Here is a 50,116-nt window from a genome sequence, read left to right as displayed (position 1 = left end):
GTCTTAATCCTTGTTTTAGTGGAATATTCTCTCAGAGTAAAATTAAAGTCATGGAAAATTTAAAAACTTTCGTCTTAATCCTTGTTTTAGTGGAATATTCTCTCAGAGTGAATCGCCACAACGAGTATACGAATCTACTATCAGTGTCTTAATCCTTGTTTTAGTGGAATATTCTCTCAGAGCATATGAGACGGTCATTAATGGTATTAAACGTCAATCTGTCTTAATCCTTGTTTTAGTGGAATATTCTCTCAGAGGATCAAATTATACTGCTTAAACCATCCAGGTATCGTCTTAATCCTTGTTTTAGTGGAATATTCTCTCAGAGAGTCTGATGATGTCAGGGACGAGGACCTTGACAAGTCTTAATCCTTGTTTTAGTGGAATATTCTCTCAGAGAGCTATTTAATCAAACTCAAGATAATCAAACATTTACAATCTAAAATTAACTTTATTTTAGATATTTTAAACTAAAATTAACTTTTTGTTTTGGAGTGCAAATATAAAAATATTTGACACAAAAAACAATGATTTTTATCAGAATTTCAAAATATCAAAGAACGTAAAAAGTTATTCAAATTTAAAGATTTTCAATGAGCTGTCAAATTTCTTAAACAGGCGTTACTCTCCATTGTCATCAGCTTTCAGCTTTTCGGGTTGTACAGACACCGGAAAAACTACTTTCTTCTTTGTTTCGGAAACAAATTTTGAGCATATTGTAGTATAACAAAGATCGTCCATACATTACATAAGTCCAACCTAAAAAGCATCTTTGTTGCCAAACTCACACATAATTAAAAAACGCCCGCTGCTATTTCACAATTAATCTATCTCCGGATACCTGCGAAATCTCACAAACCGGAAACGGGTAGTTTTTTCGCCGTTGCTCTCATAGGTCACCATACGGTGCGTGGTAGAAACCATACAGGTAATGTTTTCCTTCTGCAACAGCCGGGCCATGGCAAAACAAAAGGTATGTTCGCCCATGAGATGAACGGCATTCACATTATCCTGTCCGGAAAGCATTTCATTTAGCTTATTCAGATAAGCGACAGCCAAATGTTTAATGTTTTCTGAATCGTCTTCCGGGTCAATAACCGGAAAAGGAAGATCGACTATTTGTCCCCACTCACGGGCTGCTTCGAGTTGAGTTTCACTCCAGCCCGAAGAAGGATGATTACTGAGATTAATAAGCATAGAGGATGAAATTAACCCGTGTCTGTGCCTAAAGTACCATTTGTTGTATCATGCTTGCAACCGGCACTTTAGGGATAGACACTAACTAATATCAAGTAGTTTTTTTATATCATTCCCCGAAGTCAAATCTTTCCTTCCAAAAACATGTACATGACTTTGGGTGGCACGTTCCAGATGATCTTTCATGTTTTGGAAAGGAGCAGCACTATCTTCATCGTAAATTTTTGAAAGCGTAAAGACAGATGTATTTACAAACAATCCAAGCTTGTTTCGCAAGGAATCGGATTTATAAATTATATCAGCCAGCAGATTTCTTTTTTTTGTTTTTCCATCCTCAGTTTTTTCTGTAACCGTAATTCCGGTTTTGCATTCAATTGTATATAATTTATTGTCTTTCACAAACATCACATCCATTTCATTCTGCACGTCGCCTTTGTTCAGCATATAGCCCAGTCCAATATCAGACATATCCAGCGACAAATCATTTTTTACCCTGAGATACGTAAGCCATTCAAACCATCCACCGGTAAGAAAATTTATTTCTTTTCTGGTTAATTCGCCGTCACGTTCCGTATGAAAATTAAAATAATCAAGTAACTCAACAATGCCGTTATCTTCAATTTTTATTGGTTTCTCACCCTTTTTGCTTCTTAAAGTTCGTAAGCGATTTAAGGCATCAAAATATTCTGTTTTGGCATTCAGGAATTTTTTCAGGAAACTCTCCAGGTAGTCGCTTGAACAGGCACAATGCTGGTCGGGCTTTTCAATTTTAAAACCATAAGCTGTCAGATACTCATCAAGTGTTATATTTTGTTCCATCACAAAGTGGTCTTTTCCGATTAGAGGAAATATTTTCAAATAAGACTTCCCCTGACCTGTAACATAATAGATACAGATACAGATACGGGCACCCAAATCACGAAATACACTATGAACAATCAAAGACATCAGCTTTGTACCCCCTGTGATGTTAACAATAAACTCTTCGGTTTCTTCAAAAGAATGCGTTCTGAGCTTATGTTCTATATCTTTGGGATCAAAAGGATTAACAATAATTCTGTCGACAGGGAAATCCCTTACTCCGGCAGCATCAATAATCCATTCCGTTTCACCGCTTTTCTCCATACGGGGCGTTGTAACAAATATCAAGCGTTGTATCGTACTTTTAAATTCTTTGATTAACTCAACGTTGGGAATGGTTTTTTCAGAAACAAGGCTTACAAGTGTTTTTGCCATGTTATCTCAAATTATTTTTAATTTTACAAATCCGAGTAATTCGATGTTATCTGAATCTGCAACCCTTCTGGTTTTAGGAAACGGATAATTTTCGTACCTGAACTTGTTGTGGCGGATAATTTGCACCAATTCTCTGTATATATCATCAGACAGGATATCCTCGTTTTCCACCCAGGCTCCGTTAATAAAAGTCCATCCAACGCCATGTCCCAGGCGTGTAATACATTCATCTTCGGTACATTTATCAGCGATGGTCTTAATATCACTTAATTGTGAAAGATATTGTTCAACAGGCTCAAAACGTTGTTCATCGGGTTCCCAAAATTCAATTTCTTCTGATAATATTTGAACCGTATTTTTATTGACCAGTTTAAATAATGCTGACAAATCGGCTAACCAAGGTGATTTTTTATTGATGTACCCTTTGGCGTTATTTATATCCAGCAAACCGGAATTTAATTTTAAACTTAAATTTGCCTTAATATCTGCATCAATCACTTCGGTCAACTGATGAACTTTTCTGTCTAATATTACTTTATCTCCATCCCTGACAATATTTAAACTTTTTAGATCTAATGCCACTGTATCGCCTTTGGCAAAATAAGCATCTCCAACCCGCAAAAACCGGAAAACATCTTCTTTTGGATCCTTTCCGAACAATTCATCTTCCAATGTTTTGGCACTGGCAACTTGTTCATTCTTCCTGTTCGTACTAATTAATTTTTGTTTGGTCACCGGTTTTCCGAGCCTCCTTATTTCCTGATTAAAGACAGCCGATCTTAAAGCCCCCTTCAGTGAAGAACCGGGAATATAGGGACGTCCTTCTCCATTATGAATATGTTCTTTGAGTGACTCAAATTCCTGAAAATCTGCATCAATAACCATTATTCGCCGGGAAATTTCATCCAGTGACAAATCATGCTTTCTGATTTTAATAAACTCAACCAGATTGCCTCTGTTTTCAATTAGTGAAACCCAGTCATTTATTCTGTCTTCATCGATAATAGCGAGTACTTTATGGTCATCAATAATGCCTGCAGACAAACCGCCTTCGTAGTTCATTTGAACGAACTCAACATTTTTCTGAAGGAAATTACCATTTCCCACATGTACAGGCGTCAATGTTGTCAATTCAACTTGCGGCATAGCATTATAATTTTACAGGTAAATAAAAAGCTCTTCCGTCTCTGAAAACCGGATGAAGATTTGCATCATTCCATTCGGGACGTACATTTTCAATTTTACCCTCGGGTTCATGGGTTCTGAAAAGAGAACCTTCGGTAAACATAAACAAAGATTTTTTTCGTAAATGTCTGAACTCATCTTTGGTAGTGCCGGCAATAAATCCTCCCCTCTTAATCAGATGATAGTCATTTCTGCTCATCTGAACATTTTCAATTTCTTTTTTAGCGGGGCAATATAAAGACAGCAATTGGAAAGCTTCACCTCCGGCAATTTCATCATTAAAAGTGACGGTATATCGTTCAACTTTATACTGACCATTACCTACACTCTTATCTGTTCCTATACCAATTGTTTCACCAGCTTTTAATAGTTTTTCTATTTCATCTGCCTTTTGATCGGGGGTTTCACAGAAAAAATACAAACCCGAATCTTTCGAAAAAAACCTTTTTTCAAAATAAAACGGAACCGAATCAGCTGCTCCTCCACGGGGAACTGTAACCCGCTGCTCCAACTCGTCGGAATAAACAGATGCAGGGGAAATATTATCCGGAAAAAGAAATTTGCCACAAGGAGATAAGCGCTTTATATCGAAATCCAGTGTTTGTCCCGTAACCAAATTCTCCCATAATTCCATGGGCAAATACTCGATTTTCTTAATAAGTTTTCCGGCTTTGCCTCTTTCTATTCCGGTTACATTTAAAAACTGCCCGCCTCCAACCGGTAAAGGCAGGAAAAACAAAGATTGACAGAAAGGGAAAGCGGAACTTACCCGGTAATGACTCATAAATTCTTTAACTCCTGCCCCGTTATTTTGCATACTCCAAATCGAAGCAAGTAGTCCTGATATAGTATCAGAATGAAGAATGTTGTCCGTAGTATCGTAAGCTTCACCCAAGCCTTTACCGATATGCAGAGGACCAGAAAAGCTTAATTTAAAAACTGTTTTTTTCAACATCCGGATAAAACTTTAATTGTCGTAAGCTGCCATATCTTTTTCAACGAAAGACAAATCGTTAATCTCTATTTGACCATATCCTCTAGAACCATTGCCTCCTATATAATCATCCACTAAAAGTTTAATGGATTTTTGCAGCGAATCACGAAGTTCTGATTCATTATCCTCATCAAAGACATTTAATACCATGCTAAGCTGAAAACGTGCACCAGCGGGTACTCTCTCGAAAGTCCTGGGATTAGCTTGAGCAGTAATGCGACAAATACTAACCTCGGTTTTTGCCTCAGTAAAAGGCAGGTCGGTATTCTCGAATTCTTCAATTTTCGACAAAATTGGTGCATCGCGCACAATCAACCTGGAAGGTTGCTGATATTTTCCAACTGTTCCGAATAGCTTTCCTGCTTTATCTTCAGGATTCTTAGTAGGGCCCCACACTTTTCCGTCGGTTTCAACGGTTCCTTCCGACAATTCCAACAAAGAACGCAATTTCCCTTTTAATGAACTACCAGGGATATAGGGTTCTTTTGTTAATGGGTTACGAATTACAAATTTATCGGGACCACCGATATTTAAGGCGGAGTTTGTACCTCCTATGTGCATCCCGGTTTTCAATTTAATTTCGCCGGTGATTAAAACCTTTTTAACTAATTTTTTCATCCGTATAAAATTTATCTAAGTTCATGTGCTGATATCATAACCTTATTGATGTAAACTCCGGCATGCCCGTTTTATTACGAAAGCTCGTGAACAGAGCGGGCTAAAAAACATCTTATCCATTATCCCGGCCTCCATAAGCCTTATGATAAGCCAGTATAGATTCGAAAAAGTCAACAAAATTTTTGTAGGTAGCTTCATTCTCAACCTTACTATGAGACAAATCGAAAATTGTCTTTAATGCATTGATTCCTTTAGCTTTATACTTTTCAACCCGGGAAGCTGCGTAAGCCATTTTAGGTTTTAACAAATAAAAGCTGGATTTTTCTTTCTCGAATCCTTTGATTTCAATACGCTTTATCTCTCCAAATACATTCCTGATCTGGGACGTTGATAGTTTATTTTCATACAGAAATTTCCCTAACCTGTCAGCAAAAGAGACCGCATCCTGATCAACACCCTTAACAATCCATTCTTCCTTAAAATCCGCGGCAAAATCGTTATGTCGATCTCCTCCTTTGTCTTTCACAAACACAGGCTTCCCGTGCCTGTTGTTTGTTTCGTTTTTTTGGTAAAAATTTTGTTGTGGCATATCTATTACTGTTAAAATTTATTTTTAGTATTCTGTGTTCTCATTTGCAATTCAGCCAGTCTGGCAGCCAGATTCCATAATTCAAGTGAATGATATTTAGTATTAATTTTTTTGTTGTTGATGGTATTGGAAAATATGTCGCGCTGGCATTGTTTCACTAAGTTTTTAACATCATTGTCTTTCATCCTATAGGCCATACGTCCAAAATCATAGGCCATCATCCATTTTACCTTAGGCGGTATTTCTTTGATAAATGAAGTATCATCAGTAGCTGCTTCAGATTTACCTGACCTCAAAGCCATTGAATGATGCGTCTCTATTTTAGTAATGAATGATTTCGGTAAAAAATTGTCTTTTTGAGTCAGCTTCTCAACAAGAATGTCTTTTAAACCTTCAATGGTATCGTATTCATTGTCCCAGTTAAGAGGGATTCCCAACACTGTAATAGCGGCCTTCTCTATCAGCGAACCATCTCCGTTAACATTGTTCTCATAAAAATGACTTTTTGCTCTCTTTTCCATAATCTCACTATCCACAGAAGCTTTTTTAACGGGATATTTCCCCGGGACAATAGCAATCCCCCCGGAAAGAGAAAAAGACGGGTTAAAACAAACATATTTCTTAAATGATTTTCTGATATCATTCCCGAACTCCAAAACCTTATCCCATCTTCCAATAAGAAAAAGGTCATCCCCTCCGCTATATATGATGCTGGTATCCTGATGGTATTTTTCTTTCCAGATGGTATTAATATATCCTTTAAAAAACCAGTCCAGATTTCTGCTCAGGGCAGCATATCTTGAAAGTGTGATCATTTCTTTAGGGAGCCCGCTTCTGAAAATCATCCCCAGGTTATCCACATCCATACGCAAATAGCCAAGCCGTTTAAAATCACTTTTACCGGCAAGTTTATCAAATGTTAACGGGTACCCCTCTTCATCTTTAGGAAAATCATTCCCACCCAAAAAATCAAAGCCAAAAACATTGTTGTATCCCTGAACTCCAGTGTTCAAAAAATCACAATTGCCATTGGCATCAGCCTTAAGACTTATAATTTTAACCTTGTCGGCCGAACTTTGTAATTCTTCCCGCCTGGTTTCGACGTCTTTTTTCGACAAAAAATAGAAACAGAATCCTAAACCCGCAGGGTCAATAAAATCCCTTTCGCTCCAGTAAGTTAACGGTCCGTCTGATATCACCAGCAATTCGGCATCTCTCAATTTTTTGCCCAGAAAAACTTGCTTCCAGTTTAATTCGCTCACATATTCATTGCCATCATCGTCATTACTCAAACGTCTGGCATCTTCCTCTTTTAGTTCATCTCCTGTTACAGCATCACGCAGCGTTTCGCCTCCACTATCGCCGGGCAGAAAAAATTTATCATAGTTATTTATCAGTTCTTCCGGATAACGGTGTCTCTTGGCTGCATTTCGTCGATCAAACAAATCCTGCCACACATCACTCAAACTTTTTTCATTCCTCAACAAAAATGTGTTTTTTCCTATTGACACGGCATCCAGGGCAACATAAATAGAATTGCCATGCGATTCAAATATTTTCTTTTCTATCGTTTTTTTTGCATTCTGAAAATTTATTTCTTACTGTCTTCGTGTTGGCTGCCAAAAGATAAAAACTCCCGCCTGCATTATAAATAACATTACCCTGGAAGAGATCAAGCTCCTTCAGCAAATAGTAAACAACAGCATCGGACAGCAACTTTATGTAAAAAGAACGTCCTTTAAGATTTTTTGCAGCCTGTTTGCTGAGAATATTGTAGATATAGGATTGTATCCCGCTAAAATCGCCGCCAATCATTAAAAACTCGTCATCATTGCCAACATTGGTTTCAAGTGATTTATCATATAAGCATACGGCCATAGATGCGGTTGTTTTTAAATGATCAAAAAGCGAAACATCGGGGAAGTTTACGGTACTGGCAGGGACAGAGGATGTATATTTGTAGAGTAAATTCAAAAAGGTTTCACTAAACACCCGGGAATCGGTTGCCTGAATAAATTTGAATTCCGATTCAAAACGATGCCACAAATCAGTATAATCGGGAGGATTTGTGAATTCCTGCCGTGGGAACCAATCCTCGCGAAAATTTAACGAATCAACCGGGAGATGATATTTAAAGGAACGATTGGTGACATTTTCTCCCAACCCTTCAAAAATTGAAACCATACGGATTTTCTTGAAAGCATCCCAATCATCAATAACCTGTTCATCTTTAAAGGCTTCAACACTATTCCTATCCATGCCTGAAGAAAGGTGGTCTGCCTCACGAATAAAAAGAGCAGGACTCTCCCTTAGCTGATCAGCACTGAGGTGATGACTTGAAGCAAATGCTATAAGTTTCGACCGGCCTTTTGGTTCCAGGCCAAACAAATTATCAAAAACCCGGGCGTATTTTGAAATAAAGCCTGCGGTCCAGACAACATGCTTATGACTGTACTTACCTTTAAATACCGGACAATATTGACTTTCCAGATATTTTGCCTCTTTCGGTAATAAATCAGAGGTCTCAATTGAATTTGAGTCTGCACGTTGAAAAAATTTTCCAATATCGTGTAATAATCCGGCCAAATAGACCTGTTCGCGTAAGTAATCCATAGGTCAATTATTGTTCTTTCTTAACTGTAAAATAGTACCAAAACCATGGCTTGCACCTTTGCCCAGGCCAATGAAATCCGGAATAAACACATTGGTGCAGAATTCAACCGAAAAAGCCATTAAAGTATTTCCTTTAAAAGTCGCTTTTCGTGGCTGCTGAAACCTGGTTATTTTACATTCTATTGGTTTATCAATATTCCATTTAACACCTTTAGCAAAAGACAATATATTTCCTTTCAATACTTTTTCAAGAAACTCAGTTTTAACAGTATCATCTTCCATTTCTTTATACTCTTGATAATTCTTACTGTTTAATGCCAACCAGTTTCTTATATAATAATGAAATACATGATTCCATATTTGTAAATTAAACTGCTTCATTCTCAGGGCGATGATATTCATATCGAGTGATCTTCCACTAATTTGAAGCGACCAATCCTGATTCTCAAAAAACTTATGTATTTCATCAACTGCATCCTCGATACAAATGATGACTGGCCTTTTTCTGAGGGTTTTGTACTGAATAAGAGGATATGAATATAAAAATTTGTGTCCGCTTAAATGATTATGAAACAATATACTTTCGCGACCGGCCTTTTGAATGATACCGCCACGAAATGCTGGTATTTCATACCCTTCAATTTCTTCATCAAATTCTATATGAAGATATCGGATTTTTTTCATTCGTATAAAATTAATTATTAAGGTCGGATGGAACTCGCATGAATGAGTTTTATACATGTTCTTTTGTAACAATTTTTGTCATGCTCGTTTCATTGCTATGAATAAATAATCCGGCTTTTTTGTAAAATTATTGTACTTCAGTGCAACCAATTTGCAACGCCGATCATGATCCTGATTTTTTTGTTTGTCACAGAATTTTTGACAGTCTTCGTATAAAATTTATTTATCTGAGTTATTCAACTCGTATCGGCTTATCAGGACTCATCTTATTACAGAAAATTAGAGTTGAGGTTAAGGTTGAGGTTGAGAATGCACCACAGATGACACAGATGAACACAGATTATTTTTATTAACATCAATAAAATCACATTTTAGTCTGTTTACTGTTTTTAGATTCTTCACTTCGTTCAGAATGACAGAAGGCCACTTGTCATTCTGAGGAGGCACGACGAAGAATCTCATCGGATTAGGTTAGGTTGAGATTAAGTGTTACATATTCTTGTTGTGGCAATCTTTGCCATGCTCGTTTCATTCACAGATAATGTTTCAGAAATATATGCATTTTTTAAGAGAAATAAAAAAATGGTGTGGTTTATTCCCCTTTCTTAACGCTACGAAGCGGAAACCCTTCCTGCGTTGAAGCTGTACAGGGACAAGACCTTTATCAGGCAGGATGATTTGCTTTCCTTCTTTCGACACAACGGCAAAAGCATCTTTTTCTTTCATTAAAGTACTGCCGTATGTATTTAACACAAGTTTTATGAGTGCAGTATTTAATTTTTTGCCAAAATATATTCCATCAATGCAATGGATTTGCAAAAAAGGAAAGAATTCCTTCCGTCAACTCCAACTTTCGGGTAGAAGAAAACATCAAGATTCTTTAGAGTGATTATAATCAAAATCAAATCACTTCTTAATCCTTGTTTTAATGGAATACCTTCTCTGACACGTAATTACATTACGTTGCATCTTAATACGCTGAGTCTTAATCCTTGTTTTAATGGAATACCTTCTCTGACTTTTTTATTTAGTGTCTCATTTTAAATAATAAAAGTCTTAATCCTTGTTTTAATGGAATACCTTCTCTGACTCTGATAAATATACTGAAAAAGAAATAAAAGAATGTCTTAATCCTTGTTTTAATGGAATACCTTCTCTGACGGAACGTCGTGTAACCGTTTGTTTGAATATATGCGGTCTTAATCCTTGTTTTAATGGAATACCTTCTCTGACACGGCTGAATAGAAATAAAGGCCGTTCCCTTCCGTCTTAATCCTTGTTTTAATGGAATACCTTCTCTGACAATTAAAGTCTTAAGACAATGAATTTAAGAGATAATGTCTTAATCCTTGTTTTAATGGAATACCTTCTCTGACTTTGCCATAAATCAACATGCTGCAAAAATTCTGATAGTCTTAATCCTTGTTTTAATGGAATACCTTCTCTGACATTCAGACGTTGTTCAACGCAGCCCGGAATAAGTCTTAATCCTTGTTTTAATGGAATACCTTCTCTGACAAAAATTAAAAAAAGAAATTAGTGATTTTAACGAAGTCTTAATCCTTGTTTTAATGGAATACCTTCTCTGACAACATATTAATTTTTTTAACCATGGAAAATTTGGGTCTTAATCCTTGTTTTAATGGAATACCTTCTCTGACAGAAACATTAGACGAAGTAGTCCAGGAAAATTTTGTCTTAATCCTTGTTTTAATGGAATACCTTCTCTGACCGCTATTTTTTCAAACTCAACGGAATCAATATTTTACAAATAGAAATTAACTTTATTTTGAATATTTTAACTCAAAATTAACTTTCTAATTGAAGGTGCAATTTTAAAACTATTTTAAACATAAAACAATGATTTCTATCAGTTTTTTGCTAAAATTTCAAAGAACGTTTTACATTAATGAGTGTGGTATAAAAAACAGGTGAAAACACAATTTCAACCAAAGCCAAATTAAAAAATTTTTGTGAAAAATAAAAACACAATATTTATCTTTGTTAACGTTATGGGATTGAACAAAAAAGCGGCTTTCAGGTATAGAATTATCGACAGCTTGTTACAAAACGGCTACACGCGTACCATAGATGAAATACAGGAACGAGTAAGTGAAGCCCTCCGTAGTGAATTTGGTGATGAAGAAGGCATCAGCAAACGTACCCTTTATTACGATTTCGAAACTATGCGTCAGCCTCCTCCCATAGGGTTCAATGCCCCTATTGAGTGCCGGCAGGGCCTCTATCAATATTCAAAAAAGAACTTTTCTATATTCGCACCGGCACTGAAAGAGGCAGACAAAAATCTTATAGCAAAAGCTTTATCTGTGCTTGAAGAATTGCATTATATCCCTATAGTGCGTGAACTTATTGCTCTTCTGAAAGATATTTCAGGTACTGATGACCGAATAATCCAGGACGAAAACCACGTTATCTTTGAACAGCAACGAATATCTTCCGGGCTCGAGAAAATGGATATTGTACAATATGCTGTTGACAATAAGAAGCCCCTTTCAATAATATATCTGCCTTTTTATGAAGAGATGCCGTTAAATATGTTGTTGTTTCCGTATCTCATAAAAGAATACCGTAACAGGTGGTATGTTATTGGATGGGAAAAAAGAGCCGGTAAAATTTACAATCTTGCTTTCGACCGAATAGTAAGCGCTGAAACCGAAGATGGACCTTTTATCCCGCCACCGGATAATTTTAACCCGGCAGCCTGGTTTAGTGATGTTGTTGGCGTCACAATTCCGGAAAACCGGAAGCCGGAAAAAATAGTATTCAAAGTCTTATCCGATTCAGCACCATATATCAGGACAAAACCCATCCATCACTCCCAGTTACTGGTTGATAAACTAAACGATAACAGTATGATATTTTCAATAGAGGTTATTCCAAATTTCGAACTTGAAATGACTTTGCTGGGATATGGAGATAATCTGGAGGTACTTCAACCCGAATGGCTAAGAGAAAAAATCGAAAAGAGGTTAATAAAAGCACTTAATTATTACCGGTAACCCGGCATAGTTCAGAAATAAACGCATCACTCAACTATGGATTGGGGCCGGGCCTTTATCAATATACCGGAGCTACCTTTAGTTTGCTTATCGGTTTGGCATTGAGCATTCTGAAAACACTCTTCAGTCAGTGGTGGTTCAAGAGCCATAAACTGGAGCTGGAGTAACAGTTTTGGCATAATTTGACCTGAATACAGGAAACAAAACTTTCCATCATCACTTCTTTATGTTCAGATTCCATACAACGCGCTACTTCACAACAAAGAAACAAAAAACACGCTTATCCGTATCCATTTGTAAAAACCGGAAGAATGAGTGCAGCATAAAAAGCATATTTTTGTCAAAATCAAGGCGTTTTAAATTTTTGTACCGGAGTTAACTTGTTGTTAATGAGGATGCAAAATTTTAAAACAACAACGAGTTTTGCAACAAAGATGTTTTTTAGACCGGACTCATTGATGTTAATAAAAATAATCTGTGCCCATCTGCGTCATCTGTGGTGAACTCTCAACCTCAACCTTAGCCTTAACCTTAACATTAGCCTAAACAAAAACAGGATTAACCTTTTAAAAGTTTAATCCTGTTACTCGTAGCGAGAGGCGGGCTTGAACCGCCGACCTCATGATTATGAATCATGCGCTCTAACCAGCTGAGCTACCTCGCCATTAATACCTTTTCAGACGTTGAACATCCCAATTGTAATTTGAAGGATTCAAAATTTTCGAACATCACAATGTCAGTCTGCCAACAATTCCATTTTTGCGGTTGCAAATGTAGGCGTTTTGAAGGTATTCTCCAATTTTTGAGGCAGAAAAACAGCTCTTTTTTCAATACTGTCACGTAAACAACTAAATTCCAATACTTGAAATTACTGTCGCCCCTGACTCAATTCCTTCAACTCTTTAAATAATTTTTCCTCTTTAGCCGACAGATTTTCAGGGATGCTCACTTTCAGGCGAAGCAGCAAATCTCCATATTTGCCGGGTTGATTATGCCAAGGCATACCTTTCCCGCGAAGTCTCAACATCTTGCCGGGTTGCGTCCCTTTTGGTACCGTAACATTGATGACGCCACTCAGGGTATTTACCCGTATCTTACCTCCCAGGACGGCGGTATAGAGGTCCACCGGCACTTCTTTAATGATATCATGTCCGTCGATCTGATATTCCGGATCGGGACGAACCCTTATTTTCAGATAAATATCGCCACTGGGGCCACCCCCGGAACCTTTCCCGCCTTTTCCTTTAATACGCAGTTCCTGACCATCGTAAGCGCCGGGTTTAGTGTTTATCCTCAACTTCTGGCCGTCGACATTCAGTATCCTGGAGGTGCCGTGACAGGCTTCGTAAACCGAAAGTTCAATTTCAGCCTGCAGGTCTTGTCCCTTGGTAGGCCGGCGACTACGCCTGCCAAAACCCTGAGCGGCTGAACTGCCCGTTCCGCCCATGCCACCAAAGAACATATTAAAGAAATCGGAGAAACCGCTACCCGTCTCACCAAAAAGGTCATCCATATCGCCCTCAAAATGATAGGTACGCCCTCCTCCAGGCCGGCCGCCAAACTGCGACCAGTCGAAACCACCAAATCCTGAGCCCTGACCGCCGCTGAAACCGGCATTCTCATACTGTTTCCAGTTGGCCCCTAACTGATCATATTTTTTCCGCTTCTCAGGGTCTTTGAGCACCTCATAAGCCTCGTTTATCTCCTTAAAGCGGTTCTCTGTTTCTTTATCGTTAGGGTTTTTATCGGGATGGTACTTCACGGCCAGCTTGCGGTAGGCTTTCTTAATTTCGTCCTGACTGGCGTTTTTCGAAACCCCTAATATTTTATAGTAATCTTTATATTCCATCGCTGACTGGACTTTTTTTGGATAAGATACAAAGTCCGGACCAAACCCGTATTAAAGTATCACTGACGACAAAATGACTTAAACAACACATAAACAGATGTTTTTAGTTGTCAATTTGACATCACTCTCTCAGCAGCAGATGCCATCGGACAAAATTCACATTTTTTACCGGCAATAAAAGAGCGGGAAAAATGTTATGAGTGCAGTATAAAATTCATTCAAAGCTGTCAAAAACTTTTCTGCCCACCTAATTGTGTAATATTTTCCACACATTGTGGAAAAATAACCCGGCCCGTTCACAATCCCTTCAATTTTTCCGGTCACTCCGGTTAAACTCGTATATTTGCACCAGAACATGGAAAAGAGAATATGGATAAGAAAAAGATACTATTTGTCTGTCTCGGAAACATTTGCCGCTCCCCAAGTGCCGAAGCTGTTTTCAGGGGAATGGTCGAAAAGGAAGGATTAGCCGACCGGATTGAGATTGATTCGGCGGGATTGACCGATTATCATGCAGGAGAGCCGGCCGATGAAAGAATGCAAAAACATGCTCAGAAACGAGGTTATCATCTTACCAGCATAAGTCGCCCGGTCGATCCTGACGTGGATTTTGAACGCTACGACATGATAATCGCCATGGATAATCAAAACATGCGAGACCTTGAACGTTTGGCTGAAGGGACACCCGCCGTCAACCGGATATTCAAGATGACCGACTTTTGCAGCGAATGTCCGTACGACGAAGTCCCCGATCCATATTATGGCGGTGATGAAGGCTTTGAGCTGGTACTCGATTTGTTAGAGCAGGCATGTGGCGGACTCCTGAACTTTTTAAAGGAACAGATCTGAGTTTTAGCAGTCAGGAATAAACCCGGAAAATATCAAACTAAAAAGTCATGCGATATGAAACGAGCATGACAAAGATTGTCACAAAAGTTGATGTATAAAGTCAATCATGCGAGTTCCATCAGACCAATAACTTAGACTAATTTTATACTGATGAACAAACAACAACTGGAACAAATACTGGGAGAAGACATTGCCGGAATGTCATCTGTCGGTGGAGGTTGCATCGCCGACTCACAAGTGATAACCACTAGATCGGGCAGAAAATTTTTTCTGAAACAGGGATTCTCGAACGGAATGTTCAGAAAAGAGGCCAACGGACTTAAAGAACTGACAAAGCCTGGCGTAATAAAAGTGCCGGATGTCATCGATTATGGTAATGATTACCTGATACTGGAACACATCGAACAAGGCTCAAAAAAGAAGGATTTTTTCGAGGATTTTGGTCACAAACTGGCGCTACTTCATCGCTACGAAGGAGAGCAATTCGGCTTTTTTGAAGATAATTTTATTGGTTCCACCCCCCAGGAAAACATTCCCTCGGAGGACGAAGCTGATAACTGGCCATTATTTTTCTGGAACAAACGTTTGATGTTCCAGTTCAGGCTTGCCGAAAAAAACGGATATGCCGACAATACCATGCAACATTTATTTGCATCGCTTGAAAAAGTCTTTGAAAAAATTCTTGAAGGCAGCGAAGAACCGCCTGCCCTGATGCATGGAGACCTTTGGGGAGGCAATTATATGTCCGATAGCGAAGGCAATCCTGTTTTGATTGATCCGGCCGTTTATTACGGACACCGGGAAGCCGACCTGGCGATGACTAAGCTTTTTGGAGGTTTTTCGGCCGCATTCTACCGGGCTTATGAAGAAACATGGCCGTTAAAGGAAGGAGCTTCCGAACGGGAACCGGTATATCTTCTTTACCATGTAATGAACCACCTGAATCTTTTTGGAACAGGTTACTATTCTCAAGCCATAAGATTGCTTGAAAAGCTCATTCGATAAAAAAGGAAGAAAATACAAAGTGTTGTACCGGCATTACAGGGCAGGGAGCGAATCCAAATTACTGAAAGGCCAAATTATCAAACAACAAACCCTCTCGACTCGGCGAGTATAACGATACTTTCAATTATTTCTTCGTCGGACAGGGTAGCACAATTATAAAAAATATCAAAATAATCGATGTCCGGACGCTCTTTTTCGAAATAATTCCTAAAAGCAACCCGTCTGTGATCCATTTCCTGCGCTTCACGGCGGGCTTCCTGGATGGTCATCCCCTGAGCATCAGCCACTTTGCGAGCCCGCCATTCAAGAGGTGCTTTTAATTTAATATGCAGTGAATTGACAAAATTTTTGGTGATGGCTTCTGCTGCGCGTCCGACAATGACTACATTTCCTTCAACAGAGGCATTGTAGATAAACTTGGCAATGGTATTTTTAATTTTTACATCACTGGGATAATATTCATCAGAAAAGAAGAGAGCCAGATTTTCGAAAAAACTGCGCTCTTTGTATTCCGAAAGGTCTTCCATTAAAGATGGCGACAATTTCAATTCACGGGCCGACTCTTCAATAATCTCTTTACTGATCCACTTCCACTCACGGTTATTTCCACGAGCTTTGTTTTTTTGGGTAAGTGTTTCAGCGAGCTGTCTGGCAATCTTCCTGCCCGGACATCCATATTCTCTGGAAATAGTAATAACCGGCCCCGGAGATTCAAACGTCGGTCCTTCCGGACTCTTTTTACGCCCGGTACGTTCACGCATATATTTTAGAAAAAGATTGTCCATATTTATGTTTATTAAAAAAACAACTGATAATCAATTCACTACAGAAACAACCGATATATTCTGTTCAGCACGGACAGGAACAGCTTCATGAATTACTAAATCTGAGAAAGTTGATTCATTTCACTGCTAAAGTGGTACTTTTCCGAGGTCAGGTGTTTGTTAAAAATACGATTTTTTCTACAAATACAAAATAAAAAAGGGCAGAAAACTCTGCCCTTTCCCTTTAAATCAGCATTTGCTAACCAAATCCAAGTCTATGAAAAAAATCTACACTGCAAAGATGCGGAATTTTCTTTTTAAGAAGACTAAAACTGGCTTAAAGCTTGTTAATTAGTATCTATCCATAAAGTGCCATTTACTGTGTTACGCTTGCCCGAAAATTACTCATTTACGATAAGTAAACTCCGTATTTTCGGACTTCGCAAGCCTTGTAAATGACACTTTCTGAACAGACACAGATTTATTACAACTTTTCCCGATTTTATAGACCGGCACTAATTAGTGTCTGACTCCCTATTTGTACGACACCTTCGGCGTCGCATTTTTATCGGATAATATTTTGCTATAAACATAGAAGTCCTTCAGGCTCCGTCCACATAAAAAGACAAAAAAAGGACAGTTACTTTTTAGCACTGCCCTTTTCCCTTAAATCAGCTTTGTTAACCAAATCCAAATCTATGAAAAAAAATCTGTTACAAATATAGTTTGATTATCAATTAAAAAGACGTAACACTGGTTAAATCTGGTTAAAACAACTGGAAAAAAGAACCCGGATCGTTAAATCCTGAAGTTCCTTTAACCAGTCATTTTTAAATCCAAGTTTATGAAAAAATCCCAAATACAAATATGACTAATAAAGTGTAAAAATGACAACTTTGTAAGTTAATAATTGTTAACGTTTTGAACAAAAAAATAATAATTCCCCTTTTTATCTGATTGCTATTCTTCCGAACCGGAAATATCCTTATCCTTTCTTACCAAAAGATAAAACACCAGCAAAGCCAATCCGCCAAACAATAACACCATGGCAATATAGGCAATGCCTTTACTTATAACATCTCTGACAGCCAATACATCACCAACGATAAAACCAATAGCAATACCAATCAGGAAAATGCCGTACTTCAGCGAATTAATCCAGCTCTTTTTATCCCCTTCTTTAAAAATAGATGCATCTCTCCCGGATGCTATCAGAGCTGTGCGTTCCATTCGCTTGTTTCGGTAATAACTAACTAAAACAACAATTCCGAAAATCATTCCGAAAAACGCTACAGGGACAATTACTTCTACGTGATTCATAACTATTTATTTTTCATTATCAAAACTTGTCGTGATCGTTTCACTGTTTGTTTTGCTCGTTGAACGCTCATTATTTTTACCTGGTTACAAAAACTTCCATAAAATTAAAATGGTATTAACTTGTAACCATAAAACACTATGGTGCGTCTTATCTTCATGAGGTAAAGCCCGTTATTTTTTATCTTAAATCTTATATCTAAAAATCTATTAATCTATTAAAGCAAACCTTGTCATGCTCGTTTCACCCGAAAAGCCCGCATGAGGCACATGAAAGGTTTTATTCCTGGCCAAAGTTTGATGGGTATAAGAAACCGCAACTCCATACTATTTTCACCAATCTTTTGGTTAATTTTGCAAAAAAAAGAAAGTGATATACCCGGAAACATTCGAAACCAAGCTATATTTTCATAAAATCAGGGAATACATCAGCGAAGGCTGCTTAAGCCCTATGGGCAAAGAGCGGGCTATGCAAATGTCCTTTTCCACTCAATTTAACAATGTCGTGACCTGGCTTCAGCAAACTCACGAAATGCTTCATATCGGAGATGATGGTCAGGATATGCCGGCAGCGAACTTTTTTGATCTTCGCGATCCGCTTAAAAAGCTCAGGGTGGAAGGTCTCTTCATGGAGGCCCGTGAATTATTTGACCTTAGACGGGCACTCGGGAGTATTCGGGATATTGTCAGATTCATCCAATCGAAAGATGAAAAACAATATCCTGCTCTGCATGAACTGGCAGCCCCGGTAAAAATCTTTCCTGCAGTGCTCGATAAAATAGATACCATCATCAACAAGCAGGGTGAAATAAAAGACAATGCAAGCCATGAGCTAATGCGAATAAGGCGTGAGATGCGTGCCAAACAAAGCAGTATCTCGGGGCGGATGTCGGCCATAATGAAAAAAGCACGGCAAGCCGGGATCGTTGACGCCGATGCCACCGTTTCTATTCGCGACGGCAGAGCGGTTATTCCGGTAATCTCGGCCAACAAAAGAAAAATTCCGGGCATTGTTCAGGATGAGTCGGCTACAGGGAAAACCGCCTATGTCGAACCCGCCGAAATTGTTGAAATAAACAATGAAATAAGAGAACTTGGTTATGCCGAAAGAAGGGAAATCTCTAAAATTCTCCTTGAATTGTCGGCCTTTTTGCGCCCCTATCTTGAAGACATGCTGTTTGCCTTCCGGTTTCTGGGTATCATCGATTTCATAAGGGCAAAAGCACGATTTGCAAAAAGAATAAACGGCATAGTGCCGACCATACGCAATGAGACCGATTTTCACTGGGAGAAAGCTGTTCACCCACTGCTTTTTCTTCAACATCAGGCATCCGGGAAAAACGTTGTTCCCCTCGACATAGAACTTAACCGGCAAAACAGGATATTGCTCATATCGGGACCCAACGCAGGTGGCAAATCGGTATGCCTGCAAACAGTGGGACTTCTGCAATATATGCTGCAATGCGGAATTCCCGTGCCGGTAGGCCATAATTCCCAGATGGGCTTTTTCGACCACATCTTTATGGACATTGGAGATGAGCAATCCATTGAAAACGATCTGAGTACTTACAGCTCCCACCTGGTAAACATGAAGTTTTTTCTTCGTCACTGTAACAACCGGTCGTTACTGCTTATCGACGAATTCGGCACGGGAACCGAACCCATGCTTGGAGGTGCCATCGCCGAGGCCGTCCTTGAGCAATTAAACAGACAGGAAGTTTACGGTGTCATCACCACCCATTATACCAATCTCAAACATTTTGCATCAGAACACGAAGGCATTATTAACGGGGCTATGCTCTTTGATACCCATAAAATTGAACCGCTTTTTAAACTGGAAACGGGACAACCAGGAAGTTCTTTTGCTTTTGAAATAGCCCGAAAGACAGGACTCCCCGAAGAAATACTTCAAAAAGCCAGGAACCGGCTGGGCGAGGACCACATTAACTTTGACAAGCATTTGCGTGAAATCATCCGCGACAAGCGCTACTGGGAGAAAAAAAGGGAATCGGTGCGCGAGCACGACAAAAAGCTGGAACGTACCATCGAAAAATATGAAACGGAGCTCGAAAAACTGAAAAATGAAAGAGCCCGGATTATTGAATCGGCCCGCCAGGAAGCCAATAATCTGTTGGCATCGGTAAACAAAAAAATTGAAAACACCATTCGTGAAATAAAAGAGGCCCAGGCCGAAAAAGAGAAAACACGGTCGTTACGCAAAGAGATTGAACTACTCAAAGAAGATATCAACCGGCCGGCGGATGACGAAAAAATCCAGAAACAACTGGAAAAGCAGATTAAAAAACTGCAGGAAAAACAGGAGAAAAAGAAAAATAAAAAGGCACATCAGACTTCGAATCTTCAAAAACCGGATACATCAGAAAATAATGAAGATAAAAACCACCCACTTGAGCCCGGCGATGCAGTTCAACTCGAAGGTCAGGATGTACCCGGCGAAATCATCGAAATTAATGACAAATCGGCTGTTGTTGCTTTCGGACAGCTTATTACAACTGTAAAAAGCGTTCGCCTGACCCGGATCAGCAAAAACGAATACAAAAAAACCGTTACGTCAAAAAAACACCGTCAGCAGTAATTTTGCAGATCGTGTTCGCAGCAAAAAATTATCGTTCACGCCCGACATCGACGTTCGTGGTATGAGAGCTGATGAAGCCATCTCCAAAGTATTGGAACACCTGGACGAAGCACTTTTATGCGGCGCTCAAACCATTAAAATACTACACGGTAAAGGAAACGGTATTTTACGGGAACAGATTCGTCAACATCTTGCAACCTTACCCTATGTATCACGTTATCACGATGAGCACGTTCAATATGGAGGAACAGGCATTACTGTTGTTGAAATGGACTAAAATATTTCCATAAACCTGTTTTTTTGTAACTTAAGATTCTGTCACGGATTTTTCAGTTCCATGCGAATAGCTGAATTAATATTGTGCGAACCATAACTTCCAACTTACCCCACCCCCAAGGAACGAATAAATTAATAACTATGAGTGATTTTACCACGCACAGAAAAAAATATTGGATAACCCTATTTTGGAGTTTTGTTTTTGTTTTGATCTCGCTGCAGCCGGCAAGTGCTGTTGGCGCTTTTCCCCTTCCACAAAAAATGATTCAGCCCGATGGCTCTGTGATCACCATTCGTATTCACGGCGACGAATGGTACAATTGGACTACCACCGTTGACGGATATCGGATATTAAAAACCAGAGACGGCTTTTTTGAATATGCCACGCAACTTAAATCAGGTGAGATTTCAGGCTCAGGCATCATCGCATCGGATCCCGGGCAACGCACTCCGGCTGAAGAAAATTTTTTGTCATCAACACCTAAACGCATAGGGGTTTCTAAAAAAGATTTTCTCGAAAAACGCCGGAAAAAATATACGGGTTTGTTGAAAAGCTCTCTGATGACCACCCACTTCCCTTCGGAAGGAGAAGCATCGTTGCTGATTATCCTCGCCAATTTTCAGGATACCAACCCCACTTATCCTACCTCGGATTTTGAAGCTTTCATGAATCAAAAAAATTACAACAGTACCGGAAGCTTCAGAGATTACTACCAGGAAGTCAGCGGCGGCTTACTAACCATAAACTCAAGCGTTACACAATGGCTCTCAGTACCGGCCGGTCACGATTATTACGGACCCGAAAGTAAATGGAAAGAATTTGCGCTTCACGCCGTTCAGGCGGCTGCCGATGCCGGGGTAGATTTTTCGGCTTTCGACAATGACGGAGACGGCGTTGTGGAGAGCATAGCCATTATTCACCAGGGTGCAGGTCAGGAAGTTACATCCAATCCTGACGACATCTGGTCGCATTCCTATTCGTTCTCATCATGGGGTGTACCTGAATCAGAAAGAACTTTCAATGGGGTTGTAGTAGACCAATATACCATTCAGCCGGAGTGGCGAAGTGCTGCAGCCGATATGAACACAATAGGAGTAATTTGCCACGAATTCGGTCATAACCTCGGGCTTCCCGACTTTTATGATGTCGACGAAGAAGAAAACGGTCAATATTACGGAACAGGTGACTGGGACATCATGGCCGGCGGAACCTATAACGGCTCACCAAGCGGTTCTTCCCCCGCTCACCATAATCCTTTCTCCAAAGCAGAACTCGGATGGGTAGCTGTTTCGGTTATTGACCAGCCTGCTTCAATATCTCTTGACCCGGTTTATTCTTCTAAACAGGTGCTGCGTATCAACAGCCCGGTAGAAAACGAATATCTGCTGCTTGAAAACAGGCAAAAAACCGGATTTGACGCCTTCATCCCCGGAAACGGCCTCTTGGTTTACCACACCGATGGCAATCTCATAAAAGAAAGACGTTCGTCCAACACCATCAACATCGACAGTCATCAGGGTTTTTATCCTCTTGCCGCCAACGACATCATTAACGATCCTTCCTGCCCTTTCCCGGGGACAGAAAGCGTTACAGACCTTACAGATGCCAGTTCTCCCGCCATGCAGACATGGGATGGCCAGGGGTTTAACCGCAGCATGACAGACATTACCATAGTCGATACTACCATCACTTTTGATTATATGTTCCTGCAGGACGGCACACCACTCGATTTTGATGCCGTTACCATTGACGAACTATCGGTGAAACTCAGCTGGACACCTTCTTCAAACAACTATCCCGTGCTGGTCGCATGGAGTCCTGATGGTATTTTCGGAAACCCTGTTGACAAGTATATTTACGCCCCGGGTGAGTTCATTGACGGCGGAGGAACCGTCTTGTATTACGGCGATACGGATACGACAAAGATACATTCCGGCCTCTCCCCTTCCACAAAATATTATTACTCTGTCTGGAGTGATAAAGGAGATATGTACTCTCAAAACCTCAAAGATGAAGCCCTAACACGGCCCTCGCCCATCACGGAATTCCCGTGGGCGGACGGGTTCGAAGATCAATTGGATGCCTGGGTAGAAGAATATGTTTCAGGGGAAAAGTCGTGGTCAACACAAAAACTGTATGTCAACGAAACTTTGGTGCAACCATGGTCAGGTTCTGAGTATGCAACTTTCTTTGCACAAACTTACTCGGTACCGGTAACACGACTTGTCTCACCCAAACTGGAACTGAATAGCAGCAAAACTTATCACCTCCGGTTTCGGCATATTCAGCCCGAATGGGAAGGCGACCAGGACGAATTGAAAGTATTGTTAAGGACAGAATCGGGAGGTTACTGGGAAGAAATAGCGCGCTATGTGACTCACACGCCCGAATGGACGGAACGATTAATTGAGATACCCTACTCCGAACCACTTGAAATAGCTTTTGAAGCGACCGGCAATTACGGTTACGGGATAGGTGTTGACAGCGTCAGGGTTTATGTTACGTCGACGTGCGGGGTAAAACCCGATATATCAGCGTCCGGATTCTCGGCCACCAATATAACAAAAACATCCATGGATTTGTCATGGAACCGTGGCAATGGCGATGCCCTTCTCATATTGGCCAGAAAGGATCAGCCCATTACCGAAATACCTGAAAATGAGGTTACGTACACAGCCGATAGTAATTTCGGCAGTGGTGATGCGCTCCTCAACAACACGTACGTTGTTTACAATGGTACAGGCACATCAATGACCCTTTCCGGCCTGGAACACACTTCGGAATACCATCTGGCCTTTTTCGAATATTACGTTGACAACCATTGTTACGAAACAGAAGGTGCTGTCGCATCATTTAGCACCGAACCCAATATTTATGACATAACGGTTGCGGTTACCGACAATGAGAGTAATCCTCTTGAAAACGCCATGGTGCGGTTTAAAGAAGACACATTATATACCGATGCAACAGGTAAGGCCACTTTCCAGACCATACACAGCGACGATCGGTATGACCATTTCGATGTGTCAAAAGATACCTATTCGGCAGGCTCCGATCGTTTTATCCCGAATACCTCGAAAACCATCAATGTTTCGTTATGGAATTTTGATCCTCTTCCTCCTCACAATCTTACAGGAAACAAAGATTACAAAACCATTAAACTGGAATGGAGCCCTGTGATTAATGAAAATTTCGACCACTATGTCACCTATTCAACAGAAATTGAGGGATGGACATTTCTTGACAAAGACGGCGCAGACACTTATGGAATCAGAACGATAATGTGGCCCGGGGAAAACGATCCCATGGCCTATATGGTATTCGATGTTTATGCCGATGAAGTGCTTCAGATGGATTACGCCATTTCGGCGTGGTCGGGCAGCAAAGTTCTGGTCTCATTTGCAGCACAGGAGGTGCAAAGCAACGATTGGATAATCTCACCTTCGGCAAACATTAAAGAAGGCGATTTCTTTTCGTTCATGGCCCGCTCATTGGATGACACCTGGGGTAAAGAAGTGATCAATGTGAAAGTACGGCCGGAAGGAGAAGTTGAATGGACCACTTTGTGGCAGGGAATTGAAGTTCCTGAAGCCTGGACCAGGTATGAATTTCAGCTGGACGCAACTTACCTCGGGCAAAATGTGGAAGTAGCCGTACAACACATCAGCAACCAAACATTTGCCCTCATTCTTGACGATATCAGGATAGGATCGGAATTAGGGCCGGTAAGTTCGGGACCTTCATTTCCCTCGCCCGATTCAAACCTCAAAACAGCAAAGAGGGAAAGTCGGACATCACCAATCCTGCCTAAACCGCCCGGAAAAGAACAACTAAGTCCTTCGAGAAGCGCCCCGTCACTTTATGCCGGAAATGTAGGATATGCAATTTACAGAGACGGCACAGAAATACACCGGAATTACGGCTTTACCAGTAATACATTTACCGAAGATGTGTTGGATTGCAACGAATATCAGTACACCGTAAAAGCTGTTTATGACGATGTAAATATGGAATCGTCACCAGCGGAATCTTTGCTCGTGGAATCGTGTTATAACGTTCTATTCAAAATTACGGATTCAGAAAATATACCCATAAAAGGCGCAGAGATAACCTTTAACAATGAAGTGAAAATAACGGACAGCAACGGTGAAGCCGTCTTCACTACCGTTGATTCGGGAAGCAGTCAGGAATATTCAGTTACTGCCGAAGGATACAGTCATTTTCAGGGCAATGCAAATATCAATGCCGATACTTCAATTGATGTAACAATGCTGTTGGCAAACACAACCATTAATACGAATTGGAAAAACAAGGTTTCGTTCATTCCTAATCCCGTCGATACCAAAGCTACAATCAAAGGGCTTCCCTTCGGAACTTTCAGGGTTGTTCTTTACGACATTACCGGAAAGCAGGTAAATGAGAAAAGTATAACCGGCGGTCATCCTGCAACAATAGACTTTTCATCGATGCACCCGGGAATATATTTGCTGCTAATCGAAGCCGATAACGGAGAGACTCACCGGGTTAAAATCATTAAAAGGAAGGGTCTATAGAGTTTTTCCACGGTTCCACAGATTCTCAAGGATTAAAAAAGGCCCTGAAACAAATCAGAGCCTTTAATTACCTGTCAGCTAAGTGAGCCAATGACGGGAGTTGAACCCGTGACCTCTTCCTTACCAAGGAAGCGCTCTACCACTGAGCTACATCGGCAATTTAACAACGAAAAATGCGATTCCGGGGAATTGAGATTAAATTAACTGTTTTATCTCAGAGCGGAAAACGGGACTCGAACCCGCGACCCCGACCTTGGCAAGGTCGTGCTCTACCAACTGAGCTATTTCCGCATAAACCTGCCCGTCATTTATAAAAAGTTTTACGTCTGACAAGCGCTGCAAAAGTATAAAAAAAAATAGGTTTCGGCAAAACGCTTTTTGTCAAATTTCGTTTGAAAACGGAAAAGCCGCTGCAAACGTTTTTGCAGCGACTTTTGCCTATGGAGAGCAGAAATAATGATTAACAATAATTTATGAATTTTGAAAGGCTTCAAACCTTTTACTGCTACCGGGAGATAAAAACTCTGATGCCTCCCGGAAAAGACTTTTAAAGGCGCGGTCGACCTTCTCCTGAATTGAAGAATCGGATAAAGGGAAAGGCGTTTCGTGACTATATTCAAAGTCAAAGTCACTCACCCTGACATTCTTATTACCGCCAATGGATAACGTTTTATAGATTGCATCACCCGGAATGACATGATCCATTTTCAACCCCACAGCCTTAATTTTCTTTATCATCTCCAATGTATTACTCTGCATTTTCCTGAATTTATCTACCGAAAGAAGGGAAGTAAAAACCTCCCAGACACGGTTACTAAACGGACCCAGACACTCGGGAAATTTCCATCTTCCTGTTGAAGTTTCAGTTTCGTTGATAAACTGCCTTAAAGTTTCGAAAGCCCTGTTATCCATGATACTCCTGGAACGTCCATCCATTTGGTCAAAAGTTGAACCGCCACAAAAGAAAAATGCCTTACTGGAAGAAAACAAATCAAACGGATTTGACAACAGTAGTATTTCCGTAACAAAAGCACCGATGGAATAAGCGAAAAAATCTACCGAAGCACCGGCTTTAAACAACGGATGATGTCCTGATTTAATTTGCCGGGTGAGTTCCACTATATCGGCAATACTCTGAATCCCGGACAAAATAAAAACTTCGGGCGATAAATCGATTCTCTGGCTGAGAGCAGCATTGGCAAAAGAGCTGTTCCCGATTTTTCCATAACTTTTTTCACGACTCCCAACCACTTTATTCATTTGTCTGGGAAAACTCCATGAAGAAGGAGACCTGTTCATATGGTTAGCCAAAGGAAACAGAATAACAGGAACTCTTGTACTCAATGCAAGAACATAGGCCCAAGATAGATATTTTTCCCAGGAACGTTCATTCAAACCATGCAACAAAATGATGGCTTTTTGCTGTCCGTGCCTTTCTGCCGGTTCAAAAACGGCATACCGGAAAAACCTGTTTTTATTGTTATTATCGGAAAGTAAGCTCAAATCATAAACCGACTTTTCATCTTTACCGAATGGAAACGTTATAGCAGATTCCCGTACCACACATGATTCGAAAGAAAATGTATGCATTGCAACCCAGCTATCCAATTGATGATAAGGTCGTTCCAAATCAAATTGCTGCTTAAGCTTGCTATGTAATTCTTTAAGAAAATTCATATCTCCAAGCGGGTTAATAATTTCATCCGTACAAAATTTGTTTATTAAGGTCGGATGGAACTCGCATGCAAGGGTTTATACATGTTCTCTTGTGACAAACTTTGCCATGCTCGTTTCATCAGTATAAAATTAGTCTAAGTTATTGGTATGATGCAATTTATCATACTTTAATTGATGGTAGATTCTTCGTTCCGCTCAGAATGACAGACTGTCTAATGTCATTCTGAGGAGGTAACGACGAAGAATCTGTTCCCTGTTTTTGGTTTCTTAGATGATTAGAGGTTAATTATACATGTTCTTTTGTGACAAACTTTGTCATGCTCGTTTCATCAGCTTATAGTTGGCCGAATGAAATTCGTCCAGATTACTCAGGACTGGTTTCAATTGCAAAGTAGCAGTATTTCAATGAAACAATCATCTTAAATGTAGAGTTTAGCAACAGTATGGGGTGAATGAATACTCTTCCGGGGTGAATGAATTTATTGTGGGGTGAATGAATTTGCAAATAAATTTGTAATATTGAGTGCAGTATAAAAAGCATATTTTTGTCAAAATCAAGGCGTTTTAAATTTTTATACCGGAGTTAACTCCTTATTAATGAGGATTCATCCGTATAAGATTCATTTAAGTTATTGGTCGAATGGAACTCGCATGATTGATTTTACACATAAACTTTTGTGATGTGACAAACCTTGTCATGCTCGTTTCAAAAATTCAAAACAACACTGAGGTTGGCAACAAAGATGCTTTTCAGACCAGGATCAAGGTTCAATATTGAATGGAAATCGACACAGAGGTTGGTGTAATAAACACAATTTGATTATTAATTTCTGACAAATATCATTATTTTTGAACTATATAATTGACCTGATCTATTTATATTATAGATTAAACAAGTCCAGATTATTCGTGACGAGTTCCATCTACGCTTAGTAAATAAATTTTATACGGATGAGAAAAACGAGGCGACAAATACCGGATTATTTTGTAACAAAGAAAAATACGATACTTCAGGTAGTATTTGCAACCTTGTTCGCTTATGTTTTCATAAACATTTACAGGCCATTTGGATCGGGAGAGTGGTATAATGTGACACGGCGGGAATTTTCATTTTACTCCGCATTGCTTGTTATTGCGGGGATGCTTATCGTTTTCATCAGTCGCATTTTCCTGATGTTTCTGATAAAAAAAGAGAAACCCGTCACCATAAGATACTACGTACTGATGGTTTTAGGCGAAATATTGTTCATGGCAGCAATGTATGCTTTTCTTCAGAAAATGGTGATGGACGACAGGCGAAAGTTTTTGTATCTCATGTATCAGGCCCTTCACAATACGGCTCTTATCCTGCTTATTCCTTATGTGATCAGCCTGCTTTTCTTTGCATGGAAAGCAAAATCAATCAGTTTCAACAATCTTTTGCAGCAAATAAGAAGCAGTTCCAGCTTTATATCGTTTCATGATGAAAAGGGGATATTAAGGATTTCTCTGAAAACAAACGACTTACTTTATCTGGAATCTTCAGATAATTATGTATCCATTAAATATCTTCAGAACAACCGGCCTAAATCGGTACTAATTCGTAACACGTTAAAGAACATTGAAAAAGAATTCGAAAATTCGTTCCTGCTCAGATGTCATCGCTCATATATGGTAAATGTGAACAAGGTAAGCATGGTAAAAAGAGAAGGAAACAACATGAAGTTGCAAATTGAAAGCCCGGACAATGTATTTATACCAGTATCAAGGGGATATGCTCCCGTTGTAAAAAAATTTTTTGATGGAAATATGAATTAATGGGGCCAGGCATATAATATAATTATTGAGTGCGGTATAAAAAGCATATTTTTGTCAAAATCAAGGCGTTTTAAATTTTTGTACCGGAGTTAACTTGTTGTTAATGAGGATGCAAGAATTTTAAACAACAACTAGTTTGGCAACAAAGATTCTTTTTATACCGTACTCATTATTGACAAAGTACAAAGCACAATAGATCGTTGGATTTTTAGATATAAGATGATTCATATAATTTTGATATACTACATTTATCAAACAAAATTCTTTAATTGCAAACAATAGATTTGCAATATATTGCAAAAATTTAACGTACTATTGAAGCACAAACAGAATAAAATATCGCATTACATAAAATCGTTCAGCAATGTACAGAGTTGTTATCGTCGATGATGAGCCCGGTGCTCTCTCGGTACTAAGCAAAATGCTCAACAACTACTTTGATTTCGAGGTAGTTGAAACATTTTCTACCACCGATAATCTCATCGAAAATATTACCACGATCAGACCACATGTCCTTTTTCTGGACATTCATCTTGGGGAAAAATCCGGCCTCGACATTGCACGTGAATTATATCAAAATCGTTGCAATACTAAAATAGTATTTGTATCGGCGTTTGATAAATATGCCGTTCAGGCATTTGAATACAATATTATAGACTACATGCTTAAACCGGTTAGTAATGAAAGGCTTCGTAAATGCATTCAAAAGATTGAAGCAAGCCTTTCGTCTGAAAACAAAAGCCCCATACCGCAAGCTCAAAAATCCGGTACTACAGACTCTTCGCTGATCAGATTCAACACGCAGAACGGGTTTATTCTCGTCGATCCCTCAGAAATCGTTTACATGGAAGCAGACCATGTATATACCAAAATAGCAATGACGCATCAAACTTCGCATTATGTTGCCCAAAATATTGGAAAAATCCTTTCCCTTATCGACAGTGTCGATTTCCTGCGAATTTCAAGATCAGTTGTCATTAATGCCAAATATTTGAGAGAAGTTAATCGTACTCAAAGGCAATGCACAATTTTCGACGGAGACAAAGAATTTAAACTGGGAATTACAAAGCCGGGACTCAAAATGTTAGACGATCACTTTAATTAGTGTGCGTCTATAAAGTAAATAGTCAGTTAAAAAAAGCCTAAACGCAGAGACGCAATGACGCAAAGTTTTTATTATCAGAAAATTGCGCCTTTGCGCCTTTGCGTTTAAGTTTTATATAACCATCCATTTCGCATAAAATTCCATTTTAAAAATACAAAACTCTCTTTCGTTAACTGAAGTCCATGATTCAGAAAATGAAGTCCACGTTTCAGAAAACCATCTGATTTTTACTTTTTTCATTCAAATTAATCCCGCATATTTGAAACGTGTAATAACAAACCCAACCTTTGGGAATTCGGGCACTCAACTCCTGTTTTCTTTCCGCATCCTAACGAGGATTTTGGGGGAACATGGTCTTAAAGGGAGAAAAGTTGCCCGAATTTTTTGATGTTATGACCTTGCAATCAATAGATTGGGAAAAATAATTGCAGGACATAGCAATTTTTAAAAACTGTTTGGGAAAAATTCGCTTCGTTGTCTGAAGTGCACGTTTCAGAAAAAAACTCCCGGGGTTCAGAAAACCATCCAAAAAATACTTTTTTTCACAACAAATTAATGTCATCTTTGAATCATTGTGTAATGCGAAGCCTAACCCTTTGCAATGCCGGGTAATCTTTTGTTATTCTCTCCTACTCTATCAATTAGCACATGGTCTTAAAGGAAAATGCAAAAGATTCCCGGCTTTTCTTTTCTCTCTTTTTTAACAACAGTCCGTTAAACTTTTCCAATACGCTGCTATCCAATTATTTGTTATTAAAAGGTATTATTTACTAAAATAGGGTATATCAAGATTATATGAATCATCTTACATCTGATATCCAAAAATCCAGTGCGCTATTGTGTGAACACCATTAACTAAAATCCAATACCTTTGCAGCAAAAAGACATTAATATGGCTGCATTTCCACTTTCCAACTATCAGTTTCAACCTTTAAAAGGTTACGAGCATTTCGAGGCGACCACGCAAATTATTATTGCTGAAATACTCCAAAGACACCTTCCTTTTGAGGTCATCGACGCAAAAAACAATCTGATTGCCGTTACCTTTAACAACAAAGAATTCATCATACACGAAGGTACCATTTCCGATGCCAATAGCCTGATCGCATATTGGATATCCAATGACAAGTGGATGACCAAACAATTTCTTTCGCGGAAAGGCATCAGTTACGCTAAAGGAAAGCTACTCACCGGTAATTTCAGCCAAAATGATCTCAACAATATAACGTTTCCTGTTGTTGTAAAACCAGTGAATACCGATCATGGCATCGCGGTCAGCACCAACATAAACGAAAAAGCCGATCTGCTCAATGCCATTCAAAATGCATTCAAACACGCCGATAAGGTTATTGTCGAAGAATATCACGAAGGCAGGGAATATCGCTTTCTGGTCGTTGATGATCAGGTACGTGCCATTGCCTACCGCGAACCGGCAAACGTTACAGGCGATGGCAAACATACCATTGAGCAGTTAATTGAAGAAAAAAACAAAAACCGTGGCGATGATTACACACATCCCCTTTTGAAAATCAGGATTGATGATGAAGTAAAAAGGCATCTCAGTGCTCATTCCTTCACCCTTCAAACCGTTTTGAAAAATGGAGAAAAGGTGTTTCTGAGAAAAAATTCTAACCTTAGTACAGGTGGCGATAGTATTGATGTAACCGATGAAATGCCTGATTTTTACAAGAGAATTGCAGTTGAAGCAGCAAAAGCTGCGGGACTAAAAATTGCAGGAATAGATATCATAATAAAAAACCTGAAAGCATCACCCACCCATGATAATTACATTGTCGTAGAACTAAATGCACCTGCCATGTTGTCGATGCATGATTTCCCCTATATTGGGAAAAACCGACACGTGGAAAAATTTGTGCTGGATTGTGTTCTTAATTCTAAATAGTGATTAGTGATTAGATACAAATAAGCAAAGATACCACAAAAGAACATGTATAAACACCATTTAACCTCTAATCATTTAAGAAACGAAAAAACAGGGAACAGATTCTTCGTCGTTACCTCTTCAGAATGACATTCGACAGTCTGTCATTCTGAGCGAAGCGAAGAATCTAATCTCTAATCATCTGACATCAATTAAAGTATGATAAGATGAGTCCCGGTAAGCCGGGACAAATTGCATCAGGGCAATAATTTAAGTAAATTCTATACTAATGTATAAACAATGACTCATACAGACAACCTCACTGAACTACACCACAAATCACAGCTAATCGAATACTTCGAAGAAGGCAACAAACCCCCGGAAAAATGGGGCATAGGAACAGAACACGAAAAATTTCTTTACCGCAAAGACACTTTGCAGCGGCTGGGTTATGACACAACACCGGGCATTGGCCAAATATTGCAACACATGGCCGACAGCGGATGGCATCCTATAGTTGAAAAAGAAAACATCATCGGTCTGACCCAGGATGGTGCTTCCATCACTATTGAACCAGGCGGACAGTTCGAATTATCCGGGAAAAATTTCAAAAATATTCATCAAACCTACGAAGAAACAAGGAAACATTTCGAAGACTTAAGTAATATCTGCAAAGAACTTAATGTTATCACCGTGGCGCTGGGATTCGACCCGATTTGCAGCCGCGAGCAAATGCCATGGATGCCCAAGGAACGATATCGCATTATGAAAGCCTATATGCCAACGAAGGGCACACTGGGGCATGATATGATGACTCGAACAGCAACCATTCAGGTAAACCTTGATTACAGTAATGAAACCGATATGATACGGAAAATGCGCGTTGCTCAGGCACTGCAACCGGTTGTAACGGCCCTGTTTGCCAATTCCCCTTTCAGTGAAGGAAAACCCAACGGATATTTAAGCTACAGAGCCCATATCTGGGATGACACAGACCCCGACAGATGCGGCTTTCTGCCTTTTCTGTTTAAAGATAACTTCGGATTTGAAAGATGGGTTGATTATTTACTTGACATCCCGATGTATTTCATTGTCCGAAACGGGAAGTATATTGACAGCCACAACATTACTTTCCGTTCGTTCCTCAACGGGAAACATGAACTAAAACCTACACTGGAGGACTGGGACATCCACGTCTCGACAGTTTTTCCCGATGTCAGACTGAAAAGATTCATTGAAATGCGGGGGGCCGATGCTGGTTGCGTTTCACATATTGCTGCATTATCGGCATTTTGGGTAGGATTACTGTACAATCAGGATGCGCTTGACGAAGCCTGTTCAATCATTGACAAATGGGATTTATCAGACCTGCAAGCGTTGCGTGCCGGTATTCCAAAACATGCCCTGCATGCGACTTCAGGCCGGCTTAACGCGAAAGAAATAGCCCGGCAAATGTTAAAAATATCGGCTAAAGGACTTTCAGAACGTTCCAAACAATTAGGAATTGAAGACGAAGGACAATACCTTTGGCCCATCGTTGAAATAGCAGAATCAGGAATAACGCAGGCCGAAAAACATCTGCACAAATACCATACGGAATGGCAGGGAGATATCACAAAACTGATACAATGCTGGCCACAGACGGATCCGATGCAATGAGAGTAGAACACAGGCAGAAGGCTGAAGATTTACAGGCAGAAGTAATAAATTTTGTAGAAAGAATTTTTCAGTTTGTTCCGAAAATTGGCCTGATAAACAAACATCTAACTCTATCTACCAAATAGTTGATATAAAGATTTTTGAACTATGAGTCAGACAAAATTAACTCAGTGAATAGTAATTTTTGTTAAAAGAAAAGCATGCTTTCGAAACTCAGGTTTTTATTACGATACACGCACAGGTACAGATGGTGGTACACCGGGGGATTCATCTTCCTGGGGCTTACCATCTGGACGTCTGTAACCATCCCCGGATATATTCAAAAAAGTATTGATGCCATTTCGCAAGGAGTTCCTGAAACCCGAAATGAATTTTACAATTTCATCCTTATCATTCTCGGACTTGCCATAGTTCTTATCATAGTTCGCACGTTTTCCCGCATTCTGATATTCATCCCGGCCCGTTTGATTGAGAAACAACTTAAAGGGGAAATGTTCAGAAAATTATCGACATTTGGTAAAGATTATTATGACCATAACAGTTCGGGCTCCATTATTTCCAGAATCAATAACGACATAAACGGCGTCAGGATGATCACCGGTTTCGGCATTCTACAAACCGGAAATATTCTCTTTTCACTGTCTGTTACACCCTATAAAATGTGGAACCTTTCTCCCACCCTTACCTTATACTGCATCATCCCCATGGTGGTCATTTTCATCATTGTCAGGGTCGGACTGGTGATTATGGTTAAAAACACGCACAGACGGATGGATGCATTGCAAAGATTGTCCGGAAAAACCATTTCATTCTTATCGGGCAACAGTGTAATAAAAAGTTACAATATACATGCATGGGCCGAAAACGAAATTGACAAAGAGAATGTAAATCTTTTCGATTACACAATGAAAATCACCTGGATACGCTCCTTCATCATCCCATTACTGGGCAACCTGGAACAGGTGCTGAAAATAGTCATTCTGTTTGCCGGTGGATTATATGTCATTGAGGGAGACTTTACCATAGGCCAGCTCACAGAATACATAGCTTATTCGGCCCTTCTGACGCAACCTGTAATGGGACTGGGGTGGGTGCTGACTATTTTTCAGCAGGGATTTGTCGGTATTTCGAGCCTGCAAACAATCATGGGCCGAAAAGGTATTGATGATGACAAAAAATCATTGCCCCCTGAAAAACAGAAGAAGCTTTTCGACAAGGGAATTTCCCTGAAAAATCTTACATATACCTATCATAACGGCAATCAACCAGTCCTGAAAAATATCTCATTTTCGATTAAACCCGGGCAGATTATAGGTATCACCGGGAAAGTAGGTTCGGGAAAAACCACGCTTATCAATATTTTGAATGGTTATTTACGTCCTTCACCAGGACAGGTATTTTTTGGGGATAAAGATGCTGCGGAACTGACCGGTAACGATATTCGAACGGTTGTTAAAACTGTTTCCCAGGAGGTTTTTCTGTTCTCCGATACCATTGAGAACAACATTCGGTTTGGCGCGCAAAAAGCCGGCGAAATAAGTACAATAGACGATGTTATTTACAAAAGTGCATTTTCAGAAGAGGTGGCACGATTTCCAAAACAGACACAGACTCTTGTCGGGGAAAAAGGAATTATGCTCTCGGGCGGCCAAAAACAACGTATCAGCCTGGCACGTGCGCTTTATACCCCCTGCAAACTGTTGATACTGGACGATGTTTTCTCGGCTGTTGACACTGATACAGAGCGTTTTCTGATAAAGCAATTATTTGAAAACCATCCGGCCAAAAGCATGATCATTGTTTCAAACCGGACCAGTATCCTGGAGAAAACGGATTTTACCGTAGTATTGGATAACGGCTCGATTGAAGCCATAGGTACGCATGAAGAATTATTGAGAAAGTCTGAATTCTACAGGGATACATGGGAACTTCAGAAGTAAACCGCCTGAAAACAGAAGGTGGCGGTTAGAGGCTGAAAGTTAGAGGTAAAAGACTGGAGATTGGAGGTTGAAGGTTAGAGGTTAAAGTAAAACGTTTTTGTTAAGAAATATCCGGAACATATATATGCCCAAACTACTGACAAATACCGATTGGACGCTGATAAAAAGATTCGGACGCTACTTCATTCCGCACAAGAAGTGGTTCATCATAAGCTTATCGTCAATCCCTGTTACTACAACAGCAGGAATAGCCTTTTTATGGCTGGTGGAACGCATCATAGACGATTACATCGTTGCCGGTGATGTAACGGGATTAAAGTTGTATGCCCTCATTCTGGCGGGTGTATTGTTACTGAATCTTTTATTTGACGGGATTTACAGCTATTCCTTTTCAAAAGCAGGCGGCCTGGCCATTGTTGATATGCGACGCGAATTATTTGGCAAAACAATTCGTTTTCCAATGAGCTATTACGACAAGTATCCCATTGGCGTAACATTGAGTCGTCTCACCAGTGACATGGAATCCATTAGCGAATCTTTTTCCGCAGGCATATTAGGTCTTCTTTCAGAGAGTATTAAAACCGCAGCGCTGGTGGGATACCTTTTTTATCTGAACTGGCGGCTCACGCTGGTACTTCTTTTGGTGGTACCGTTAATAATCATTGTAATGCGCTATCTGAGGAGAAAAATAAGAGCTGCTTACAACGATTCAAGAACTTCACTGGCTAAGTCTATGGCTTACCTGCAAGAGTCGTTGAATGGCATGAAAACCATACAACTCTACAATGCTGAAGATGAAGCATGGGACAAATACAACCGGCACAATAAGGAATACTGTAACGCTCAAAACCGCTCCAATGTTTACGATTCGGCTCTTTATTCAATTGTCGATGGCATAACATCAATAGCCACGGCACTTGTTTTATGGTATGGCGCCATACAAATATGGGATTACGGTTACACCATAGGAGTATTAATTGTTTTTGTAACTACCCTGGGCCGTTTATTCATACCGGTACGGCAGTTTGCACAACAAATCTCCACCATTCAAAGAGCTCTATCAGCGCTGGAACATATCAGTCATCTTTTCGGACAGAATACAGAAGAAGAAGAGGAACATATCGAAAACATCCCGGCCAAAGCGCACTTCCCGCTCAGAGACATAGAATTCAACAACGTCTCGTTTCGCTATACACCCGATGGTCAGGATGTCCTGAAAAATGTCTCGTTCCGCTTAAAAAAAGGAGACAGGATAGCTCTGGTAGGCACCACGGGTTCGGGAAAATCGACTATCATCCGGTTGTTGACCAAAACTTACACGGGTTATCGTGGTTCTATAAAAATAAACGGTCAGGAGCTTCGTGATATCCCGTTATCGACCATACGGGAAATGATGTCTCTCATGCAGCAGGACATATACATGTTTAACGATACCATCCGGTTCAATATTTCACTCGGAAGGAAAGGCATTTCCGACAAAGATGTTGAAAAAGCTGCCAATTTTGTTTATGCCGACCGATTCATTGAACAATTACCCGGTAAATACGATTACGTGGTTCAGGACAACGGCGACAACCTCTCAAAAGGTCAGGCCCAGCTAATCTCTTTTGCCAGAGCCATCAGCGGAAACAGCGAGCTCATTATTCTCGACGAAGCAACCAGCGCTGTTGATTCGCTCACGGAACAATACATACAGAAAGCCATAGAAAATATTTTCTCGGCACGTACCGTTATCGCGGTGGCACACCGCTTGAGCACCATCAAACATTCCGATCTTATTCTTGTGCTCGAAAACGGGGAAATTATAGAACGCGGAGATCATGACGAACTGGTAAGACAGGAAGGGAAATATGCACACCTTGTCAAAGCATGGGAAGAAAAAACAGAAGAGAAAAACCAATGAGCCTGTACCGATAGATAGCAGAAACACTCAGGTAATACCTGCCACGAAGAGATACTGGAAGAGGAATTCATTAAGATTGATCCGTATAAAATTTAATTATTAAGCTCGGATGGAACTCGCATGCAAGAATTTATATTTGTCTTTATTGAGGTAAAGCCCGTCATTTTCATCCGTATAAAATTAGTCTAAGTTATTGGTCTGATGGAACTCGCATGATTGAGTTTTATACATGTTCTTATGTGACAAACTTAGCCATGCTCGTTTCGTTTCATCTTAAATCTTATATCTAAAAATCTAATAATCTATTAAGGCAAATCTTGCCATGCTCGTTTCAAAAAAACATTAATTTTTATCATACATACCCCTCAAATGACTTCATTCCAACTACTTAGCTCTATGTTTTCAGATTTAAAAAAGACAATTTCAACGAAATTTTTTTTTATGGATAAATCCACTATATTGTAATCCGAAAACAAAAATAGAATTTGCAATGGCAGACAATACAGAAAAAATTGAGCTTGAGTACCTACTCAACACCTCGCCGGCGATCCTTTTCAACAGGCTGGCGACGCCCAGTGGCCTTTCAGAGTGGTTTGCCGATAATGTAAATGTTAAAGGAAATATTTACACATTTATCTGGGAAGGGAGTGAACAACAAGCCGAACAAACCCAACGCAAAGAAAACAAAATGGTTCGCTACCAGTGGCTCGATGAAGGAATGGAGGATGTTTGGTTTCAGTTCGAGATTAATGTTGACGAACTGACTGGTGATGTAGCCCTTTTCATTACGGATCATGTCGATCCAGACGAAAAAGAAGACACTATTGAATTGTGGGATCAGCAAATTGAAGTACTAAAACACGGGCTGGGTTCTTCCTGATTTTTTTGAAGATTTATCAACAACGTTTAACTAACTTTGCATTCGAAATGTGGTACATATTTTGAATGCTTTTTTTATGCCTTTTTGAAACTGATTTAATCATAAGGTTAAGTAAGGCAATAACAACCTGTTTTTAATGAAGAAAATCCATATATTCATATTAAAAAGTTACGTGGGGCCGTTGCTGATGACCTTTTTCATCTCCATGTTCATCCTTGTCATGCAATTTTTGTGGCGTTATGTCGATGATTTGGTAGGAAAAGGCCTTGAATGGAACGTTCTTTCAGAATTACTGTTTTACGCATCACTTCAGGTTATACCGATGGCCCTTCCTTTAGCCATATTACTTGCCAGCTTGATGACTTTCGGGAATCTTGGGGAAAACTATGAACTTACCGCCCTGAAATCGGCCGGAATTTCACTGCCCCGGATAATGATGCCTCTGATTATCTTAACGATTCTGACATCAATCGGAGCTTACAAATTTTCAAACAATGTGCTGCCTGTTGCCAATCTCAAGCTGGTATCTATATTGCATGGCATTAAGGAAACCCGCCTGGAACTCGATATCAAAGAAAACGTTTTTTATCAGGGTGTCGATGATTTCAGCATAAAGGTGAAAGAAAAAGACCCGGATAAAAATATGCTTTACGATGTCATGATTTATGACCATCGCGACCGTTACGCGCGAAACAGCAATGTAACCCTTGCAGACTCCGGAAAGCTGATGATGTCCGCAGACAAAAAGTTCCTGCAGCTCACGCTGTATAACGGTATTCGGTACGACGAAAAAATCGGAATCGAAAGTCAGCGCAGAGACAATGAAGAACACATGTTCCGTACCGATCATTTCAAAGTGCAAACAGCCATTATTCCTTTAAAAGGATTTGATTTTTCGAAGACAGATGAAAACCTGTTTAAGCATAGCGACCGGATGAAAAATCTCGACCAGCTTCAACACGATCTGGACTCACTTAACAGAGAAAAAACAAAATTTGTAGACAATCTGAGAGACCGTTCAAAATCTTTCTTCTTTTCCAAAATCGATTACAACAAAAGAAGAAACAGCAATGTCCCGAAAAATCAACAAACTATTTATCAGATAGATTCGAGTAAAATTGTAAATACAGACAGTATATTCAATGCCATGTCCAACACACAAAAACAAATGGTTTTGGATATGGCTATGCGGCAGGCCCGCAACACCAAGCAAACCATTGATGAGCGTCTGAAATTTATAGAACAAAAGGACGGTGTTATCCGGCGTCATAAAATGGAGATGCACCGCAAATTCACGCTGCCGTTTGCCTGCCTTATTTTCTTTTTCATTGGTGCCCCACTGGGTGCCATCATCCGGAAAGGCGGTCTGGGTATGCCGGTGGTTATCTCCGTGATTTTTTTCGTGGCATATTACATTATCGACACCATAGGGGCAAAAATGGCTCGAGAAGGTGTATGGCTCGTATTCCAGGGAATGTGGTTATCATCGGCCATTTTACTACCGCTGGGAATATTCCTCACTTACAAATCGGCCACCGATTCGGCTGTTATGAACGCCGATGCCTATACTATTTTCATAGATAAATTACTTTCTAAATTCAAAAAAAAGAAAAAATAACGGCTAAATATTACAGAACATCAGTCATTGTAACTGAATATTATTTGTGTAATTTTGTAATCTTAAAATGACAATCATATAAAATCATGGGTAGTAACTCCGATTTTCAATTAAATACAATAGATGAAGCCATTGAAGCCTTTCGCAAAGGAGAACTTGTTATAGTTGTTGATGATGAAGATCGCGAAAATGAAGGCGATTTTATTACTTCAGCAGAATTGATTACTCCCGAGAAAGTCAATTTTATGACCAAATACGGCCGGGGACTTATCTGTGCTCCCCTGGTTGAAGAACGTTGCGATGAGTTGGAACTGGACCTGATGGTAGGCAAAAATACCTCCCTGCATGCCACGCCTTTTACGGTATCGGTTGATTTACTGGGGCACGGTTGCACAACCGGAATTTCTGCATCCGACCGGGCCAAGACCATAAAAGCCCTGAGCGATCCGGCCACAAAACCCGAAGATTTAGGACGGCCGGGGCACATATTTCCACTAAAAGCCAAACAAAAGGGCGTTTTACGTCGTGCAGGGCATACCGAAGCCACTGTTGATCTGGCAAGACTGGCAGGACAACAGCCGGCCGGCGTTCTTGTCGAAATCATGAACGACGATGGCTCTATGGCACGTCTGCCACAATTAGTGGAAATTGCCCGGAAATTTAATCTTAAAATCATCTCAATAAAAGACCTTATTGCCTATCGTTTGCAAAAAGAAAGCCTGATCATTAGAGGTGTACAGGTACATTTACCAACAGTCTACGGTGATTTTCAGTTTATCCCGTTCAAACAGAAATCGAATGGTCTTGAGCACATGGCTCTTATCAAAGGAACCTGGGAAAAAGACGAACCCATACTGGTCAGAGTACATTCATCCTGTGCCACAGGTGATATTTTCGGTTCTTTGCGCTGCGAGTGTGGCGAACAACTGCACAAGGCAATGGAAACCATTGAAAAAGAAGGAAAAGGAGCAATTGTCTATATGAACCAGGAAGGACGCGGCATTGGTCTGATGAACAAAATCAAAGCTTACAAACTTCAGGAAGAAGGACGTGACACCGTTGATGCCAATATTGATCTCGGTTTCGAAGCCGATGAGCGCGATTACGGCGTGGGCGCCCAAATATTACGAGAACTTGGCGTTACAAAAATGCGATTGATGACCAATAATCCCGTTAAACGCATCGGTCTGGAAGGTTACGGTCTTAAAATCGTTGAAAATGTGCCTATCGAAGTAAAACCAAATCCTTACAACGCCTTCTATATGCATACCAAGAAAAAACGAATGGGGCATAACCTGAAATTCTTTAAATACATCGATACTCCGGCAAATTTTAAGAAAGAAAACTAATTTCTTCAAAACAAAACCGCTATGCAAGACCTGAAGATCGTTTTCATGGGTACCCCGGAATTTGCTGTAGAAAGTTTAAAAGCCCTTATTGAAGCGGGAGCCAATATAGTTGGTGTTGTGACATCGCCAGATAAACCAGCCGGAAGAGGCAGAAAACTCACCCCCTCTCCGGTAAAAAAATACGCTGCCGAAAAAGGCCTTAAAATCCTGCAACCGGAAAAACTGAAAAATACTGACTTTCTCAGACAGCTGGAATCGCTGCAGGCAGATCTTCAGGTAGTGGTGGCATTCAGAATGTTACCCGAAGTTGTCTGGAATATGCCTTCCCGGGGCACCTTTAATCTTCATGCCTCTCTCCTTCCTGAGTACCGTGGAGCGGCTCCAATCAACTGGGCCATTATTAATGGTGAAGAAAAAACCGGAGTAACAACCTTCTTTCTTAAACATGAAATTGATACCGGAGACATCATTTTTCAGGAAGAAGTTCCCATCCTTCCCGATGATAATGCCGGAAGCCTTCATGACAAGCTAATGGTAACAGGTGCAAAACTGGTTGTTAAAACGGTTAATGCCATTGCAAATCAAAACATCTCACCAAAACCTCAACCACACAAACAAGGTAAACCGGCTCCAAAAATCTATAAAGAAGACTGCAAAATTGACTGGTACAGAGATTGCGAGACAGTTCACAATAAAATCAGAGGACTAAGTCCTTATCCCGCAGCATGGACAGAACTTTCTGCTCCTGATGAAGAAGAAGAAAACAAAACGCTGAAAATCTTCAAAACTGAAAAGTCAGGCTCTTCCGGATTAAATCCAGGTGACATATATTGTGACGGAAAAAAAATAATTCTTGCCGGCACCCGTGATGGTGATTTAAAAATAAAAGAGCTCCAATTGGCCGGAAAAAGAAGGATGAGTACAGAAGAATTTCTGAAAGGGCATAATATACCTGATGGCGCTTTCTTTATTTCTTAACCAGTGTCTTTCCATAAAGAGCCATTTACTGTGTTACGCTTGCCGCCAAAATACTCATTTACGATAAGTAAACTCCGTCTTTGGCGGCATTACAAGCCTTATAAATAACACTTTCTGAACAGACACATGATTGATACAACTTTTCCCGACTTTACAGACGGGCACTATTTATCAATTCTTTTTCGCAAACTAATACGTTCGCCCGGCCGGGGTTTTTCGCCTTCATCCATACTATTGTACCAGTAAAGTTTTTTAAGTTTCACCCCGTATATCTGGGATATTTCAAACATGGTCTGACCTTCTTTTACCACATGAAAAGGGTGGTCGGGATGGGCTTTATTTCTTTTCGGCTCAATATAGAGATAGTTATAATCGGTTGCCCTTCTGCCGGATTCATTCAGATCGTTATATTTAGGAAGCTCCCAGTCTCTGAGATCAAACTCCTCTGCAATGGATGAAAACGTATCTCCAGGTTTTACATTTATATATCTTACCCCGTTATTGAATCGTACTTCATGCTCAACGTAAGGATTAATGACGTGCCCGTCGGAACTACTCCTCCTGCTTTGCAGTTGTCTCCACGTTGTTTCGTCCGCCCCTTCTTCATCAAATTTATAAAGCTCGTACCGTTCAATAATGTCGATAAGCCGTTTGGCATAATTGGGATCGGTAGCATATCCTGCTTCTTTTAAGCCATGCGCCCAACCTTTGTAATCCGTAATGTCCAGTTCAAAAAGCGATGCATATCTTGATCTGGAAGACAAAAACCTGGCATGATCCGCAAAAGAATCGTATACTGTATTGTATTTCCTGAAACACTCATTTCGCCGGTCATCATGTTGATACACTTTTTCGCCGGTCCAATCGTGACATTTAATCCCGAAATGATTATTGGCTTCCACAGCCAACCGGCTGTTTCCGTTCCTTGATTCGAGCATGCCCTGGGCCAGGGTAATACTGGCAGGAACTCCACTCCTTTTCATGTTCATCACCGCCCATTCGTGGTATTTCTCAACATATTGCTGTGGTGTAATATCTGACGACACCTGCCCGTTAGCCAAAAAGACAAAACTGATAGAGAAAGCAATTGATAAATATATTTTTCCTGACATCATTTATACAGATGTTAGATTTTTAGATATAAGATTTAAGTAGTACCTCTTCATAAAGTGCCATTACTGTGTTACGCTTGTCCGAAAATTACTCATTTAGATAAGTAACCGCCGTATTTTCGGACTTCGCAAGCCTTGTAAATGACACCATCTGAACAGATACATAATGTGATACAACGTTCCCCGACTTTACAAGCGGGCAAAGTTGAAACGGACATGACAAAATTTTTCCATGTTCATTTCTACAGCAAATATAAAAAACTGATTAACAAAAACAGGGCCAGTCATATATTTTGTGAACGAGTCTTCTCCAAAAAAGCTATTTTGTCAACGTTGAGACACAAAAAATTTTTAATCCGAAGGTAACTCCATTGTTAATGAGAACACAAAAACTTCATTGAGTGCAGTCTAAAAAGCCTTTTGACCCCTAAATCCCCTAAAGGGGACTTTTTCAAACTGCTGATTTTTAGCAGTTCCCCTTTAGGGGTCAGGGGTAAAATAAAAATGGTAAAAATCAGCAGTTTGAAGGCTTTTTATACTGCACTCTTCATTCAATAATGAATTTTACCAAAAAGTCTTACATACGCCAAATATTAGTTTGTGATGCTATGAGTTTTGCCTGGTTTAATTGCACGCTGAGAACGCAAAATTAAAAGGGCATAAGAATCGCAGAGAAAAATTTTGCGTGCTAATATTTTGCGGCTTTTGCGTGGAAAAATGAAAACTGCTATTTTTAGGATTTTTGCAGAAACTAATAGTAAATTGCAACTATGACGAAACAAGAGGAAAAATCTTTCAATTTCCTGTATAAGGAATACCAATCCGTTGACGAACTTGAAAAGGATGAACAAGAATTGGTTCGCCTTGCCGGAGAAGCATCGGTCAATGCTTACAGTCCTTACTCAAAATTCAATGTGGGAGCAGCAGTTCTGCTGGAAAACGGTGAAATTTTCACCGGTAATAACCAGGAAAATGCCGCCTATCCTTCGGGACTTTGTGCCGAACGAGTAGCTCTGTTCTATGCTTCTTCACAGTTTCCCGACATTCCTGTAAAAAAGCTTGCTGTTGCAGCATCGAAAAATAAAAGAATGATTGAAGCTCCGGTGCCTCCTTGTGGCAGTTGCCGGCAAGTATTTATTGAATGGGAAAAGCGTTTTAACAAACCTTTTAGTGTTATTATGGCCGGAAGCAAAAAAATAATCAGGGTTGAGAAAGCCATGTGGCTCTTACCGTTCAACTTTCAATCCGATTATCTTTAACCGCGTGGATCAATAAACACTATTCTTCCATTTCCTTTAATACCTTTTCCACTTCTTCTTCAGTGTTTTTCAATTTATTGCGACAAAACCGAACCAGTTCCGAAACGCGTTTTACTTTCTCAGAAAGTTCGTCCACATCCAGTTCTTCATTCTCCATGCGTTGCAGTATTTCTTCAATTTCTGCAACAGCCTCGCTGTAAGTAGGATTTTTCTTTGTTGCCATGCTATATATAAGATTATTAAGTCATTAGAGTATTAGACATTAATTTCTGTTTTTGTATTTTTTAATTGATTCAACGGTACCGGTAACTTCTCCGTCAATAAAGCGGGTGGTAGTCTGCTCTCCTTTATTAATCATAGAAATATCTTTAACCAGTTTCCCGTCAACGTAAGTGAGAGAATATCCCCTTTTCAAAAGGTGCTGCGGGTCATTGAAGTGCACCGATTGTTCCAGAAAATCAAGCTTTTGGCGCGAAGCGTGCAAAAACCTGGAAGGGAATACCCTCAGGTTGGTTTTATACTGTATGAGCAGCTGACGATTCCCGTTAAAAATACTACTGGTGGCGTTTTTTGTTCTTTCCCCGAAACGTTGTATCACATATTTTTCCTTCCCCATACGATGGGAAACAGAAACGGGCAATCGACCCATCATCCGGTCAAGCCTGCTTTTTCGTTTTTGCAAATCCATTTTAACCAGCGGCACGTAAGCATTAGCAAAATTTGCCGTTCTCTGCTTTTCCTTTTCAATTATATCACGGACCATGTCGGCCAGCATAAAAGCCTTTTCGTCGATCATCTGCAAAAAAGTTGCAGCACGCTCAATTAAAAAAGCCGCGACAGCCGTTGGCGTTTTCAACATGGTATTGGCTACCAGGTCGGCCACCGACTCGTCACGTTCATGGCCTATGCCGGTAATTACCGGAAGCGGGAACTGTGCAATGTGATACGCCACCCAATAACTGTCAAAGCACAGCAAATCAATGGTAGCACCACCTCCTCTAATCAGAACCACTGCATCGAAAAATCCTGCATATTCGAACACCCTTTCAAAGGCACCGGCAATAGAAGTTTCAGCCTTTTCGCCCTGCATAATAGCCGGAAAAAGGTGATAATAAAACTTTATCCCGTAAGGGTTATTCTCCAATTGATTAACAAAATCACCATATCCGGCAGCTGTCGGGGAAGAGATAATAGCAATTTTTTGGACCACGGCAGGCAGTTCCAGCTCCTTATTCATATCAATGACCCCCTCTTCTTCAAGGCGCATCAACACCTCTCTGCGTTTGCGCGCCAAATCACCCATCGTGTATGAGGGGTCGATATCGGAAATTATCAAACTAAGCCCGAAAACTTCCTGGAACTGAACCGTCACCTTAACCAGTATCTTAAGTCCGGTGGTTAATGGCTGGCCGGTAGTGGATTCAAAGTAAGCTTTCAGCATTCTGAAGTTTTGCGCCCAGATGATTGCTCTTGAGCGGGCTACAAGATGGTCTCCGGCTTCATCTTTCTCCACAAGGTCGAGATAACAATGACCGTTACGGTTGACCCGAAGTTCTCCAATCTCGGCTTTTACCCATATAGAAGACAACATGGCATCATCGATAATGCCTTTTATCTTTTGGTTTAACTGAAGTAATGTAATAGCCTGCTGTCCCATACAAGGTCGTTAGAATCCACGAATCAGTTCCGAAGGATTATTCATATAATCTTCCGGGTCTTCAAGTTCCTTCCGGTTTTGTTCATACAAATTATATTCCTGACGCTGTAAACTGTCAAGTTTGGCTTTATTTAAAGGTTCTCCGTCCCTATACTTCAATGAAAATTTTTCTCTTCCCAAGGCATCGTAAAAAATCCAGAGACTGTCTTGCTTTCCTTCTTTATAAAACCCGGTTATTTCTTCCTTTCCATTGGGGAAATACACGGTGTAAGCACCATGAAAATTGTCATCCTTATAATTGATGAACACCCGGGGTGATCCATCGGGATAATACCTCTTTTCCAAACCCTGCTTTTTACCACCCCAGTAATAGGCCTCGGCGGCAATGGTGCCATCTTTGAAAAAAATGGTGGATTCACCCTGTTTTACATCATTCTCAAACCTTTCTCTGGCCTTCAGATGTCCATCTTCGTCGAAAAACTCCCATACACTGTCTTTCTTCATATTGATATAAAAACCCTTAGCCAGTAATTTTCCATCTTCCGAAAAGAATCTGGCCTTTGCGGTATTAGTACTATCCTCAAAAACAATTTCGACAAATTTTTCACCGTTTCTGTAATACCTGACAAGGGTATCTATCGGCTGTCCGTCCTTAAATCTGGCTTTATATGCCGGAATTCCATTGGGATGGTATCTCATCCAGTAGCCCTGCCTTCTGCCTTTCTCATCGCGCAGATTCTTATAAATGGTATCGCGGTCATTCTTTATTTGAGAAGGTTTCTCAGGTTTTTCGAAAAGCCCTGTTTGTGCATAAAGAGAAACAGCTATAAGAATGAAGGAAAACAAAATCAATAGTTTCAGTCTCATCGGAATTTTATATTTTCTGTTCCTTAAAAACAGCCGGAAACAGGATGGCATTCCACTCCCGGCAATATACAACTAAAAGCGACTTTTTAAAACAGTCTCTCAGGTACAAAAGTATTCATTTCGGTCTGAAAATTTAAACATTCTTTTGAGATTCCCTCTTTAACGACAACAAAGGTGGCAAACCAAAAAAGGGCTGCCCGCCGGGCAACCCTTCACAAAAACAGTTCTCAAAACTGAGTATATATTTATTTCACTTCCTCAAAGTCGACATCGGTCACTTCGTCATCGTCGCCACCTTTTTTACCGGACTGCCCGCCTTGTTGCTGCTGACCTCCGGCCTGCTGGCCACCCTGGGCCTGCTGACTGGCATTGTACATTTCCTGCGATGCAGCCTGGAAAACAGAATTGAGTTCTTCAGTCGCTTTGTCAATAGCGTCTATATCCTGATTCTTGTGTGCTTCTTTCAGTTTAGCCAAAGCATCTTCGATCGGTTTTTTCTTCTCTGCCGGAATCTTATCCCCAAACTCTTTCATCTGCTTTTCTGTCTGGAAGATAAGACTATCAGCCGCATTGAGTTTATCAATCTTTTCTTTGGCCTTTCTGTCTGTTTCAGCATTGGCCTCTGCTTCTTCCTTCATGCGCTTGATTTCATCTTCAGATAATCCGGAAGAGGCTTCGATACGGATACTTTGCTCTTTTCCTGTTGCCTTGTCTTTGGCTGTAACATGCAAGATACCGTTGGCATCAATATCGAATGTTACTTCAATTTGCGGAACTCCCCGCGGTGCCGGTGGAATTCCATCCAGGTGGAACCGGCCGATGGTCTTATTATCTTTAGCCATTGGTCGTTCACCCTGCAATACGTGAATTTCGACCGATGGTTGATTATCAGCAGCAGTGGTAAAAGTTTCCGACTTCTTGGTAGGGATGGTCGTGTTGGCTTCGATCAACTTTGTCATTACGCCGCCCATGGTCTCGATACCAAGAGAAAGCGGGGTAACGTCGAGCAGCAATACATCCTTCACTTCGCCTGTAAGCACACCACCCTGAATGGCTGCACCAATAGCAACAACCTCATCGGGGTTCACACCTTTGGAAGCCTTTCTGCCAAAGAAATCTTCCACTACCTTTTGAACAGCTGGTATACGAGTAGAACCCCCTACCAGAATTACCTCATCAATATCGGAGGCACTCAATCCGGCATCTTTAAGGGCCAGTTTACAGGGTTCGATCGTTTTTTGAACCAGATCGTACGTCAGCTGATCAAATTTGGAACGCGTCAGTGTTTTAACAAGGTGTTTGGGCACACCGTCAACCGGCATAATATATGGCAGGTTGATTTCCGTGCTGCCCGAACTGGAAAGTTCAATCTTGGCCTTTTCAGCAGCATCTTTCAGACGCTGAAGCGCCATCGGGTCTTTTTTCAGGTCGACCCCTTCATCTTTTTTAAACTCATCAGCGAGCCAGTTCATTATAATTTCGTCGAAATCATCTCCTCCAAGGTGAGTGTCACCATTGGTAGATTTAACTTCGAACACGCCGTCACCCAGTTCAAGAATACTTATATCGAAAGTACCACCACCAAGGTCATAAACGGCCACTTTCATATCCTTACCTTTCTTGTCGAGGCCATAGGCCAGCGATGCGGCGGTAGGCTCGTTTATGATGCGGCGAACTTTCAACCCGGCAATTTCTCCGGCCTCTTTGGTAGCCTGACGCTGAGAGTCGTTAAAGTATGCAGGAACCGTAATAACCGCCTCTGTTACCTCCTGTCCGAGATAATCTTCCGCTGTTTTCTTCATCTTCTGAAGAATCATGGCTGATATCTCCTGTGGCGAGTACTGGCGGTCATCGATCTGCACACGCGGTGTATTATTCTCACCTTTAACAACCTTATAAGCCACCCTTTTTATTTCATTGGGGATTTCATCGTAGGTAACCCCCATGAAACGTTTGATAGAATATATCGTTTTTTCAGGATTGGTGATGGCCTGTCGTTTAGCCGGATCACCCACCTTGCGCTCGCCATTTTCTACAAATGCAACAATTGATGGTGTGGTACGCTTACCTTCGCTGTTGGGAATAACAACAGCTTCGTTACCCTCCATCACTGCAACACATGAATTGGTCGTTCCTAAGTCAATTCCAATTATTTTTCCCATTGTGTTATGTATTTTTCGTTCTCAATAAATTTCAACATTCAATATTTTTCTTTTCTATTCACTCAAACGATATGCCATTGTGGTTTAACCTCAAAAAAATGCAATAATGACACCGGCCGATAAAAAATACCCGGACTGTGTCAGAATCAGGGTGACAAATCGGCAGAAAACGATATTATGGGAAATTGAAGGTTGGTGCAGAAAAAAACCGGTTTTATCCTCCCATTTCTGCCCATCGGGCGGAACGTAGAGACGCACGGCTGTGCGTCTCTACTGAAACAGGCATGGCAACCATTTCAACGGTCAGAAAACTACAGGCCCCGCTGCCTCACCCATTCAAACAAACACACACTTGCTGCATGAGAAACATTCATAGATTTCACTGCCCCGTGCATGGGAATATGCACATTTTGCTGATCAGAAAATCTCACCCCGGATGGAATCCCGGAACGCTCACTCCCAACCATTAAAGCCATTTTTTCAGGCAACCTCACGGAAAACAAATTAAAAGATTCGGACGATGTTTCCAATGCCGTAAAAGTATAATCGGCAGGAACCAGTTGCTCCACTTCACGGGGTAAACAATAACGCCAGGTAATATTTTTTAACGCCTGACCTGCCACATATTTCATTTTGGCAGTTTTGAAGGCAGGTTCTTCTTCATTTTTTACAAACAAAACCAACCGGCACCCCACATTGGCAGCCAGCCGAAGCAAATGTCCGGCATTTTCGGGAGTCTGGAGATGCCAGGCAATGATTATCGGAGCCATTTCTTCAGGAAAAGGCTGATAGTGTTTGGTTGCAAAGAATTTGTCGGCCTGGTACATGAGTTCTGAGTTCTGAGTTTTGGGTTCTGGGTTTTGAGTTCTGGGTTCCGGGTTCCGGGTTCTGAGTTTTGGGTTCTGAGTTCCGGGTTCCGGGTTTC

37 protein-coding genes, 3 tRNA genes and 2 CRISPR repeat arrays are annotated in these 50,116 nt (G+C 40.4%); of the genes, 18 read left to right on the top strand and 22 right to left on the bottom strand.

Annotated elements, in window-relative coordinates:
• A CRISPR array of direct repeats spans positions 1 to 399; the repeat unit is 37 nt; unit sequence GTCTTAATCCTTGTTTTAGTGGAATATTCTCTCAGAG.
• A gap of 423 nt (positions 400 to 822) precedes the next feature.
• The 9 genes from ATH1_RS0110735 to ATH1_RS0110695 all read right to left on the bottom strand — a co-directional run bounded on the left by ATH1_RS0110735 (position 823) and on the right by ATH1_RS0110695 (position 9,116).
• Positions 823 to 1,197 (bottom strand): hypothetical protein, encoded by a 375-nt coding sequence (locus ATH1_RS0110735; RefSeq protein WP_010421348.1) that lies wholly within the window; start codon positions 1,195 to 1,197, stop codon positions 823 to 825.
• A gap of 81 nt (positions 1,198 to 1,278) precedes the next feature.
• Positions 1,279 to 2,433 (bottom strand): Card1-like endonuclease domain-containing protein, encoded by a 1,155-nt coding sequence (locus ATH1_RS0110730; protein WP_010421346.1) that lies wholly within the window; start codon positions 2,431 to 2,433, stop codon positions 1,279 to 1,281.
• Positions 2,434 to 2,439: 6 nt separating this feature from the next.
• Entirely contained in the window at positions 2,440 to 3,579 is a 1,140-nt protein-coding gene (gene csm5, locus ATH1_RS0110725; RefSeq protein WP_010421344.1) for a type III-A CRISPR-associated RAMP protein Csm5, read from the bottom strand.
• 4 nt (positions 3,580 to 3,583) lie between these two features.
• Positions 3,584 to 4,573: a type III-A CRISPR-associated RAMP protein Csm4 gene (gene csm4 / locus ATH1_RS0110720; protein ID WP_010421343.1), complete on the bottom strand. Its 990-nt coding sequence runs from the start codon at positions 4,571 to 4,573 to the stop codon at positions 3,584 to 3,586.
• 12 nt (positions 4,574 to 4,585) lie between these two features.
• Positions 4,586 to 5,230, bottom strand: coding sequence for a type III-A CRISPR-associated RAMP protein Csm3 (csm3, locus tag ATH1_RS0110715; RefSeq protein ID WP_010421342.1), 645 nt, complete (start codon positions 5,228 to 5,230; stop codon positions 4,586 to 4,588).
• 112 nt (positions 5,231 to 5,342) lie between these two features.
• Positions 5,343 to 5,819, bottom strand: a complete 477-nt coding sequence (gene csm2, locus ATH1_RS0110710; RefSeq protein ID WP_010421340.1) for a type III-A CRISPR-associated protein Csm2 — start codon at positions 5,817 to 5,819, stop codon at positions 5,343 to 5,345.
• An 11-nt stretch (positions 5,820 to 5,830) separates the two neighbouring features.
• Positions 5,831 to 7,351 carry a type III-A CRISPR-associated protein Cas10/Csm1 gene (gene cas10 / locus ATH1_RS0110705; protein ID WP_425358287.1) on the bottom strand — a complete coding sequence of 507 codons (1,521 nt, stop codon included), beginning with the start codon at positions 7,349 to 7,351 and terminating at the stop codon, positions 5,831 to 5,833.
• A 16-nt stretch (positions 7,352 to 7,367) separates the two neighbouring features.
• Positions 7,368 to 8,432, bottom strand: a complete 1,065-nt coding sequence (gene cas10 / locus ATH1_RS0110700; RefSeq protein WP_010421336.1) for a type III-A CRISPR-associated protein Cas10/Csm1 — start codon at positions 8,430 to 8,432, stop codon at positions 7,368 to 7,370.
• 3 nt (positions 8,433 to 8,435) lie between these two features.
• Positions 8,436 to 9,116 carry a CRISPR-associated endonuclease Cas6 gene (locus tag ATH1_RS0110695; RefSeq protein ID WP_010421334.1) on the bottom strand — a complete coding sequence of 227 codons (681 nt, stop codon included), beginning with the start codon at positions 9,114 to 9,116 and terminating at the stop codon, positions 8,436 to 8,438.
• Between the two features lie 910 nt (positions 9,117 to 10,026).
• A CRISPR array of direct repeats spans positions 10,027 to 10,848; the repeat unit is 37 nt; unit sequence GTCTTAATCCTTGTTTTAATGGAATACCTTCTCTGAC.
• 241 nt (positions 10,849 to 11,089) lie between these two features.
• Between ATH1_RS0110695 and ATH1_RS0110680 the strand changes: the two genes are divergently transcribed.
• Both ATH1_RS0110680 and ATH1_RS22795 read left to right on the top strand, forming a co-directional pair.
• Positions 11,090 to 12,136 (top strand): helix-turn-helix transcriptional regulator, encoded by a 1,047-nt coding sequence (locus ATH1_RS0110680; RefSeq protein ID WP_245531768.1) that lies wholly within the window; start codon positions 11,090 to 11,092, stop codon positions 12,134 to 12,136.
• Between the two features lie 17 nt (positions 12,137 to 12,153).
• Entirely contained in the window at positions 12,154 to 12,303 is a 150-nt protein-coding gene (locus ATH1_RS22795) for a DUF418 domain-containing protein (protein WP_081467442.1), read from the top strand.
• A gap of 423 nt (positions 12,304 to 12,726) precedes the next feature.
• Here ATH1_RS22795 and ATH1_RS0110670 read toward each other — a convergent pair.
• A tRNA-Met gene (locus ATH1_RS0110670) sits at positions 12,727 to 12,800 on the bottom strand.
• Between the two features lie 204 nt (positions 12,801 to 13,004).
• Positions 13,005 to 13,985 carry a DnaJ C-terminal domain-containing protein gene (locus ATH1_RS0110665; protein ID WP_010421325.1) on the bottom strand — a complete coding sequence of 327 codons (981 nt, stop codon included), beginning with the start codon at positions 13,983 to 13,985 and terminating at the stop codon, positions 13,005 to 13,007.
• 369 nt (positions 13,986 to 14,354) lie between these two features.
• Between ATH1_RS0110665 and ATH1_RS0110655 the strand changes: the two genes are divergently transcribed.
• Together ATH1_RS0110655 and ATH1_RS0110650 are read left to right on the top strand one after the other, a co-directional pair.
• Complete coding sequence (locus ATH1_RS0110655) at positions 14,355 to 14,834, top strand: low molecular weight protein-tyrosine-phosphatase (RefSeq protein ID WP_010421321.1); 480 nt, start codon at positions 14,355 to 14,357, stop codon at positions 14,832 to 14,834.
• 150 nt (positions 14,835 to 14,984) lie between these two features.
• On the top strand, positions 14,985 to 15,839 hold the full coding sequence (locus ATH1_RS0110650; RefSeq protein WP_010421319.1) for a fructosamine kinase family protein: 855 nt from the start codon (positions 14,985 to 14,987) through the stop codon (positions 15,837 to 15,839).
• Between the two features lie 77 nt (positions 15,840 to 15,916).
• On the opposite strand, the gene ATH1_RS0110645 is transcribed toward ATH1_RS0110650, so the two are convergent.
• Positions 15,917 to 16,624, bottom strand: a complete 708-nt coding sequence (locus ATH1_RS0110645; protein ID WP_010421317.1) for a cytidylate kinase-like family protein — start codon at positions 16,622 to 16,624, stop codon at positions 15,917 to 15,919.
• Between the two features lie 939 nt (positions 16,625 to 17,563).
• Positions 17,564 to 17,923, bottom strand: a complete 360-nt coding sequence (locus tag ATH1_RS0110640) for a DUF6249 domain-containing protein (protein ID WP_010421315.1) — start codon at positions 17,921 to 17,923, stop codon at positions 17,564 to 17,566.
• Positions 17,924 to 18,290: 367 nt separating this feature from the next.
• On the opposite strand from ATH1_RS0110640, the gene ATH1_RS19340 reads away from it, so the two are divergent.
• The 3 genes from ATH1_RS19340 to ATH1_RS0110630 all read left to right on the top strand — a co-directional run bounded on the left by ATH1_RS19340 (position 18,291) and on the right by ATH1_RS0110630 (position 25,346).
• The gene (locus ATH1_RS19340) at positions 18,291 to 20,516 is read left to right on the top strand and encodes an endonuclease MutS2 (RefSeq protein WP_245531767.1); all 2,226 of its coding nucleotides are present in this window, start codon (positions 18,291 to 18,293) and stop codon (positions 20,514 to 20,516) included.
• Positions 20,517 to 20,577: 61 nt separating this feature from the next.
• Positions 20,578 to 20,793, top strand: a complete 216-nt coding sequence (locus tag ATH1_RS22225) for a Smr/MutS family protein (RefSeq protein ID WP_245531766.1) — start codon at positions 20,578 to 20,580, stop codon at positions 20,791 to 20,793.
• 140 nt (positions 20,794 to 20,933) lie between these two features.
• Positions 20,934 to 25,346, top strand: coding sequence for a M6 family metalloprotease domain-containing protein (locus ATH1_RS0110630; protein WP_010421313.1), 4,413 nt, complete (start codon positions 20,934 to 20,936; stop codon positions 25,344 to 25,346).
• Between the two features lie 85 nt (positions 25,347 to 25,431).
• Here ATH1_RS0110630 and ATH1_RS0110625 read toward each other — a convergent pair.
• From ATH1_RS0110625 to ATH1_RS0110615, 3 genes are all read right to left on the bottom strand, one after another.
• Positions 25,432 to 25,503, bottom strand: a tRNA-Thr gene (locus ATH1_RS0110625).
• 61 nt (positions 25,504 to 25,564) lie between these two features.
• Positions 25,565 to 25,637, bottom strand: a tRNA-Gly gene (locus ATH1_RS0110620).
• Between the two features lie 180 nt (positions 25,638 to 25,817).
• Positions 25,818 to 27,023, bottom strand: coding sequence for a DUF6051 family protein (locus ATH1_RS0110615; RefSeq protein ID WP_010421311.1), 1,206 nt, complete (start codon positions 27,021 to 27,023; stop codon positions 25,818 to 25,820).
• Positions 27,024 to 27,974: 951 nt separating this feature from the next.
• On the opposite strand from ATH1_RS0110615, the gene ATH1_RS0110605 reads away from it, so the two are divergent.
• The 10 genes from ATH1_RS0110605 to fmt all read left to right on the top strand — a co-directional run bounded on the left by ATH1_RS0110605 (position 27,975) and on the right by fmt (position 42,134).
• Positions 27,975 to 28,820 carry a LytTR family DNA-binding domain-containing protein gene (locus tag ATH1_RS0110605; protein WP_010421309.1) on the top strand — a complete coding sequence of 282 codons (846 nt, stop codon included), beginning with the start codon at positions 27,975 to 27,977 and terminating at the stop codon, positions 28,818 to 28,820.
• Positions 28,821 to 29,184: 364 nt separating this feature from the next.
• Complete coding sequence (locus ATH1_RS0110595) at positions 29,185 to 29,925, top strand: LytR/AlgR family response regulator transcription factor (RefSeq protein WP_010421308.1); 741 nt, start codon at positions 29,185 to 29,187, stop codon at positions 29,923 to 29,925.
• A gap of 892 nt (positions 29,926 to 30,817) precedes the next feature.
• A complete protein-coding gene (locus tag ATH1_RS0110590) occupies positions 30,818 to 31,828 on the top strand; it encodes a glutamate--cysteine ligase (RefSeq protein WP_010421304.1) in 1,011 nt (336 codons plus the stop codon).
• A 279-nt stretch (positions 31,829 to 32,107) separates the two neighbouring features.
• Entirely contained in the window at positions 32,108 to 33,466 is a 1,359-nt protein-coding gene (locus tag ATH1_RS0110585) for a glutamate--cysteine ligase (RefSeq protein ID WP_010421301.1), read from the top strand.
• Positions 33,467 to 33,666: 200 nt separating this feature from the next.
• Positions 33,667 to 35,406 carry an ABC transporter ATP-binding protein gene (locus ATH1_RS0110575; RefSeq protein ID WP_010421295.1) on the top strand — a complete coding sequence of 580 codons (1,740 nt, stop codon included), beginning with the start codon at positions 33,667 to 33,669 and terminating at the stop codon, positions 35,404 to 35,406.
• 124 nt (positions 35,407 to 35,530) lie between these two features.
• The gene (locus ATH1_RS0110570; protein ID WP_010421292.1) at positions 35,531 to 37,309 is read left to right on the top strand and encodes an ABC transporter ATP-binding protein; all 1,779 of its coding nucleotides are present in this window, start codon (positions 35,531 to 35,533) and stop codon (positions 37,307 to 37,309) included.
• A gap of 490 nt (positions 37,310 to 37,799) precedes the next feature.
• The gene (locus ATH1_RS0110565) at positions 37,800 to 38,189 is read left to right on the top strand and encodes an START-like domain-containing protein (protein ID WP_010421288.1); all 390 of its coding nucleotides are present in this window, start codon (positions 37,800 to 37,802) and stop codon (positions 38,187 to 38,189) included.
• A 136-nt stretch (positions 38,190 to 38,325) separates the two neighbouring features.
• Positions 38,326 to 39,807: an LptF/LptG family permease gene (locus tag ATH1_RS0110560; RefSeq protein WP_010421285.1), complete on the top strand. Its 1,482-nt coding sequence runs from the start codon at positions 38,326 to 38,328 to the stop codon at positions 39,805 to 39,807.
• Between the two features lie 86 nt (positions 39,808 to 39,893).
• Positions 39,894 to 41,156: a bifunctional 3,4-dihydroxy-2-butanone-4-phosphate synthase/GTP cyclohydrolase II gene (locus ATH1_RS0110555; RefSeq protein WP_010421282.1), complete on the top strand. Its 1,263-nt coding sequence runs from the start codon at positions 39,894 to 39,896 to the stop codon at positions 41,154 to 41,156.
• Positions 41,157 to 41,177: 21 nt separating this feature from the next.
• Positions 41,178 to 42,134 (top strand): methionyl-tRNA formyltransferase, encoded by a 957-nt coding sequence (fmt, locus tag ATH1_RS0110550; RefSeq protein ID WP_010421279.1) that lies wholly within the window; start codon positions 41,178 to 41,180, stop codon positions 42,132 to 42,134.
• Positions 42,135 to 42,298: 164 nt separating this feature from the next.
• Here fmt and ATH1_RS0110545 read toward each other — a convergent pair whose 3' ends face one another.
• On the bottom strand, positions 42,299 to 43,249 hold the full coding sequence (locus tag ATH1_RS0110545; protein WP_029164084.1) for a glucosaminidase domain-containing protein: 951 nt from the start codon (positions 43,247 to 43,249) through the stop codon (positions 42,299 to 42,301).
• Between the two features lie 767 nt (positions 43,250 to 44,016).
• Between ATH1_RS0110545 and ATH1_RS0110540 the strand changes: the two genes are divergently transcribed.
• Positions 44,017 to 44,505 (top strand): cytidine deaminase, encoded by a 489-nt coding sequence (locus ATH1_RS0110540; protein ID WP_010421275.1) that lies wholly within the window; start codon positions 44,017 to 44,019, stop codon positions 44,503 to 44,505.
• 19 nt (positions 44,506 to 44,524) lie between these two features.
• On the opposite strand, the gene xseB is transcribed toward ATH1_RS0110540, so the two are convergent.
• From xseB to ATH1_RS0110510, 5 genes are all read right to left on the bottom strand, one after another.
• Positions 44,525 to 44,728 (bottom strand): exodeoxyribonuclease VII small subunit, encoded by a 204-nt coding sequence (gene xseB / locus ATH1_RS0110535; protein ID WP_010421272.1) that lies wholly within the window; start codon positions 44,726 to 44,728, stop codon positions 44,525 to 44,527.
• A 39-nt stretch (positions 44,729 to 44,767) separates the two neighbouring features.
• Positions 44,768 to 46,162, bottom strand: a complete 1,395-nt coding sequence (gene xseA, locus ATH1_RS0110530; RefSeq protein WP_010421269.1) for an exodeoxyribonuclease VII large subunit — start codon at positions 46,160 to 46,162, stop codon at positions 44,768 to 44,770.
• A gap of 9 nt (positions 46,163 to 46,171) precedes the next feature.
• Positions 46,172 to 47,029 (bottom strand): toxin-antitoxin system YwqK family antitoxin, encoded by an 858-nt coding sequence (locus ATH1_RS0110525; protein ID WP_139035352.1) that lies wholly within the window; start codon positions 47,027 to 47,029, stop codon positions 46,172 to 46,174.
• A 245-nt stretch (positions 47,030 to 47,274) separates the two neighbouring features.
• On the bottom strand, positions 47,275 to 49,191 hold the full coding sequence (gene dnaK, locus ATH1_RS0110520) for a molecular chaperone DnaK (RefSeq protein WP_010421263.1): 1,917 nt from the start codon (positions 49,189 to 49,191) through the stop codon (positions 47,275 to 47,277).
• Between the two features lie 311 nt (positions 49,192 to 49,502).
• Positions 49,503 to 50,116 (bottom strand): TrmH family RNA methyltransferase (locus ATH1_RS0110510; protein ID WP_010421257.1); only part of this gene is annotated, 614 nt, incomplete at its 5' end.

It is taken from the genome of Anaerophaga thermohalophila DSM 12881, assembly GCF_000191885.1.
GTDB lineage: Bacteria > Bacteroidota > Bacteroidia > Bacteroidales > Marinilabiliaceae > Anaerophaga > Anaerophaga thermohalophila.
The sequence above is the reverse complement of the archived record's forward strand: the minus strand, read 5'-3'. Positions and strand labels throughout refer to the sequence as shown.

Excerpts from the sequence above, each read along its gene's own strand:
- ATH1_RS0110525 (WP_139035352.1), bottom strand. The coding sequence starts at position 47,029 with ATGAGACTGAAACTATTGATTTTGTTTTCCTTCATTCTTATAGCTGTT.
- ATH1_RS0110640 (WP_010421315.1), bottom strand. The coding sequence starts at position 17,923 with ATGAATCACGTAGAAGTAATTGTCCCTGTAGCGTTTTTCGGAATGATT.
- xseA (WP_010421269.1), bottom strand. The coding sequence starts at position 46,162 with ATGGGACAGCAGGCTATTACATTACTTCAGTTAAACCAAAAGATAAAA.
- ATH1_RS0110655 (WP_010421321.1), top strand. The coding sequence starts at position 14,355 with ATGGATAAGAAAAAGATACTATTTGTCTGTCTCGGAAACATTTGCCGC.
- ATH1_RS0110590 (WP_010421304.1), top strand. The coding sequence starts at position 30,818 with ATGGCTGCATTTCCACTTTCCAACTATCAGTTTCAACCTTTAAAAGGT.
- ATH1_RS0110615 (WP_010421311.1), bottom strand. The coding sequence starts at position 27,023 with ATGAATTTTCTTAAAGAATTACATAGCAAGCTTAAGCAGCAATTTGAT.
- csm2 (WP_010421340.1), bottom strand. The coding sequence starts at position 5,819 with ATGCCACAACAAAATTTTTACCAAAAAAACGAAACAAACAACAGGCAC.
- ATH1_RS0110585 (WP_010421301.1), top strand. The coding sequence starts at position 32,108 with ATGACTCATACAGACAACCTCACTGAACTACACCACAAATCACAGCTA.
- ATH1_RS0110595 (WP_010421308.1), top strand. The coding sequence starts at position 29,185 with ATGTACAGAGTTGTTATCGTCGATGATGAGCCCGGTGCTCTCTCGGTA.
- csm3 (WP_010421342.1), bottom strand. The coding sequence starts at position 5,230 with ATGAAAAAATTAGTTAAAAAGGTTTTAATCACCGGCGAAATTAAATTG.
- ATH1_RS0110665 (WP_010421325.1), bottom strand. The coding sequence starts at position 13,985 with ATGGAATATAAAGATTACTATAAAATATTAGGGGTTTCGAAAAACGCC.
- ATH1_RS0110695 (WP_010421334.1), bottom strand. The coding sequence starts at position 9,116 with ATGAAAAAAATCCGATATCTTCATATAGAATTTGATGAAGAAATTGAA.
- ATH1_RS0110540 (WP_010421275.1), top strand. The coding sequence starts at position 44,017 with ATGACGAAACAAGAGGAAAAATCTTTCAATTTCCTGTATAAGGAATAC.
- ATH1_RS0110560 (WP_010421285.1), top strand. The coding sequence starts at position 38,326 with ATGAAGAAAATCCATATATTCATATTAAAAAGTTACGTGGGGCCGTTG.
- cas10 (WP_010421336.1), bottom strand. The coding sequence starts at position 8,432 with ATGGATTACTTACGCGAACAGGTCTATTTGGCCGGATTATTACACGAT.
- ATH1_RS0110605 (WP_010421309.1), top strand. The coding sequence starts at position 27,975 with ATGAGAAAAACGAGGCGACAAATACCGGATTATTTTGTAACAAAGAAA.
- ATH1_RS0110630 (WP_010421313.1), top strand. The coding sequence starts at position 20,934 with ATGAGTGATTTTACCACGCACAGAAAAAAATATTGGATAACCCTATTT.
- ATH1_RS22225 (WP_245531766.1), top strand. The coding sequence starts at position 20,578 with ATGAGAGCTGATGAAGCCATCTCCAAAGTATTGGAACACCTGGACGAA.
- csm4 (WP_010421343.1), bottom strand. The coding sequence starts at position 4,573 with ATGTTGAAAAAAACAGTTTTTAAATTAAGCTTTTCTGGTCCTCTGCAT.
- ATH1_RS0110650 (WP_010421319.1), top strand. The coding sequence starts at position 14,985 with ATGAACAAACAACAACTGGAACAAATACTGGGAGAAGACATTGCCGGA.
- dnaK (WP_010421263.1), bottom strand. The coding sequence starts at position 49,191 with ATGGGAAAAATAATTGGAATTGACTTAGGAACGACCAATTCATGTGTT.
- ATH1_RS0110545 (WP_029164084.1), bottom strand. The coding sequence starts at position 43,249 with ATGATGTCAGGAAAAATATATTTATCAATTGCTTTCTCTATCAGTTTT.
- ATH1_RS0110645 (WP_010421317.1), bottom strand. The coding sequence starts at position 16,624 with ATGGACAATCTTTTTCTAAAATATATGCGTGAACGTACCGGGCGTAAA.
- ATH1_RS0110570 (WP_010421292.1), top strand. The coding sequence starts at position 35,531 with ATGCCCAAACTACTGACAAATACCGATTGGACGCTGATAAAAAGATTC.
- ATH1_RS0110565 (WP_010421288.1), top strand. The coding sequence starts at position 37,800 with ATGGCAGACAATACAGAAAAAATTGAGCTTGAGTACCTACTCAACACC.
- ATH1_RS0110735 (WP_010421348.1), bottom strand. The coding sequence starts at position 1,197 with ATGCTTATTAATCTCAGTAATCATCCTTCTTCGGGCTGGAGTGAAACT.
- ATH1_RS0110730 (WP_010421346.1), bottom strand. The coding sequence starts at position 2,433 with ATGGCAAAAACACTTGTAAGCCTTGTTTCTGAAAAAACCATTCCCAAC.
- xseB (WP_010421272.1), bottom strand. The coding sequence starts at position 44,728 with ATGGCAACAAAGAAAAATCCTACTTACAGCGAGGCTGTTGCAGAAATT.
- fmt (WP_010421279.1), top strand. The coding sequence starts at position 41,178 with ATGCAAGACCTGAAGATCGTTTTCATGGGTACCCCGGAATTTGCTGTA.
- ATH1_RS0110555 (WP_010421282.1), top strand. The coding sequence starts at position 39,894 with ATGGGTAGTAACTCCGATTTTCAATTAAATACAATAGATGAAGCCATT.
- ATH1_RS0110575 (WP_010421295.1), top strand. The coding sequence starts at position 33,667 with ATGCTTTCGAAACTCAGGTTTTTATTACGATACACGCACAGGTACAGA.
- csm5 (WP_010421344.1), bottom strand. The coding sequence starts at position 3,579 with ATGCCGCAAGTTGAATTGACAACATTGACGCCTGTACATGTGGGAAAT.